Consider the following 57,671-nt stretch of genomic DNA (forward strand, 5'->3'; position numbering starts at 1 on the left):
GCGCATGGAAGTCCAGGCTTTTGAAGGCTTCGGCGTAGTTGAAGGCGCCCCCCAACGGGTCAGACTTGGGCGAGTGTTGACTCAAGATCTTCAGGTTCAGTTGGTTCGGCCACCAGTCGCGGTTCGTCGTGCCACCGCCAGCGGCGTGATTGAACGGGCATTTCGATTCAGTTGACATGGCATCTCCTCTTTATTTTGTTTTAGCTAACCACCCTTGAGCGTGGATCCGGATCACCGATTGATGAAATAGCTTTTCGGTATGGGATCCATAGCCTTAAGGCTATGACAGGCCCGTGATCAGTCGCTCCAGAACATCCATTAAAGTACCGGTCGGGGAAACTGTCGCTTCATCCGGGGAGATAGCTGATAAACAGCGCAAATCAGAAACGAGAGGCAAGATCATCAACACCTGCCACAATGGATTAATACTATTGCTACAGGGACGTCGGCGATCGGCAGGATCGTTTTGCGCGAGAGGTTTCGCCATGTACGTCAAAGCCATTGTCATCTGGGTAGTGCTGGCGATCATCGTCGTCGCCGTGCTCTGTCGCCTGGTACATAACGCCAAGGTCGCCGACCGCGCGCTCAAGATCGCCAAGCCGGACAGTCAGCCCCCCGGACGCAAGGGTGACAAGGCTCCATGACCTGCGGACAGACCAATAAAAAACCGGCCTTTGGGGCCGGTTTTTTTTACTCGCTCAACAGCACTTCGGTCCGGCTTTACTGCCGTAACGGGCCTCCTGGCGCTCGCGGAAGAACGCCTCGTAGTCCATCACCGGTTTGTCCGGGTGCTTGTTCTGCATATGCTCGACGTAGTTGTCGTAGTCGGGCATGCCGACCATCAGGCGCGCAGCCTGACCAAGGTATTTACCCAGGCGACTCAAGTCATTGAACATGCTGCCCTCCTCGCTTACGCATTCGGCACAGCCTGGAATGGCGCTTCTTTATCCGTACGCTCTTTGCTGCCCCAGGCGGAGATACCGACCTTGAGCGCGAAGAACAGGATGCTGAACACCACGAACAGGAACAGCGCGGTCAGCGTCGCGTTGGTGTAGGCGTTGAAGATCACGTGCTGCATCTGGTCGATGCTCTTGGCCGGGGCCAGCACCTGACCGTTGGCCAGGGCATCGCTGTACTTTTTGGCCAAGGCGAGGAAGCCGATCGCCGGGTTGGCATCGAACAGCTTGATGAAACCGGCGGTGGTGGTGCAGATCAGCAGCCATACGGCTGGCAGCAAGGTCACCCACACATAACGCTGGCGCTTCATCTTGATCAGCACCACGGTGCCGAGCATCAGCGCGATACCGGCCAGCATCTGGTTGGAGATGCCGAACAGCGGCCACAAGGTGTTGATGCCGCCCAGTGGGTCGATCACGCCCTGGTACAGCAGATAACCCCACATCGCCACGCAACCGGCAGTAGCGATCAGGTTGGCGGTCCAGGATTCCGTGCGGCGCAGGGCCGGTACGAACGAGCCGAGCAAGTCCTGGAGCATGAAGCGACCGGCACGGGTACCGGCATCCACGGCAGTCAGGATGAACAGCGCTTCGAACAGGATCGCGAAGTGGTACCAGAACGCCATGGTGTTCTCGCCCGGCAACACGTGGTGCAGGATCTGCGCGATCCCCACCGCCAGGGTCGGCGCACCACCGGCACGGGCCAGGATGGTGGTTTCACCGATGTCATGGGCGACCGCTTGCAGGGCTTCCGGGGTAATGGCAAAGCCCCAGCTGCTGACGGTTTGTGCAACGGTAACCGCATCGGCACCAACCACGGCAGCCGGGCTGTTCATGGCGAAGTACACGCCCGGATCGATCACCGAGGCTGCAACCATGGCCATGATCGCCACGAAGGATTCCATCAACATGCCGCCATAACCGATGTAACGGGCATGCCCTTCACTGGCGAGCAGCTTCGGCGTGGTGCCGGAGGCGATCAGCGCATGGAAACCGGAGACCGCGCCACAGGCGATGGTAATGAACAGGAACGGGAACAGACCGCCCTTCCATACCGGGCCGTTGCCGTCGATGAACTGGGTCAGGGCCGGCATTCTCAGCTCGGGCATGGTCACCAGGATGCCGATGGCCAGGGCAACGATGGTGCCGATTTTCAGGAAGGTCGACAGGTAGTCGCGCGGCGCCAGGATCAGCCACACCGGCAACACCGCCGCGACAAAGCCGTAGCCGATCAGCATCCAGGTGATCTGCAGACCGGTAAAGGTAAAGGCCTTGGCCCACACCGGGTCCGCGGCAATCTGCCCGCCGAGCCAGATCGAACCGAGCAGCAACAGCACGCCGACCACCGAGATTTCGCCGATGCGGCCCGGGCGGATGTAGCGCATGTAGACGCCCATGAACATCGCGATCGGCACGGTCGCCATCACCGTGAACATGCCCCACGGGCTCTCGGCCAGGGCCTTGACCACGATCAGCGCCAGCACCGCGAGGATGATGATCATGATCAGGAAGCAACCGAACAGCGCGATGGTGCCGGGGATGCGGCCCATCTCTTCACGGACCATGTCGCCCAGGGAGCGGCCGTTGCGGCGGGTGGACATGAACAGGACCATGAAGTCCTGCACGGCACCGGCCAGCACCACGCCGGCAATCAGCCACAGCGTGCCGGGCAGGTAGCCCATCTGCGCTGCCAATACCGGACCGACCAGAGGACCGGCGCCGGCGATAGCCGCGAAGTGGTGACCGAAGAGTACGTGTTTGTTGGTCGGTATGTAGTCCAGACCATCGTTATTGAGCACAGCCGGCGTGGCCCGATTGGGGTCGAGCTGCATCACTTTATTGGCGATGAACAGGCTGTAGTAGCGGTAGGCAACAAGGTAGATGGCGACGGCTGCGACTACGATCCACAGGGCGTTGATCGCTTCGCCGCGGCGCAGGGCCACGACACTCAGCGCAATCGCTCCCAGGACAGCCACGGCAAACCAGGCGAGGTGTTTAGCCAGACGGGGCATAGCGTGTCTCCTGCCGACAGCCAGTGACTGCGGCGGTAATTTTTATAATTGTGTCCGCGATGCGGAGCTGGCCCAATATCCACGCATGCCGTCCACAAATAAATCCGCGTTACTACGTACGTGGCGTCTACGTAGTTCTACGTAGGCGCCACAGTATTCGAGGGTGTACACACACTCACATCAGACACAAATCAACTGTAGGAGCGAGCCTGCTCGCGATGGTATTTCAGGCACCGAGTCGCGTCGGCCGTACCTTTTTCGCGAGCAGGCTCGCTCCTACAGGGGATGTGGGTTGACCATCGAATCCGGGACCATCCTCGATCAATTGTGGGAGCGGGCTTGCCCGCGAAGAGGGAGTGTCAGTTGACATTGATGGCGCTGACACCCCGCTATCGCGAGCAAGCTCGCTCCTACAGGGCGTATCTTTGGCATATGATGCCGAGCCTTCGCGCGGGCAGGAGTCAACATGCAGCTCAAACACAAGATCGTCGCCCTCGGGATTCTGCCGCTGGTGCTGGCCATTGCCGTCATCTGCGCGCTGGTGATTTCCCTCAACCGCCAACTGGGCGATCAACAGGCGCAACTGATCGAAGACAGCATTCTGGCGAGCAAGCGCGCAGAGCTGAAAAACTACGTGGAAATGGCGAAAAGCCTGATCGCCCCCCTGTACGACGACGGCCACGGCGACGCCCGCGCCCAGCAACAAGTGCTGGAAGAACTGCGCAAGCTCAGCTTCGGCATCAACGGCTACTTCTTCGTCTACGACCACGAAGGCCGCAGCCTGATGCACGCGCGGCAGTCGGAGCTGGTGGGCCAATACCTCTGGGACATGAAAGACCCCCACGGCCTGCCGGTGATTCAGGCGCTGCTGCAAAGCGCGCAATCGGGCGAAGGCTTCCAGCGCTACGCCTGGAACAAGCCCTCTTCCGGCCAGGTGACCGACAAGCTCGCCTACGTGGTGATGCTCGATCGCTGGGGCTGGATGCTCGGCACCGGCATCTACCTCGAAGACGTCGAGCGCGCCACCCAGCAGGCCCGCGCCGAAGTGGCCATGGGCATCCGCAAGACCATGATGGCGATTGCCGTGGTCGCCCTGGTCGCGGTGCTGTTCGTATTCGCCACCGGCATGACCCTCAACGTCAGCGAACATCGCCTGGCGGACAAGAAACTGCAGCGCCTGACCCAACGCATTGTCAGCCTGCAGGAAGAAGAACGATCGCGGGTGTCCCGCGAACTGCACGACGGCATCAGCCAGGTGCTGGTCTCGATCAAGTTTCAGTTCGAACTGGCCAGCCATCTGCTGGAGCGCGGACAAGCCGACGACAAGGGTTTGAACGCCCTCAGAGACGCCACCGAGCGCCTCGGCGATGCCATCGGTGAAGTGCGCAGCCTCTCCCACGACCTGCGTTCCTCCTTGCTCGACACCCTCGGCCTGCCGGCGGCCATCGGCCAACTGGCCGCCGAATTCGAGCAGCGCAGCGGGCTGACCGTGACCTATGACGAAAATGAATTCGACTGCCTGCTGGTCGACGGCGCGGCGGTTTCGCTGTTCCGCATCGTCCAGGAAGGCCTGACCAACATCGAACGCCACGCGCAGGCGAAAAACGTGTCCATTACACTGCGCGGCTGCGACGAGTCCGTGCGTCTGACCCTGGTCGATGACGGCATCGGTTTCAACGTCGCCCAGGTCGAACGTCGCCAGGCCGGCATTGGCTTGCGTAACATCCGCGAACGCGTCGAACATTTTGGCGGGCGCTTCGATTTGATCTCGATGCCGGGCAGAAGCGAGCTGGACGTACGGCTGCCAATGAAACCAGGCACAAAACGCTGAGCCCGCGCAAAACTACAAGAGTGAATACTGCGATGAACCTGCCCTCCCCGATCCGCGTCGCCCTGGTCGACGATCACTCCCTGGTCCGCGACGGCATCAAGGCGCTGCTGGCCGTGATGTCGCCCCTGGAAATGGTCGGCGAAGCGGAAAACGGCGCCGAGGCCATCGAAATGGTCGGACGCTGCCAGCCCGACCTGCTGCTGGTCGACATCAGCCTGCCGGACATGAACGGCCTGGAACTGACCCGCGTGCTGCGCAGCCAGTACCCGTCGCTCAAGGTGCTGGTACTGAGCATGTACGACAATTACGAATACGTGAGCGAGTCGGTGCGCTCCGGCGCCAGCGGCTACGTGCTGAAAAACGCCCCGTCACGGGAAATCATCGCCGCCATCGAAGCCATCACCAGCGGCGGAACCTTCTACAGCGCCGAAATCGCCCAGCGCCTGATCGCCGACAAGAACACCGACAACGAACTGACCCCGAGGGAAAGCCAGGTCTTGTCGAAGATGGCGCAAGGCTTGAACAACAAGGAAATGGCCCGGGAACTGGACATCAGCGTGCGCACGGTGGAGACACACCGCCTGAGCATCCGGCGCAAACTCAACATCGACAAGCCCGCGGCGCTGGTCAAATACGCCCTCGATCACGGCCTCATCTCCCGCTGACACCTCGAAACCTGTGTTCACTGCAAAAACCTGTGGGAGCGGGCTTGGTCGCGAAGGCGTTGTGTCAGTCGACAACATTGCTGGCAATGCCGACGCCTTCGCGAGCAAGCCCGCTCCCACAATGGTCAGCAAATCATCCATTGACTGCGTCGATAGTCACCATTGACTCAATGAAGTTCTCTTAAAAAATCCACGGCGTAACATCTGCTCCATACCAACCCATAAGTACCCCGGAGCACACGATCATGAAACGCCAGACCCTCCTCAGCATCGCTTTCTCGGTTTTCGCAGTTAACGCTTTCGCCGCTACCTCTGCTCAACCTGTGGTCGCTGAAGGCGGCTCGGATCGACTGATTGAAAGCCGTGTGGCAGAGGGTGGTTCCGACCGCCTGATCGAAAACCGCGTCGCTGCGGATGGCTCCGACAAGCTGATGCAAAATCGCGTCGCTGAAGGCGGTTCCGACAAAATGCTACAGAACCGCGTCGCTGAAGGTGGTTCTGACAAACTGCTGCAGAATCGCGTCGCATAAACAAACCGCGTCGCCACAACGCCCAACAAAAACCCGGCCTGATCAGCCGGGTTTTTTCATGACTTTTTTAAACCCGCAGATCACCCGTCAACTATCAATGATTCAGGCTTTTAAAGCTTGGCGATGGAGACTTCCGTCGACTTGACGAAGGCAATCACCTCGCTGCCCACCTTCAACTCCAGGCTGCGCACCGAACGCGTGGTAATCACGGAAGTGACGATCCCGGAGGCCGTTTGCACGTCGATTTCGGAGACCACTTCGCCTTCGAATATTTCCTTGATGACGCCCTTGAACTGGTTACGGACGTTGATCGCTTTGATGGTCATGATAAGGCTTCCTGTCTGGCGTCGAGACCATCCGCATGGATGGGCAGGCCCTCAAGATGCACTGCATCAGCCAACACAAAAAGGAATATATAATTACATGTTTAGACCATTTGGAAATATAATGGGCATTCATAAGCGCCTGGAAATCGCCCACCGATAAGAACCAAAAAGAATTAATAAATGAAAATTCAGTATTTATCGTTATAAAAATAGAAGCGTACTCTCCAGTCATCCCGCCATTCATCACCACAGTGAAGTGCCCCATGAATCCGACTGACAACCTCATCGATTTCGCCAGCTACCGCAAACGCAAACAAGCTCAGCAACGGGCACGGGCCATGTGGGAGATGTACGCACGCAACGCCGGATTACAGGCATTGCAGTGGATTCAGGCGTCTCGGTCTACCGAGACACGTCAGGCGTGAACGCGCACGAATCCTCGCGCTTTCTGATAAGCGCGGACGAGCCTGTGCTGGATCTGAACAATCCGGATGCCCCGGAAGAGGACCCGATCTGCGAACGGGTCGGACAAAACCTGCTGCGTCTGCGCAGCAAGCGCCATCTGTCCCTTGATGCCCTGGCCCGACAGTGCGGCGTGAGCCGCGCCATGCTGGCGCAAATCGAATCGGGGCGCAGTGTGCCGTCCATCAAGGTGCTGTGCAAAATCGCCAAAGGCTTGAAGGTCTCGGTGGCGGCGTTTCTGGAGCATCGGGCCTTCGAAGGTGTGGCCCTGTTGTCGGCGAGCCAGAGCAAACGCCTGGTCAGTGCCAACGGCGCTTTTGTCAGCCGCGCCCTGTTCCCCTTTGACGTGGCGCGCCAATCGGAATTCTACGAACTGCGCCTGAGCGCGTTGGGAGAGGACCAGTCGCAGGGCCATGGCCCAGGTGTCCAGGAAAACCTGGTGGTGGCGCAGGGCGTCCTGGAAATCAGCGTCAACGATGAACGCTACCTGCTATCCACGGGGGACTCGATCCTGTTTTACGCCGACCAGCCCCACCGCTATCGCAACCCCGCCGACAGTGAGGCCGTGGCCTATCTTGTAGTGACCTACCCCGAACGCCTGGACTAAAACCCCCTTCTTGTAGGAGCGAGCTTGCTCGCGATGGACGTCAACGATGACGCGGGTTTTCTGAAAAAACGCGTCAGCCTTGCGTCCATCGCGAGCAGGCTCGCTCCTACAGGTACAGGTACAGGTGCAGTGCAGGAATCAGCAAGTGCAGCACATCAGCGGCATGCCGTTGCAGCTCATCATCATCGGCATGCTGCAGTCGTTCATCATTTTCATCATCAGGGCACAGCAGTTTTTCATCATGTCCATGTTCATGCCGGCCATCGGCATGATTTTGCACATCATGCAGTCCGCCATGAGCGTGCATTCCATCACGCACTTCATCGACGGCATCGGCATGCCCATCACTGGCATCGACATCATCATGTTCATCATCGGCATGGCCATGCTCGCCGGGGACATGCACATCATGCTCATGTTGCCGCAGTGCATCATCATCGGCATGCCGCAGTTCATCATCAACTGCATCATTTCAGCGCTGTTCCGGAACATGGCCATGTCCATGCCAGCGGCCGGCATCATCTTGCACATCATGCCGTCGTCCATCATGTCGCAGGACATGGTCGCCATCATCATCGGCATGCCCATCATCGACATCATCGGCATGTTGGCGTTCATCGGCATTTGCATCTGCATGGCATTCATCATGGTGTTGTTCCCTGAAGGACTGGATAGTTGGACGAAGCTGATGGAGGCGGATTCTAGGGAATCGGCCGGGCGCGACAAGCTGGCGATCAAACAGCCAAAGTCGATGTCGCGGCAGGCTTAACGAGGCAGGCAGGAGGATTGTTTCTGTTGTGACGAACGATTCGATTCGATCACGGACAAGGTGAAAAACATGACGTGGATTATTCGGTTATGGATATGCAGATTGCATCTATTTAAATAACGGAAAGAAATAAACGTTCTAACCGGTGTAGCAATCTTTCCCAACTGGTTGAGTTGAAGTTCAGCCGGTTCGCCGCGGCGTCGTAGCGGAATTCTTCGCTGTCGATCAACTGGCCGGTGTCGCGGCTGTGCAACTGGCCGTTGGCTTCGTATTCGTACTTGATCTCGCCACGCAGTTTGTCGAGGGTGCGGGTCAACTCGCCTGCGGGGTCGTACTGGTGGCGGCGGTGGATCGGGTTGTAGGCGTGCTCCACCAGCAGGTCGGGCTGGATGCCGGGGTTGTGGATTTTCGAGAGTTTTTCCGCCGGCAGGCGCGAGGCGAACTGCCAGTTCTTGCGGCCCATGGCGTCGTAGCCGAAGCAGCTGGTGAGCGTGCCCTGGGTGCGCAGGACTTCACGGTGCAGGTCGTCGCGCTCGATGTCGCTGATCAGCTGGCCGTCGAGGTTGAGTTGGTGCAGGTGGCCGCTGCCGTAGTAAAGGTGATTGAGGTGTTGGCCGGAGGGCAACGTCAGGGTGGTGAGGTTGCTCAGTGGGTCGTATTCGTAGGATAAGGCGCCTTGCGCCGTGGTCTCCTGGATCAGTCGGCCGAGCAGGTCGTAGGAGAACTCGAGTGCTTCTTCGCTGACACCCAGTTGCTTGCCCTGCCCGGTCGGCAGGCGCTGGATCGACAGCAGGCGATCAGCGTCGTCGTACACGTAATCCTGACGGGCATCGGCATTGAGTTTGGCCATCAGCCGACCAATGCTGTCGCGCTCGAACTCGGTGCGGCGCTGTGGCCGTTCGCCGCGTTCGCCGTAGCCGGTTTCATCGACCTGGGTCAGATGCCCGCCGAGGTTGTAGCTGAAGCGTCGGGTCAGGTTGTCGATGCGTTTTTCTTCGATCAACCGGTCGGACGCATCGTAGGCGAACTGGTACGCCGCGTTGTTTTCGTTGACCAGCGCGGTGAGGCGAATCGCCGGGTCGTATTCGTAGCGAATGCGCTGGCCCTTGGCGTCCTGGCGGCTGCTCGGCAACCCGCGGGCGGTGCGCAGCAGGCGCGTGGTCTGGCCTTTGCCGTCGGTGTGCGCACGTCTGTGATCGATAGGGGGGCACAGGCCTTGATGTCGACGCGGAACTGGAAGCGCTCATTATCACTGGTCCTATGCTCCACCATACGTTGCCAGTTGCGAATGTATTCTCAGTGACAATTAAAGTTCGGGGTCAGGGCATTGCTGTGGCTGGCGATCAAGTCGTCGCCTTAGTTGAAACGGCGCGCTGAATCGTCAGATATCTAATGATCTACATTGTTAAAGAGCGAAGTATATATACCCATGTTAACGGAGAGCCAACATCCCACCATCGACAAAAGATGATATAAATCTTCACCACAATTCAAATAACGATTATTTTTTTATTAAAAAAGCCAACAGGCCAATGACCAGAGTAATATAATTTTATTATTGCCGCCCATCGATCACCAAACCCATAATAACTTTCAGATACATATTGCCTAAAGGCAAAACACACCCCATTTCTTGCAGCAATACTAAAATCATGTGGCGCACAAATGAACTTGCTCTTATCAACGTTTTTTGTAGCCGCCATTACTGCCTTATTCACTTTCATTCGCATAGCGACTAAGTCTGGTGGCGCTTTAGGAACATCATAAAACGGATCGGGTTGGGTTGGGGCTGTAGGCAGCCATTCAACACCATCATAGCACCCATGAAACTCAGACTCAGAAGGCTCTACGAAAACCTTCCGAACGCTCTCTATATATATATAATTATTATCTTCAGGCCCGCAACCTCCCATATTAGAGAAAAACTCAAATCCTTCTATTTTTTTACACTCTTCATCAATATCAATCATATTACAATCTCAGATCAGTTATTGTACCAGGCGGCAGAGCCTTTCTTCCTTGTTGAATTGTGGTCCTAAGAACGCCACCTGCGGCATGCGGACCTGGAATCCCAGGCAAAGAATGATTTGGCAATGCGCCATGTGTTGGCATCAGATTCCACCACTTATTCGCTCCACCACTTTCCAAAGGTATGATGTGATGGGGAGTTGCACCAGATGGCCATACTCTACCGGTGTTAGCTTCCCATTGCTTCATCAAATAGTTCTGACTGCCCACAAATTCTTTCCGTGCCATCTGATTTTGAAACACAGTACGTCGCTGAACAACGGGTAGATTTCCTTTCAAAATCTGAGCTTGCTTGGCGGTGATTTCCCCTCCAACAGATGCGACTTTGTTCGCATCATTGACGACCCTTTCATGAAGCGACGAACAGGTTAATCCTAATGGATCTATCCAACCTAAAGGGTTACTCCCATACTGATAGAGATTATCCCCACCCAACAACCCAATCGGATCCTGCGTAACAAACCGCCCCACCTCCGGATCGTAATACCGAAACGTGTTGTAGTGCAGCCCCGTCTCGTCATCGAAATACTGCCCCTGAAACCGCAGGTTCTGCTCGACATCATTGACCGCCAGCCTTTCAACAGCCCCCCAAGCCTTGTACGTCGCCTGCCAGACAATCTGCCCTTCACGGTCAGTCATCTCCAACGGAGTACCAATCTGATCGGTATGGAAGTAATAGAGCTGCTGCTCTTCCCCCTCTGCCTGATCCACCCGCGCCAACGGCGCATAACTCCCCGGCTCATACAGGTACAAACTACTCTGCCCCGGTCGCTCCTCACGCAGCATCCGCAAGCCTTGCCACAAAAAGTGCTTCTGCTCGATCTTGCCGTTGACCTCTGAAACCTTGGCAACCCGTCGCCCCAAACTGTCATACCGATACGCACCGGTACTTTCCAGCTTGCCGTTAACCAACGTCTCAGCCCGCACCAACCGATTTTCACAGTCATAACCAAACGTCTGCAGCGTGCCCATGCCGCTGCGTTTTTCAATCAGGTTGCCCCACGCATCGTAGGCATATTCCTGATCCCGCCAGCGCTTGAGGCGGTTGTCTTTGACGTGATCAAACTGGCTGGTGTTGAAGTTCAGCCGGTTCGCCGCGGCGTCGTAGCGGAACTCTTCGCTGTCGAGCAACTGGCCGGTGTCGCGGCTGTGCAGTTGGCCGTTGGCTTCGTATTGGTACTTGATCTCGCCGCGCAGTTTGTCGAGGGTGCGGGTCAGTTCGCCGGCCGGGTCGTACTGGTGACGGCGATGGATCGGGTTGTAGGCGTGCTCGACCAGCAGGTCGGGCTGGATGCCGGGGTTGTGGATTTTCGAGAGTTTTTCCGCCGGCAGGCGCGAGGCGAACTGCCAGCTCTTGCGGCCCAGGGCGTCGTAGCCGAAGCAGCTGGTGAGTGTGCCCTGGGTGCGCAGGACTTCGCGGTGCAGGTCGTCGCGCTCGATGTCGCTGATCAGCTGGCCGTCGAGGTTGAGTTGGTGCAGGTGGCCGCTGCCGTAGTACAGGTGATTGAGGTGTTGGCCGGTGGGCAACGTCAGGGTGGTGAGGTTGCTCAGTGGATCGTACTCGTAGGACAAGGCGCCTTGCGCCGTGGTCTCCTGGACCAGTCGGCCGAGCAGGTCGTAGGAGAACTCGAGTGTTTCTTCGCTGACACCCAGTTGCTTGCCCTGCGCGGTCGGCAGACGCTGGATCGACAGCAGGCGATCAGCGTCGTCGTACACATAATCCTGACGCGCATCGGCATTGAGTTTGGCCAGCAGTCGGCCAATGCTGTCGCGCTCGAACTCGGTGCGGCGTTGTGGCCGCTCGCCGCGTTCGCCGTAGCCGGTTTCATCGACCTGGGTCAGATGCCCACCGAGGTTGTAGTTGAAGCGCCGGGTCAGGTTGTCGATGCGTTTTTCTTCGATCAACCGGTCGGACGCATCGTAGGCGAACTGGTACGCCGCGTTGTTTTCGTTGATCAGCGCGGTCAGGCGAATCGCCGGGTCGTATTCGTAGCGGATGCGTTGGCCCTTGGCGTCCTGGCGACTGCTCGGCAGGCCCCGAGCGGTGCGCAACAGCCGGGTGGTCTGGCCTTTGCCGTCGGTATGGCTGAGCACCTGGCCGAGGGCGTTGTAGGTGAACGACTCGGCGCTGCCGTCCGGATGATTGATGCGCAGCACTTCGCCGTCGGGTTTGCGCTCCAGCGTGGTGGTCTGGCCCAGCGCATCAGTGACGGCGACCAGATGCTGGCGCTCGTCGAAGCGGTAGGTGGTGTTTTTACCCGAGCAATCCTGGAAGCGTTCGACCTGGGCCAGGGTGTTCCACCACAGGTATGTGTGACTTGCGCCGGACGTCGATTATTACTATAGAGAAAGTGGCTGACACAATGTTGACAGCCACTTATTTCAATGAATTTTGAAAGAGCGAACGACAGATGACGTTAGTGACCGCATCAAGAAGAGAAATAGCGTCGAAAAAAATCAAGCACTCAAGGTCTGACAACCAAAAAACCATTAACTTCCCTCTGTGCAAAATCCATTTTTTCAAGCAGCGATTTCTCATAATCACTATATATCTCTAAATACTCCCTAGGCGAAAACCTGATTAAATTATCGGTCAAATTACCTCCAAGCAAGAGCATTACTACCCTTTCGTAATTTTCGATAATAGAGCGTAGATCTGTCCCTCCGCGCACTGCCTGAGCTTGTTTTAACTCATTTGATATTTCTCGCAACAAACCTATCAGATCAGTCTCTTTCATCTAGCCCCCTTTATATAGCGCCATCCTGAGGCGCTTTCAAAATTTATGGCCCACCCAATGCAATGCGGCAAATGAGTGAAGAGAGTGACTAAGACAAAGGCTTCTAGCCACTCACAAAACTAGATTTTAAAGAACTTATTTAACTTTACAGATTACACGCAACTCCGCTTACACCATCAGAACTCTTTGAAAGCTCGCTCAGCGCATGTGAAAAAAAACCACTGATTCCATTTCAGCATCTCACACTACAAAGGTGAACGCTTCCACTTATCGTCATAACCCAAACTTTCTTTCTTCTTAATTTTCCACTCACCAGCTTTACAAACCATAACTATCCGCGATGTAACCTCTACCCCAACAGTTTGTTGTATCTGAAAAACGACTTCATCGCCACTCACAGAAATAACCTCTATAACGTCAGACTGTGGGTCGTACGTGGGAGGATTAACACAACCCAAATCTATCAAACGGCCAAAATTACTCTTATCTTTCAAAGCAAATTTATTTAGTATTTTTTCCAACCTTCCCCCAAAGGAAGCTTTAATTGCAGGATCATCCCCCTCTCCGGCTAGACTTTCTTTTCGAACCTTGAAGAATTCTGCTTCCCAAGAATTCATTTCGGCCATAAATTCATTAACATTCTTTAACGCGCGCAATGAAACTTCTTTATCAGTCATATCAGTTCCCAAATATTCCTTCGAGTATTTTACTACCCTGACGGTAAACATCATAGGTTATCGATGTTGGACGCGTCCCCCCGTTGCCATAGATAAAATTCAACTCAACGTCTACAGCACCTTTCTTTTTTACCGCATTCGCAACTGCCGACTCAAAGTCTCTAAATTGGCCACGATTTATGCCTTTTAACTGTGGAAAAACTCCATTTTTCCCACCCGAACCACCAAGTAGCTTACCGATTATATGTCCCGCATCATCATCTGAATTACCCAGCGATCTGGCCCAAAACCGAGAGGACTCATTAGTTGCCGTACCCGTCCCCAAGTCCTTCGGGGTAATGGTAGCGGTTGCTTTCAACGGCTGCCCTGCCGCCCCTCTGGTGACATTAGTAGTCACGCACCACCCTAGAGGGTCAATCCACCCGTTAGTGTTGGGGGCATAACCATACAAATTACTACCACCTAACAACCCAATCGGATCCTGCGTAACAAACCGCCCCACCTCCGGATCGTAGTACCGAAACGTGTTGTAGTGCAGCCCCGTCTCGTCATCGAAATACTGCCCCTGAAAGCGCAGATTCTGCTCGACGTCATTGACCGCCAACTTTTCAACCGCCCCCCAAGCCTTGTATGTCGCCTGCCAGACAATCTGCCCTTCACGATCAGTCATCTCCAGCGGAGTACCAATCTGATCGGTATGGTAGTAATAAACCTTCTGCTCTTCACCCTCAGCCTGATCCACCCGCGCCAACGGCGCATAACTCCCCGGCTCATACAGATACAGACTACTCTGCCCCGGTCGCTCCTCACGCAGCATGCGCAGGCCTTGCCATAAGAAGTGTTTCTGCTCGGTCACGCCATTAACAACAGACTGTTTGCCGACCCGCCGCCCCAGGCTGTCGTACCGATAAAAACCGGTACTCTCCAGCTTGCCATTAACCAACGTCTCCGCGCGCACCAACCGATTTTCACAGTCATACCGAAACGTCTGCAGCTTGCCCATGCCGCAGCGTTTTTCAATCAGGTTGCCCCACGCATCGTAGGCATATTCCTGATCCCGCCAGCGCTTGAGGCGGTTGTCTTTGACGTGATCAAACTGGCTGGTGTTGAAGTTCAGCCGGTTCGCCGCGGCGTCGTAGCGGAACTCTTCGCTGTCGAGCAACTGGCCGGTGTCGCGGCTGTGCAGTTGGCCGTTGGCTTCGTATTGGTACTTGATCTCGCCGCGCAGTTTGTCGAGGGTGCGGGTCAGTTCGCCGGCCGGGTCGTACTGGTGACGGCGATGGATCGGGTTGTAGGCGTGCTCGACCAGCAGGTCGGGCTGGATGCCGGGGTTGTGGATTTTCGAGAGTTTTTCCGCCGGCAGGCGCGAGGCGAACTGCCAGCTCTTGCGGCCCAGGGCGTCGTAGCCGAAGCAGCTGGTGAGTGTGCCCTGGGTGCGCAGGACTTCGCGGTGCAGGTCGTCGCGCTCGATGTCGCTGATCAGCTGGCCGTCGAGGTTGAGTTGGTGCAGGTGGCCGCTGCCGTAGTACAGGTGATTGAGGTGTTGGCCGGTGGGCAACGTCAGGGTGGTGAGGTTGCTCAGTGGATCGTACTCGTAGGACAAGGCGCCTTGCGCCGTGGTCTCCTGGACCAGTCGGCCGAGCAGGTCGTAGGAGAACTCGAGTGTTTCTTCGCTGACACCCAGTTGCTTGCCCTGCGCGGTCGGCAGACGCTGGATCGACAGCAGGCGATCAGCGTCGTCGTACACATAATCCTGACGCGCATCGGCATTGAGTTTGGCCAGCAGTCGGCCAATGCTGTCGCGCTCGAACTCGGTGCGGCGTTGTGGCCGCTCGCCGCGTTCGCCGTAGCCGGTTTCATCGACCTGGGTCAGATGCCCACCGAGGTTGTAGTTGAAGCGCCGGGTCAGGTTGTCGATGCGTTTTTCTTCGATCAACCGGTCGGACGCATCGTAGGCGAACTGGTACGCCGCGTTGTTTTCGTTGATCAGCGCGGTCAGGCGAATCGCCGGGTCGTATTCGTAGCGGATGCGTTGGCCCTTGGCGTCCTGGCGACTGCTCGGCAGGCCCCGAGCGGTGCGCAACAGCCGGGTGGTCTGGCCTTTGCCGTCGGTATGGCTGAGCACCTGGCCGAGGGCGTTGTAGGTGAACGACTCGGCGCTGCCGTCCGGATGATTGATGCGCAGCACTTCGCCGTCGGGTTTGCGCTCCAGCGTGGTGGTCTGGCCCAGCGCATCAGTGACGGCGACCAGATGCTGGCGCTCGTCGAAACGGTACGTGGTGTTTTTACCCGAGCAATCCTGGAAGCGTTCGACCTGGGCCTGGGTGTTCCACCACAGGTATTTGGACTTGTGGGTCGCATCGATGATGGTGTGTGGAAGGCCGTCGTCGCTGTTGAGGTATTCGGTTTTATTGCCCAGGGCGTCGACTTCGGCGATCAAGTTGCCCTTGGCGTCGTAGCGGGCCTGCCAGGTGCTGCCGTCGAGGAAGGTCGTTTCGGTGACCAGGGTAGTGCCGAGGTGGTACTTGTATTTGATCTTGCGGCCCAGTGGGTCGGTTTCTTCAAGCAAACGCGAAAAGTCGTCGTACTTGAACCCCAAGCGGTTGCCATCCGGCAGCTTGAGACCGGTCATGTTGCCGGCTTCGTCGAGGTCGATAGCGTACTGCTCGCCGCCGAAGTCGCGACTGGCAATCACGCGGCGATCGTCGTTGTAGTGGATCTGCAGCTCACGGCCCAGTGCGTCAGTGGCCCACGAGGTGCGCTGCTTGAAGTCGTAGCGGTAGTGAAAGTGTTCGCCATCGCTGGTCCAGTGCTCGACCACACGCAACTGGTCATCAATGGTTTCCCAACGGTAATGACAGCTCAGGCCCAGGGCGTTGCTGTGGCTGGCCATCACCCCATCGGCGTAGCTGAAGCGGCGCATCGAATCGCTGTTGCGATTGATCACCTCGATGAGTTGGCCGTTGTCGTCATAGCGGTACTGCACCAGGGTTTCAACCGCCAGGTTGTCGACGACGCGCTTGACGTTGGTCAGGCGCCCCAGCGGGTTGTCATAGTGCAGGTGCACCCGAACCCCGCCAGTGGCGCTGATGTCGGTCAACCGGCCTTCTGCCGTGCGGGTGAAATGCAGGTAATGCCCAAGGGCATTTTCCAGGCGTTGCAGCGGGACATCGCTGTTGTCGTCCGGCACCTCGCCGAAGTAGAAGAACAGGTTGTCGAGGGTTTGCAGCAGGTAGTGGCCGCCTTCGGTGCGGACCAGGTGGAGCTGCTCATAGGGGTTATAGATGCGATCGCCTGGCTCCACATCCACAAAGGGCACGCTGCGCCCCTGGTTATCCGTGAGGTAGACGAAGCTGCCGCTTCTGCGCAGGTTTTGCTCCCAAGGCAAGACCCAGCCTCTGCCGAGCACGCTGTCGACGGTCAGATCGCTGGCATAGAAGCGCGACCATTCAATCGGCATGAGCCCCGGCAGCGCAAAGTCGGTTTCTCCCGACTCGAGCAACAGCTTGCGCCCGCTGGTAAGGTCGACGGGATTGCCGCTCAAACCGCCGATTGCGCGCTCAACGGCCGGACCGATGACAAAGCGACCGGCCAGGTAGCTGGCGGCCACGGTCGCGCCAAATCTCAATGCGCAAGGTCCGGCCGCCTTCAGACCTTGCACCATGCCCAGCCTGAAGATCGGACCTATTGCGCGGCCCATCGAGGCGACGATCATCAGCACGTCGACGGTGACCCGCAGCCAGCCGGGAATTTCTTCGTCGACATCGAGATAGCGCTCAGTCCCGCCGCCAATGAACACATTGTTCGAGCCGCTGGAGATCTTCGCGCCGCAAGTGAGTTTGTCACCCTTGCGCGAAGCCGCCACATTGTTGATGAAAACGTTGGAAGAGCCTTCGGCAACCATTACCGGTGCGGGGTGTTTATCGCAAATACCCATGCTCAGTTTTGCGTGGGCGGCATTACGGCTGTTGATGAACACATCCGTCGAGCAGCCTTCGAGCTTGATCCCCCCGGCGGGCGAACTCATTGCCGACCCTATGCTTTCGCCAATCATGGGGACGAAACTGGCAGCCAGCCCTACGGCAATCCCCAGCAGAATTCCGCCGAGCCCCGCCGTGCAGATCGTGAATGCGGCAGCCGTCGCAATCGCAAGCCCGATCACCGCGCCGGCGAGAAAGCCGCCGAGCGCACTGGTGTGTTCAATTTCATCGCCCCAACGCGCAGCTTCGAACATGGGTTACTCCTGTTCGGCGCTGTCGGTGGACACCGTATCGGCCTGGCGCGGTTTGAAACTTGCCAGCAGCTGCAGCCAATTCTGGTTTTGTGTGGCGCTGAAATCAGCCTGGCTGGTGGTGGAAAACACCAGGATGCGACCCGGTTCGATTTCGAACGCTGCCTGCCGTTGGTACACCGGTCGACCATCGTTCATGTAGTAGGCATCCACCTGGATACCGGAAAGCGGTTGCTCCCCGGACAGCGCTGCCGGCTTCTTGCTAAGCACGATATGGCCGCGCAGTTTGGCGGCAATGAGTTTTACCTGGCGCTCGATGTAAGCCTTCAGATCCTCTGCCGGCAGCATGTTGTCGCGCGACAGTGTGATGTTCAGCGGCGCAGGAATACTGGTGCCGAGCACAAACATGTTCACCGTGCGGTCCTGAAAACCTTCCGGCAACGTGATGGATCCTTCCTGAAGCTGATAGTCCATTGGGCGTGCGTTCCGTAAATACGTGAAAGGGAAAAATGCTTAGTCAGCGCTGATGTTTTCGAGCATCGTCTCGAACTCGATCAACCAATCGGCAAGCTCTGCATGTGCGGGATTGATCATCGTCGAGATGCTCAGCCATTGGCGCTCGTTACCATCGCCGGGATGGATGACGGCGCTGGTCGCTCTGCCGTGGCGACGCTCCTGTCCCGCCGTGAATATATAATCCAGGGTAATCGCCGGACTGCCTGCCAGCAGGCAATCGCTCTGGCGCACAATGGTGACGTCGGGGTGGTTCTTGCGCAGGTTCTCCACATACAACTGCAGCGAGCGTTGCAGCGTCAGCCCTTCGGGTGCAGGACGACGCTTGACACTGAACGTGACGGGATGCCCATGTTTTTCGAGCGTTGTATCGATGTCGCGGAAGTTGAAGCCTTGCGGCATTACCAGATTCAGTCCCGCGACTTTCAATTCATTGCGCGTCAATTGAAGCGGTAGCACCGCTACCGGCTCGGGCTCGATGACAGCGAGCGAAGCCTCGGCAGCCTCCTGTAACTGCTGTCGCGCAAGTGCCTCGGCCGCAAGCCGCTTCTCGGAAATACGATCGTAGATACTGGTCCTGACCATGGTCTGATTTCTCATTTGTTGATATCGACACGGTCACCGTGGACGTAGGTGTTCTTGCCAAGAATATCGATGGCGTCGCCCTTTATTTCGATACCTTCAGGCGTCAGCTTGATACTGCTGCCGCCCACCTGAAGAATGATGTGCTGCTTGGCACTGACCTGAATGAACTGGTTGTCGACCTGAATCGTCAGCGAGCCTTCCTGGACATTCATCACCGTGTCTTTCTTGATGGTTTCGGTGTGCGTGCCACCCACCGTGATCGTGCGGTTGCTGCCGACATTGTGGGTCTCGTCGACCTCGATCTCGGTGTCCATGTTGCGCTCGGCATGCATGATGATCTGCTCGGCGCCGGACTTGTCTTCGAAGCGGAAGAAGTTCGCCGTGCCGCCGTCACCCTTCATCGACCGGGTCAGGAACCCGCTCTGGGTCTTGTTCGCCGGCAGCGACCACGGCGGGGTGTTCTGGCTGTTGTAGAGGCTGCCCATGACCAGTGGGCGGTCTGGATCGCCATCAAGAAAAGCCACGACCACCTCATCGCCAACGCGAGGGATCAAGACACTACCGAAACCGCCACTGGCACCGGACTGGGCGACACGGACCCAGCAGGAACTCTTGTCGTTGAACTCACCGTAACGGTCCCAGTGGAACTGCACTTTTATCCGGCCGAGTTCGTCGGTGTAGATCTCCTCGCCGGGCGGGCCGACGACAATGGCGGTTTGGGGTCCACTGATCAGAGCGCGCGGGGTGCTCATCGGTGGTTTGAATGGAATCTTGCGGCGGATGCAAATGAATTGGTTTTGGTAAAACGCTTCTCCATCGCCTGTGTAATTATTACGCCCAAAGTGCTTCACGCTCAAAATAAGGAACTGCCTATCCTCTACAGTTCCTTTGTCGTGATCGTAATGCTGGGTTAATTCAAAGTAATAACCTGGCTGCATGGCACGACAGTTACTTTTGCCCTGAAAGGTCTTACCCTGAACTTCCATTGCCTCTAAACGATTTCGTGCTATTTGCTGACCATGCTCGGGATCTGAATAGCCGTAGAGCCCTTCGTACTCAAACACTTCATACGGCCCTACATCACCTTGCTTGGCGATGGTTTCAAGCTGTACCTGATTTGGGAAATTAGGCTGCTTATAATCGAATGATTTCAATGAAAGCCGTGTCGAATGGAGAGTACGCTGTGACGACCATTCGGTAATGGAGTCCGACTCTTCAGTGACAGAGGCCGTGTGGAAACGGATGGTCGGCTGATCAGGCAACGGTTCAAAATTAAGGCTTTCATCAAAAATGACCATACAGTGATCATCTTTACTGTGCTCGAAATTAAAAAACAAGCCTTCCTGCTGCAAGAGTCTAAGTACAAAATTCAGGTCTGACTCTTGATACTGCGTGCAATAACTGACCGGCTTTAAAGGTCGGCTCAATCTAAACTCGAAGCTCGCCAAACTGAGATAATAGGAAAAAACCTCTTTAATGATCTCTTCAATGGTTTTATCTTGAAAAATCCGCGAATCTCGACGCCGACTCAGTATCCATAACCAAGGCACAACCTTGGCCACGTAATTAGCGATACCGGCGTTGGCACCAACATGATTGAAGTGCGAACAATGGCCATTGATAATTTTCGTGCCACCATCCGCTAAAGCTATTTCCATGGACACTTTCTTGCCGATCAACTTTTTAAGTTCAATCGTGGCGTCGGTGGATAAAAGCTGCAATTCATATTCGAACAGAATCGAAAGCCCCTCCTCACCGCCGAAGCTTTCCAGGATCAGTTCCTGCTCGGGTGGCAACGGGGAATCGAAGGTGATGAGCCGATTATTCTGGGCGGTAAACTGCCCGATGAGTTCCGATATCATGTGTTGCATCCTGCAAAAATTGGCCTGAGGCCCGCGATGGAAACCTCTTGAAAGTTCTTTGTCAAGGTAACGAAACACTTCGGAATGATGGCAATTCGCCTGTTTGATTTTATTTTTCCACCAGTGCACCCTGCACCTCAGGTGCTTGCCACGTAAGGCGAGTAGACACGCTTACAGGGAGTTCGTCATGAGTTTGAGTGATACACAGCTCAAGCAACTGGACCGAGACATGGACAGCAATCAACGCGAAATGGTCGTTCTGAGCATGGACGACGCGAACGCGATGATGGCAGAACGCAATGCCTCCTCAAGTCTTGGCACACAGTCACAGCAAATTTGTTACCGAACGCAACCGGGCATGTTGGATGGTCTATGGGGGAACACTCAATCCATCTACAACGCAACCGTACATCAGTTCGTCAATACTACCTGGGGAGTACCGGCAGCGTTGGGCGCTTATGATGCGTACAACGCTAGCCGCTTGCTAAGTGACATTGGCGGGTTCGGGACCAAGATTAGGGTTTTGATTAATAACGGCAAGCAATATGTCGTTCTAACCGGATATCCAGGATTGCGAAACCGTTTGAAAGGAACTCGCTACGGGATTCGAAATGCTCAATTAATTGAAGTCGGCATAGGTCGATATGGCATTCGAGGGTCGTCGATAAAAGGATTTAAACTTTCCTGTTATGTTGCGGTTGGCATCGAAGTAGTGGAGTGGGCGTTCAATGACGAGGCCGTACTTACTGACTTGTTTGCGGGTGTTGGCGTTGAATTGATTAAAGCAGGGATTGCGACTGCGATTGGGTATGCAGTTGCAACGTTAGTCGGAACCTCTCTCGCCTTCGCTGCACTACCGGTCATAGCCGGAGCAATCCTTGTATTCGGCATCGGCATTGGATTGAATGCACTAGACAACAACTACGGAATAAAAAACAGTGTAAAATCCGGAATGCGCTATGCCGTGGACAACATACGTTACCTACATGAGCAAGCGACCAGAATTAGTGCTAAAGACCTGCAAATTTATACGGAAAAAGTCGCTACCAGTATCATTAACCAACTTATTGATCAGGCATACGACGAAACAAAATCCTGGATCCTCCGAAAAATTCAGCCCGGCGATCTACCACTACCTAGTTGGCCAAAAGCCCCGGAACTACCAAACTTTTCAAATTTTAAACTTCCTAAGTTTTAGGATCCAAATGAAATCTTTCGCACCTGAACACATCATGTCTCCGCTGGCCTTCAGACTCAGCGCTTTGGCACTTGTTTTTATCATGACCCTGATGGGTGCATTTTCATTGTATTGGCTTTGGGAGCACGTGCTACCGATTTACGGGCGCATCTACCGAAACGCTCCAGTTGTAGAGACCCCCTACTTAGCATTCTGTCTCCTAATGGCACCGCCTGCTGTTTTACTCACGATCATAGGAGCTTCCATTGCTGTATGGACTGGAAAAAAATTTGACCCACCAAATAATTCTTTCTTGCATCGCTTTTCAGCATTAATGATATATCTCTCGGTCAAGACAATCATTTATATTGTGCCCGCCATCATGATCCTGACCACACTTACATTACTCAACCGAGGCTACACCCCTTGCCCTAAACTTCTTATCTCTGGGTCGGCGTGGCAGTTGTTTTGGGTAAACGACAAAAATGCCTGCTTCAAGCCGACTCGCTACATCAATGACAACTGGCCTTGCAAAATGATCGGCAATCAGGAAGTGTGCATCCAGGTGGACGGCAGGTGAATGGCTATTCCGAAGGGTGAGCGTTTCGCCAACGAAGACATATTTGTTGACTACCTCTACGAAGAAGTCACCTATCGATGGGACCATTATTCGAAGCAGGTATATGTATGTTTCTACGGCGACGAAGAGCGTTCAACCAGTCCCTCATGACAACCGTTTATTCAATGAAGCGCTGCGCTTCGGCGAAGAAATCCCCCGCCAGGACTACGATAGAGGTCCCTCCCGTCGATGATATTGTGTGACGACGGGCTATTCATTGAAATCTATTGAGGGGAACGGGAGTCAACTCAGACACAGCATGGAGCTAACGTCACCTGAACATGTCAAAAAAAAGGAATAGTTAGCACAACTGATAAACGTCACGGACGCAGCACATGACAAACTCAAACCTGACAGAACTGCTTATTACGCTCAAAGAAATCTTTCACAGTGAGAGCTGCCAGAATTTTGATTCAGGAATAAACGCGATAATCCGCCTAATTTCCGATGACCCTTTGCCAGACAGTAATGAGTGGGCACAAGCGACTTCAATGTATATAACAATGGCAGGCAGTAAATCAGGTTTCTCCGACGTCTACATTGATCGAGGTACCGCGGAGCAGCGAATCGCAGCTAACGCAAGACTGGACACTATTCGACAGACGTTATGGGACGCATTTGAGCGGGCCTGAAATCAGACGATATGTCGTGACAGATCATTGCCTGGTGCCGAGATGTTAAACAAACTTATTGATCTCAGAAGCTCAAACGAAGCGCTCACCCAATACACTGAGCGTTACGACCACCTGCTCCCACCGCCCTCTCCTCAGCTACGTCAGCGCATGGACCCTATGTTGCAGCCGGACGCGCCCAGATTTCCGGTCAGGAAGCCTGAGTGGCTGACTTCCAGGCCTTGCACCCTAACTAAAGAGCAGGCGCTGGACCGCGCAAAAGGTTGCCTGCTGGGGCTCGCGATTGGCGACGCCGTGGGTACAACGCTCGAGTTTCTGCCCCGTGATCGTCAACATGTCAGTGACATGGTTGGCGGTGGCCCTTTCAATCTGAAACCGGGAGAGTGGACTGACGATACGAGCATGGCACTGGCTCTCGCAGACACTTACGTAGCAAACAATAATTTCGATTTCCTCGACTACTCGCAAAGGCTTTGTCGCTGGTATAAAAATGGCGAAAACAGCCATAACGGAAAATGCTTTGATATTGGCAACGCCACTCGCGCTGCGCTTGAAGGTCGACTGGCGCATGGCGACTGGTACGGCAACGATCACCCATCCACAGCCGGCAACGGGTCGATCATCAGGCTGGCACCGGCCGCCATCTTCCGTCGCCACTCCTTGTCCGGCACCTGCCGGGAAAGTTCCGCACAAAGCCGCTGCACCCACAGGGCTGCAGAAGCCGTAAATTGCTGCGAACTGCTCGGTGCTCAACTGCACCTGGCCCTCAATGGCGCGGATAAGGAAGAAACCTTGTCGTCAATGGTTCGCGCCTTGTATCCCCGCCCCTTGATCATCAACGCTGGCGAATACAAACAAAAAACCCGCGATCAGATCCGCTCCTCCGGCTATGTCATCGATACGCTGGAAGCCGCTCTGTGGGCGGTCTGGAACACCGACAACTTCAAGGATGCAATCCTGTTGGCGGCCAATCTGGCGGACGACGCCGACAGCGTGGCAGCTACCGCCGGCCAGATAGCGGGGGCGCTGTACGGGGTGACGGGCATGCCTGAAGAATGGGTCAAAACGGTCGCCTGGTCAGAACACATTCAGGACCTGGCGCAAAAGCTATTCGAAAGCGCCCCATTCCATGACGAGATGGACGAAGTGATTTATGGGAATCGCTGAAACGATACGGATAAATACCCCAGCCACCAGATCAAGGACACGATGAAATTCAGTGACATTTTCACAAGCCGTGAACACATGTTTGCCTTAGGCGTCGAGGAGACTACAGGTCGCCTTTACCTGTCGATTCCAGTCAGCAACGGCATGGTCGACTACGAGGAGTATTACCAAATTGACCGGGCAAACTTCGATCTCTTCCAAACGGATCTTGATACAGCCCTGGCGTTTGCCACGAGATGTCGCCGCAGAGAGCTGGATGATCTGCTGTTTGTGCAGCCGGGGGCCAATAGAGGAACGGCTATCTAAGGCAAGTTCGTCACTCCGGCCTCGTGGACCGCTGCCAAAAAATCAAAATCCTTGAACGGCTATCCCATGTCAAAACTACCGCATCGCTTGAAAACCCTTTTTGGGCAAAAGACCGTTCTTCCACCCGCCCCCACCGAGCAGGTTGTCGATGCAGCCCCCCACACCGAAGTGGACAAGCCACTTTCCCGAGTGGAAAGGAACCTGTCCTGGCTACCGATCAATCGTGAGCCAGAAGTGTTTGTCCCGCTGATGCCTCCCGCCTGCCCGGACCTGACGCTTGTGGATGCCCTCCTGTTGCAGCGTTATCGGGTTTTTGTCATAGCGAATGACCCGGCCGACCGGACATCAGAGACTACGATAAACCGCGATTACGCCAGCCAACTGGCGAGTGACTTGTACGGCAAAGCGACAGATCTTGGTTATTGTCGAGGCACTGAATCCTCGTTCGAGATCTATTGGCTCACGCAATGTGCGGCGATTGTTTCGCTGCTGTCCCATGGACCAGAATCAGAACAATTCCTGACCTATAGAAAACGCGTTGGTTATGATCGAGACTGTGCCCTGACCGGTGAGCAGGTTCGAATGTTTGATGAGTACGTAGCGTCGCGCAGCCATCAAACCGCTGGAGCCGGGAAGGACCGTCGTCTGAAAACGCCGATAACGGCCCTCGACTACATCGACAATGCGGTAACCATCACCGCCCTGAGATACAACGGCTGTCCAGAGTTCCAGATTTACTCAAGCTCGCTGATCCAATTGCAATTCATCAAAAACGTGTTGCTGGGCGTTGAAAAAGATAAAGCCCGGTTGCACCAATTGACTATCGGCGCTTGGGCCGCCAAAGAGTTTGAAGCCGACGATCCTGTACTTGCCAGTGCACTGGGGGATGCCTTCTACATAGGCATTCAGATTGCACGCGGCCTGAAGATTCAGCTGCCTAACGGGTTGCCACCGGAAAGTCTTCCTCGCACATGAAATTGCTGCGACTTCAGGGATAACACTAGAGGTAACGTCATGACCGAAACCTGGTACCACGTTGACAACGGCACCCTTTGGATAGCAGATCAATCCATTCACCTGCCTCACCCGGTCAAAGTCGCATTGCAGCATGACGACAGGCTCGCGGTCCTGATCGAGTCCCCTTCAAATGTCATTTTCAACAAAAACATCCTTGCACTATCGAGGCATGGAAAGGTGGTTTGGTTCATCCAGGAAAGTCCCCACGGCACGCAAGCAGACAAGCCTTACATGAGACTTCAGTGCGACAAAAACGGGGCGTTGATCGTTGGTAACTGGAATGGCCTCAGTTACTCGGTCGATTGGCACAATGGTTCCGTCAGCGTTGTGAACTTTGATAAATGATTCGCTCAGGACTGTCACCATGAAAGACATCTGCAAGATCTCCTCGAACCTTGCCCGAACAGCAGAACTACTGAGGAGATTCGGTCACCCGCAATGGGCCGACAGACTTGAGGAGTGCAGCCTTGCGCTGCCTCAGGATACGGCGTACGCGTTGTCTCGATTGATGTCGCTGTACGGCGGCATGGGCTCGATCAACGACGTTGTTCTGTATGAAGACGCAACGCCCTTGCTGGCCGAAAATAACGAACTTCAGACGCTGCTATCAGACCTCCATCAGCTCTGCGCAGGGTGCCATTGAACTTCGCACCCCACGCTTGCAGGCCAAAATCGGCGATGTGCCGGATCGGCAATGGCGCCTTTAGGTTCGCAGATACCAAGTGCTCGGGCGTCCGCAGCAACGCCGTCTTGTTCGCCCGCTTGAGCATGCGCAACGAGAATGGCAGCAGGCACGCCATCAATACGACCAGCCCCCGCCAGCAACCAGTATCATCGATTTGCCAATGCAGTGGCCGGCGCTGGCGATTGCGGTTTTCTGTGCAGTGATTGCCTTGCTGAAACAAGCTTACCGACCGCTCGGCAAGGGCGGTCGGGTTTCGACTTGCTCAAGGCTTACACGGTAGGTGGTGTAAGTGTCGCCGTCTTCAAGGTAAAGGTTGCTCCGGTAATTCGAGACTGCGCCTTTGAGTTTGATGTGCAGGCCGTTGGAGACACGCTGGATTACCACGTCTTTCAAGTCAGTGTCCGAGACCAGGAACGGCGGGGTCTTGCCGAGGCGCACCTTCATCGTCTCATTATTCCTGCCGCCGCCATTGTTGACGTAGAACCTCAGGCTTTTGGGCTCATCTGGATCCCTGGCATCTTGAACGATGTAGATCGACTGCCCCGCAATGAAGTCCTGCTTCAGGACTACCTCGGAAGGAAACGCCGGTTTGTGCAGGTACGCATAGATGAGAGCGCCTACAAGGCAGAGCAAAAAGATAATCAAGAGATACTTTTTGACTCTGACTACAAGAGTTTGCAGTTCGGTCTTGTTCATGGGATTCAACTGTAACCGAAGGTGAATAGCACCAAGCCTTCAATCGGCTCGTAGAACATGACGATCATGTCTGCTCCGGCCGTCCGGTAATGCCAGCCCGGAACGCTTGCCACGTGGAAAAACCGGTTATTCGCAGGGCTCAGGGGGTAGACATTCGAATCGCCGCGGTCGGGGTCCAGTTCAACGATGTGCATTGGAAATTCGACCGCCTCCACCCAGTTGGCGCAGCCATCGACTTCGCCGCCCAGTTGCGCGACAAATTCCACTGCATACAACGGTTCGCCATCCTCACGCGCCAGCACGCCGCTGGTTTTAAACCTTTCAACAGTGGCGGCAAAAGCGCTGTGCTGATCGGCGTAGTGCCGCTCCAGATCCGCTCTCGCCTCCGGGTGAGGATCAGCCAGCTGTGCGTTCCCCTCGTGCAGAAAGAAGTAGCGTGGATCGCCGCACAAGCGGTAGCGCCCTTGCTCGACCTTGAAGCCGATCCAGTTGGTTTTCAGCAGGCAGCCTTGGCACCCGTCCCACTCGGTCAGCTCGCCGACAAGGCCCTCGTACGGTTCCAACGGGCTGAGCATGTGCAGCACCCCCGACCACTCGGGGTTTACGGTGCTGATATCCAAGCTGAACAAAGGGTGCAGATGGTTGGCCAGTTCCAGTTGATCGGCGACAAATACGTCTTCAACAGGCGGGAACGGCAGCATGCCGGTGGGGACTTTGGTGAAGTCGGGGGTGTGATCGTCGGTCATCAGAGTTTCTTCCTTGTGGGTCGCCCCGGATTGAGCACTTTGGGTATCAATGGTTGTCCTGGTAAGCACCCAGCGTGGCGCAGTGGCGACATTTGAACAGGTAGGCGGTAGGCCCATGATCCTTATCCAGGGCATTGAAGAACGCTTGCCACTGCGGACCGTCCTCCAATCCTGTTGAGTCCTGAACGGCGGCGATGGCTGCCGGGCCCAGTTCAAGCAACTCTGCATGGCCGGCCTTGCCGACAAACTCGGCTGCGTCGTCGCAGTGAGTGAACCAGCACTCTTGCTGCCAGCCATTAAAACCAGGTGTGCGCTGGCTGACTTCGGCGATCTGCGCCTCGCTCAGCGTTTCTTCGCCGTCCAGGCCGATACTCTCGTCATCGACAAACGTCGCGCCCAGACGCTGGTGCGCACTCCCGTCGGCAATGCACCAAGGGCAGATGCAGTTTTCGTATTCATCAATGGCGTATACCGGGCCCACATAAATGTAGCCTCGCGCCTGATTGCAGCTCACGCAAGTGGCGGAAGAGGGTTGCACCGAACCGCTACCGACGGGATCGGGATGGTAAATAAAGTGGGGCAGTGTCATGTACGCATCCTTGTTGAGTGCATGCCTTTCATTGCTCGACCGGCTCTAACCATGTATTGAATTCGAGGGCTTGCTCGGGGGTATTGAGTTGTGTAATCCAGGCGATTTCTTCCGGCACGCTTTGAGAGTCAGAGACTGCGAATACATAAATGGCGTTCTTTTAAACGTGCACGTCGTATCAGACCTTCATCAGCTTTGCGCAGGGAGCCATTGAACCCGGCATCCCACACCTGCCAATGCTGAAAGCCTTCAAGCCTGCTCGAATCGCTGCTGCAGCAAGTGCCGCGCAGTACCTGCATTGAGGTAGGTGCCGATCAGTTCCGCCAATTGCTCATTCTTGAGCTTTTTGTCGTCCCGGCAGAACTGAATCAGCTGTAACTGGACCCAGCGCTTTTTCTTGTCGAGCTTTGCATCAGGCGAAAAGAACGAGCGAGAGGCCAACTCAGGCATCGGGGCATCGTCTTCCAGCAGCAGATTCAAGTGCACCCCCTGCCCCACTTGCAGACCAAAGTCGGCGACGTGCCGGATCGGCAATGGCGCCTTGAGGTTGGCAAAAACGAAGTGTTCGGGAGTCAGCAGCAACGCGGTCTTGTTGGCCCGCTTGAGCATGCGTAGCGAGAATGGCAACAGGCACGCCATCAAGACGATCAGCACGCCGCCACCCACCAGTATCATCGATTTGCTGCCCCCCAAAGCCTGCGGAAACAGCCACGGCAAGACCAGCAGCCCCAAGCCCAACAGCAAAATGAGCGAGAAGAAAATCAGGGTAATCCACCCGCGCAATCGTGCGCCTTCATGCAGCCGGACTTCCTCCGTGGCATTGCTGGCATGGCTACGCAACTCCTGCACAACCGCCGCGTCCTGCTCCACATAGTGGCCGAGGAAGTCCTCGGTCATGCGGGCACGCAATGCCTGGGGATCGGCGAAATAGTGATCCATCGCGGCGCAGGCTTGTGCCGCGTTGATCGGGCGGGTGCCGCGGCTGACGGCCTCTTCGACCGTGACTTGCAGGGATGCCAGCCGCTCGAGATTGGAGGGATGGGTGTCCGATGGATGCGGCAGGCTGGCTGCCATGTCCTCCTCGGGCAGGGTCAGCGGCTGCGCGGCGAGTTCCTGCACCACGCTGCCTGGCAAGTCGCCGGTACGCACGTGTTCGGCACTGGGGTTGGTCGCGCGGGCCACATGGGTCGATACCCCCTGCTGCAGCAAGGGGTCGATGGCAGAGATGCGCACCAAGGCCGAAGAGATGGCGATATTCCCCGTCAGCTTCGCGCCCGCCGCGTCCGCCGCCAGCTCCCGCACGCGGCTCCAATGGTTCACCGCGTGATCGAAACGCTCCATGAAATACTCACCGAGCATGAACGCCGGCCACAGCGTCGTGCGTTGCAGCACATCGCTTTGCAGCATGGTTTCGGCAATCACCCCGAGGCTGCGGCCGATGCCCTCGTAGATCGGTACGAAGCGCAGGCTGTACTCGGTATCGGCACCGGCGAAGTGCGCCAGTTCGTGACCGATGACCGCGCCGGTCTCCGCCGAATCGAGCAGGCCCAGGTACAGCATCGGCACGTGCAGTGTGCGGCCATTGAGTACGGTGCCTGACGGGAGCAGGTTGACGTCGCTGGAGGTGACGTAAAAGCCTTCGGTCATGCCCAGCACGATGTGCTCGGGGGCCAGCGCTCCGAGTTGCTCCGCCATCTGGCGTACATAGGCCCACAGCGCTGGCGCCTGTTGCGGTGTGACCACCTGGCCCAGAACGTTCATCGGCGTGGGCTGGAACATGCGCAGCATGACCGGCAGCTGCTTGCCCATCTGCCAGATCGAATACAGGAAACCGAGCATCAGCATCAACACGATGAGCATCAGCTTGAATTCACCGGCGGCCATTTTCCCCATGTGCCACAGCCCCAGGCCTTCGAAACCGAGGATGGCCGCCACCGCCGCGCCCATGGCGACGATGTGCCCCACCAGCAGGTACGGCAACAGGCGGCTAACCCGGCTGAAGGTGTGCAGCAAACGTTCACGGGAATGACTCGCGCGGGCACCGGCCCAGCGCAAGCCCAGCAGACCCAGTACGCCGACCAGGAAGGCCAGCAGGCCGAGGCCGATGACTACCTTGGCCAAGTTGCTCATCACGGCACTCACCGGTTGCAGGATGGTCAGGTCGTGCTCGGCGTCAGCAATACGCGATAGAGCCATGGCAACACTCATGCGCTTGCCATTGATATCGACCATTGCCGAGCTCGATCCCGGCTTTGCAGCCATCGCTTCGAGTTCGACATGCATCTCACCCAGTTCGGCGTTGATAGCCGCGAATTCCTTGATGCTTTCCGAACTGCGTTGTAACTCCCAGGCGCCAAACAAACCAAGGCAAAGCGGCAGGAGAATAAGTACGGCAATGAGTTTCAACGTTCTCATGAGACAGGGCCTCAATAGTCGCGTCGCCTTACATCCGTGGCGAGCATAAATTCCATTTAACGAAGGCCCGAAAGCCCCCACGCTATTGCACGGCCCGACATGAAAGTTACGGGGCGCACTCGTACCGGCGCGTTATACAGAAATATCGGCGATATGTAACGTCATATTGCCCGAACACTCGTTCAGCAATGGAAAGGACGCCTTGTATATCTCGGACATCCTGAATTGCCATCACTTCCCCCCGGTTATATGACACTTATCCTTCAACCTTTCCTCAGCGGATCATCAAGCAGGCATTGGGTGAACCGGTTCACCTTTTTCAAATTATTTTCAATTAAAAATGGGATCCACAACCTGCCTGAAACCATTGAATTAACTGGGTTTCAGAACTATCCGACAGACACTTCCCACAAGTAGTGGCAAGCCGACATCATTGCGGCATGTAACAAAAACGAGAAAAAATCCGCTCCCGAATGAACTTTTCCATACAACGTGTTGCCATACACGACGTTACTGGCAACTCAATATCCATATGCCAGCATCACACTCTCGGTTATTCCCGGCAGTGTGTTTTTTTTGATGTCGAACAATAGCAATCACCTCTCGTGGACGAGTGTTCCCTCGAGAAATCAGTCACTCGACATGCCCCGGTTTTTTTATCCAGGAAGGCATGGAGTGTTCAAGGACGATGTACCGATGACCCAGACGTTTTTTGATGTTGATGCATTGATCAAGCTGCGAAGCCAGACCCGGGCCATTTCCGATGCGCTCAAGGCGCAGGCTGCGGATTATCTGGCGACCCTGGCTTTGCTGATTCGTCCACAGGCGTTTTTCGGTGAATACCTGCAGGGTGCGCAACGCAGCAGCGGGCGCGAGACCCAGCACCACTTCAAGGAACTCAAGGAGCTTTACGATCGCATCGGCTCGGCCGCTCCGTTCCGGTTGGTCAACGAACTCGAAGTGCCCCTCAACCTGCTCAGTACCACTCCGCAATTGTTTGCGCTGGAGTACGACAAGGTGCTGTCCGAAAGCGGTCAATCCATTCGCATCACCAGCCCCGTGCGCTGGGTGGTCGGCTTCAGTTCGTTCGACCTGGCGCGCTTTCGCAGCGTCATCAAGGACCCCGATCGCAGCAGCGCCGAGTTGCACCGTTTCGTCGTGCATTACCTGGTGCTGTTCTACTGCCTGAGCAAGTCACCGGGCCTCGGCCGCTTGCTCGAAGGCCTGCGTTTTCCCGTCAGTTTCGAACGTTTGAAGGACTTCGGCGACCTGCCCTTCTGCGTCATCAGCTCGCCGGTTCGTTCGCAATTGCCCGACGAAGCGGTGATCCGCAGCAGCACCCAGATCGCCGGCAACACCAGCTTCGAAGAGCTGGTGGGCCACGCCAACATCATGGAAATGAACGATGAAATCCGTCAGCGCCTGCTGCTGACGATCGAAGGAATGTAACGCGCTCGGCCACCCATTGAACCGACACGCAAACGACTTGCAGCGAATTGTTCGCACAGGAGATCACGATGGCGAAGAAGGAAAGTACCCAGCACAAACTCGACCGCGTTCGCGCGCCTCGAGTCCATATCACCTACGACGTGGATATCGGTGACGCTCAGGAAAAGAAAGAGCTGCCCTTTGTCGTCGGTGTGCTGGGCGATTTCTCCGGCAACCCGCTGGAGCCGCTGCCGAAGCTCAAGGACCGCAAGTTCATCTTCATCGACCGCGACAACTTCAACGGTGTGCTCAAGGGCATCAAGCCGCGCCTGACCTACCGCGTCGACAACACCCTGGCCAAGAACGGCACGCAGCTGGGCGTCGAGCTCAACTTCAACGCCCTCGAAGACTTCGAACCGCAGAACGTGGTCAAGCAGGTCGAGCCGCTGCGCAAGCTGCTGGAAGTGCGCAACAAGCTGGCGGACCTGCGCAACAAGATGGGCGGCAACGACAAGCTCGAAGAGCTGCTGATGGACGTGTTGCAGAACACCGAGAAGTTGAAAACCCTGGGCAAGGAATTCGGTCGCGAAGCCGCCGTTCCAGCCACCGACGGCAAAGCGTAGGAGCCTGACGATGAACGACAAGCAAACCGTGACTCAACAGGACAGCACGCTGGTGGAAGTGGACAGCTTCACCGCGCAATCCTCGTTGCTCGACAGCATCATTTCCGAAAGCCGCGTGGCCCGCTCCGAGACCGAGCGCACCCGCACCCGCGACCTGATCGGCGAGTTGGTCAACCAGATCCTGGAAGGCGAAATGACGCCGAGCAAGGACCTGATCGCCGTGCTCGATGCGCGCATCGCCGAGATCGACGCGATGCTCTCCGAGCAGATGAACGAGATCATGCACGCCAGTGAGTTCCAGCAGCTGGAGTCCTCCTGGCGCGGCCTGAAGTATCAGGTGGACCAGACCGAGACCAGCACCACGCTGAAGATCCACTTGCTCAATGCGTCGAAGAAAGACCTGGTGCGCGACCTCAAGGCCGCTTCCGAATTCGACCAGAGCGCGCTGTTCAAGAAGATCTACGAAGAAGAATACGGCACCTTCGGTGGTGCACCGTTCGGCATGCTGCTGGGTGACTACGAGTTCAACCGCAGCCCGGAAGACATGTACCTGCTCGAAGAGATTTCCCACGTCGCCGCAGCGGCCCACGCGCCGTTCATTTCGGCGGCCTCGCCCGAGCTGTTCGGCTGGGATTCGTTCACCGACATGTCTGGCCCAAGGGACCTGGCGAAGATTTTCGACACCGTCGAATACGCCAAGTGGAAGTCGTTCCGCGCCTCCGAAGACTCGCGTTATGTCGGCCTGACCCTGCCCCACGTGCTCGGTCGCCTGCCTTACGGCCCGGATACCACGCCGGTCGAGGAATTCAACTTTGTCGAAAGCGTCGATGGCCGCGACCACAACAAGTACCTGTGGATGAACGCCGCCTACGCGCTGGGCACCCGGGTCACCGATGCGTTTTCCCGCTACGGCTGGTGTGTAGCGATTCGCGGTGTCGAGGGTGGCGGCCTGGTGGAAGGTCTGCCGACCCACACGTTCAAGACCGATGACGGCGAAATTGCCCTCAAGTGCCCGACCGAGATCGCCATCACCGACCGCCGCGAGAAAGAGCTGTCGGACCTCGGTTTCATTCCGCTGGTGCACTGCAAAGGCACCGACTACGCCGCGTTCTTCGGCACCCAGTCGGCGCAGAAGCAGAAGCAGTACAACACCGACATCGCCAATGCCAACGCCCGGCTTTCCGCGCAGTTGCAGTACATCTTCGCCACCTCGCGCATCGCCCACTACATGAAGGCGATCATGCGCGACAAGATCGGCAGCTTCGCCTCGCGCAAGGACGTCGAAATGTTCCTCAACAAATGGCTGTCGAGCTACGTGTTGCTGGACGACACCGCCAGCCAGGAAGCCAAGGCCAAGTTCCCGCTGCGCGAAGCCCGCGCCGAGGTGTTCGAGGTGCCGGGCAAGCCTGGGGTGTACAAGGCCGTGACTTACCTGCGCCCGCACTACCAACTGGACGAGCTGACCGCGTCGTTGCGCCTGGTCGCCGAATTGCCGCAATCGACCCGCGGCTGATCGCGCACTTTGCCACGGAGGCACCATGACCAGTCAACACAAGCTGTTGCCATCACTGCTGGACCGATTGCTGGACGATCGTCCGCATCAATCCAGCGAAGCGTCATCGCAACGCTTGTGTTCGCTGGCCGATTACAAGGCCAGCATCGTTCGCGACCTGGAAATCCTGGTCAACACCCGCCAGTCCCTGGTCGCCAACGAGCTGGAGGGTTTCGTCAACCTCAGCGGCAGCATCCTCGACTACGGCATGCCGGACTTCACCAGTCGCAGCGTGCTTGATCCGAAGGATCGCCTGTTGATCCAGCGGCAACTGGAGAAAGCGATCACGGTCGGTGACCGGCGCTTTCGCAGCGTCAAAGTGCAACTGCTCGCCCAACAGACCGGCCAACGCATGCTGACCTTTCGCGTGGACGCAGTCCTGCGCCTGCAAGACGTCACCCGCCAGGTGTCCTTCGACGCGGTGCTGCAGGTCAACACCCAGGAATACAAAGTGCAGAACCTCAACTGATGCTCGACGATCTGCTGCCCTACTACGAAAAGGAACTGTCGCACCTGCGCTTCTTAGGCCAGGAGTTCGCCAGCCAGTACCCGAAAATCGCTTCGCGGTTGCTCATCGAGGGCGATAACTGCGAAGACCCGCACACCGAGCGCTTGATCGAAGCCTTCTCGTTCCTGTCGGCGCGGGTGCACAAAAAACTCGATGACGAGCTGCCGGAAATCGTCGAGTCGTTTCTCGAGGTGCTGTACCCGCACTACCTGCGCCCTACCCCGTCGATGTCGATCGTCGAGTTCAACCTGGGCAAGCAGGAAAAAGTCACCGAAGCGTTCCGTGTGCCCCGGCATACCGAAATCAGCGCCAACCCGATCGATGGCGTGGTGTGCAAATTCCGCACCTGCTATCCGGTCGAGCTGTGGCCGGTGTCGGTGCAACAGGCGTCGTTCATCGAGATGGAACGCTCGGCGTTCAACGGTCACAGCGCCGACCTGGTCGCGCGCTTGCGCATCGGCCTGGTGGCGACCTCCGACGTGCTGTTCGGCAAGCTGGAACTGGACCGCCTGCGCTTCTTCCTCGACGGCGAAAGCACGTTGATGCTGCAACTGTACGAGCTGCTGTTCAACAATTTGGCCAAGGCCACGCTGAGCTTCGAAGATCAGGGCCGCACCCGCGAGGTCACCTTGCCGGCCAACTCCCTCAAAGCCGTCGGTTACGGTCTGGACGAAGGCCTGGTCGACTACTCAGAGCGCTCGTTCCTCGGTTATCGCCTGCTCCACGAGTACTTCACCTTCCCCGACAAATTCATGTTCTTCGACCTGTCGGGCTTTGCGCGGATTCTGGCGGGCAAGGACGTCGAGAAAGTCGAGATCAACTTCTACTTTTCCGACTACGACCTGAGCGACCGCCTGGCGCGTCTGACGCAGAACATCGGGCGCAATAACTTCAAGCTCAATTGCACGCCGATCATCAACCTGTTCCGCCAGCAGGCCGAGCCGATCAAGTTGACCCACGCCCAGCACGAGTACGCGGTGACGCCGGATGTGCGCCTGCAAAGCTCGGCGGAAGTGGTGTCCATCGATCGCGTTCGGCGCGTGCGCAAGGTCGGCGGTATCGATCAGGTCGGCACCTGCCATCCGTTTTTCGAACCCCGTGGCGATCAGGGCCCGGGGCAAAGCTTCTGGATTGCCCGGCGCCGTGCGGTGCACAGCGGCCAGCGCGACGGCTCGAACGTGTTCATCCGGGTGGTGGATCGTGAGCTGGGGTTGATGGAGGCCAACAACGATACATTGAGCATCCGCCTGACCTGCAGCAACCGCGACCTGCCGCTGATGCTGCCTTTCGGCGGCGAACGCGGCGATTTCAACATCCCCGGCAACTCGGTGATCAAGGACATCCGCTGCCTGCGCAAACCCACCGCCACCGCTCGTGTGCCGCTGGGCAACGGCGTGATCTGGCGGCTGATTTCGCACCTGTCGCTGAACCACATGTCGCTGGTGTCCCGTGGTCGCGAAGTGCTCTTGGAACTGTTGTCGCTCTACAACTACCGCAACGTGTCGGCGATCCGCAAACAGATCAACGGCATCGTCTCGGTGAGCAGCGAGCCGGTCGTCGCACGCATCGGCCACCCGCGGCCGAACTTCGTGCGCGGCGTCGGCATCACCCTCAATTTCGATGAAAGCCAATACACCGGCAGCGGTGTGTTTTTGTTTGGCATGGTGCTCGATCACTTCTTTGGTCAGTACTGCTCGATGAACAGTTTTACCCAATTAACCCTTCGCAGCTTGCAGCGCGAAAAGAGAGTCGTCCAATGGCCACCGCGAACCGGCGATCAACCCCTGGTCTGATCGACCAGGCACGGGCTGAGCCGCACCGATTCGAGTTTTTCCAATTGGTGCGCCTGCTTCGCCTGCATTACAGCAGAACCGGGCGCATGGACCTGGAAACCCGACCGCACGAAGACCCTTTGCGTTTTCGCTCGCAGCTGTCGCTGAACTTCCCGGCCAGTGAAGTCAGCGACCTGCAGTTCGAGCGTGACGGCAAGGTGTCCGTGGCCGGTCTGCCGCTGTCCGAAGTGCAAGTCACCTTCATGGGCCTGGTCGGGCCGTCGGGTGTGTTGCCGCGTCCGTACACCGAACTGTTGATCGAGCGGCACATCCAGTACCGGGATGACGCGGCCCACGCGTTCCTCGACATTTTTTCGCACCGCATGACCACGCTGTTCTACGAGGCCTGGCAGAAGTACAAGTTCTACATCGAGTACGAACGCAACGGCACTTCGGATTTCGACCGCTACCTGCTCAACCTGGTGGGTTTCGGCCCCGAGGCGCAGAAGCAGAAATTCGACAAGCAAGGCTCGCCCCTGCGCCGCGAATTGTTCAGCTATTTCTCCGGCCTGTTCGCCCAGAAACCACGCAACGCGTTGAACCTTGAAGCGATGCTGACTTTCTATTTTTCCCTGCCGTTCAAGGTCAAGCCGTTTGCCGGTCGCTGGCTGAAGCTCGATGCCAGCCAATGTACGCAGCTGGGGCGCAAGAACGCCGTGCTCGGGCAAAGCGCCGTCGCCGGCAACCGGGTCTGGGACTATCAGTCATGCGTGCGCATCGAGCTGGGCCCACTGGAGCTGGCTGACTATCAACGCTTCCAGCCAGGCACCGAGGACTACCAGAAACTGGTGGAACTGGTGCGTTTCTATGTCGGTGCGGAACTCGATTTCCAGTTGGCGCCCAAGCTCAAACCCAAGGCCGTGCCGGTCGCCCGCCTGGGCAGCGTTTCGCTGGGCCGGCTCGGTTGGCTCAAGCGACCCGGCGTCGACGTCGAACCTTCGCGCTGCGCCCTCTTCCACATTCCTTTTGATGGGGTCTCCCTGTGAACCTGAAGTCCCTGTTTGCCAAGCTGAACGACACCAGCCGCGCCGCCACTGAAAGCGCCGCGGCGCTGTGCCTGTCGGAACACCACTACGATGTCGAAATCGAGCACCTGTTGTTGCAGTTACTCGACAGCCACGACAACGACCTGCCGGCCATCCTGCGTCATTACGAGGTAGTGCCTGAGCGCTTGCAGGCGCAACTGGTGACGGCACTGGGGACGTTCAAGAAAGGCAATACGCGCACCCCGGCGCTGTCGCCGCACCTGACCCGCATGATCGAACAGGCGTGGGTCCTGGCCTCCATCGAGTTCGGCCAGGCACAGATCCGCACCGGCCATCTGTTGCAGGCCCTGCTCGATGACGACGAACTGCGCCGGGTGGTGATCGCTGGCGCTGCCGAGCTTGAAAAAATCAACGCCGACGACTTGCGCCTGAACCTCAATGCGTTAGTGGAAGGCAGCGCCGAGTCGAAACAGGCCAAACCACTGGGCTCTAGCGAAGTCGCCAGCGCCAGCACGGTCAAAGGAAACGGCAAGACCCCGGCCCTCGACCAATACACCGTCAACCTCACGCAAAGCGCTCGCGAAGGCCGGATCGACCCGGTGCTCGGTCGCGAGTTCGAAGTGCGGCAGATGGTCGACATCCTCACCCGCCGCCGCCAGAACAACCCGATCCTCACCGGTGAAGCCGGCGTCGGCAAAACCGCCGTGGTCGAAGGCCTGGCCCTGCGCATCGTTCAAGGTGACGTGCCGTCGGTGCTCAAGGGCGTCGCCATCCACACCCTCGACCTGGGTTTGTTGCAGGCCGGTGCCGGTGTGAAAGGCGAGTTCGAAAACCGCCTCAAGTCGGTGATTGAAGAAACCAAGCGCAGCCTGCACCCGATCATTCTGTTCATCGACGAAGCGCACACCCTGATCGGCTCGGGTGGCCAGGCCGGGCAGAACGATGCCGCCAACCTGCTCAAGCCAGCCCTGGCTCGCGGCGAATTGCGCACCATCGCGGCGACCACCTGGGCCGAATACAAGAAGTACTTCGAGAAGGATGCCGCCCTCGCCCGCCGCTTCCAGGTGGTGAAGGTTGAAGAACCGGACGAAGACAAGGCCATCCACATGCTGCGCGGCCTGCTGGCCAAGATGCAGGAGCATCACAAGGTCACGGTGATGGACGAAGCGCTGGTGCAGGCCGTGCGCCTGTCCAATCGCTACATCACCGGGCGCCAGTTGCCGGACAAGGCCGTCAGCGTACTGGACACCGCCTGCGCCCGGGTCGCCCTGGGGCAATCGGCACAGCCGGGGCCGCTGGAAGACTGCAAGCGCCAGATCGACAATTTGCAGGCGGAAATCTCGGTGCTTGAGCAGGAAGCCGCCAAAGGCAGCGACCATGCCCGCCGCCTCACCACTCTGAATGCCGAGTTGCTGAGCGAACAGCAGACCCGCGATGCCCTCGAACAACAATGGCAACGCGAGCTGCAACTGGTGGAAAAACTCGGCGCCCTCAGCCACCCGGAGAATCAGGCACCGGATACCCAGGAGATTGCCGCGGTGCGCGCCGAACTGGCCAGCGTCCAGGGTGAGCAACCGCTGGTGCATGCCCTGGTGGATGGCGGCACCATCGGCGAAGTGATTTCCGGCTGGACCGGCATCCCGCTGGGCAAGATGCTGCGCGACGAAATCGAAACCGTGCAGCGCCTGCCGGCGTTGCTGGGCGAACGGGTGCTCGGCCAGGACCACGCACTGCAGGAAATCGGTAAGCGCATCAAGATTTCCCGCGCCCGCATGGAAGACCCGAACAAGCCGATCGGCGTGTTCCTGTTGCTCGGCCCGAGCGGCGTCGGCAAGACCGAAACCGCACTGGCGCTGGCCGACACCCTGTACGGCGGCGAGCGCAACGTCATCACCATCAACATGTCCGAGTACCAGGAGGCCCATACCGTCTCCAGCCTCAAGGGCTCGCCGCCGGGATACGTCGGTTATGGCGAGGGCGGCGTGCTGACCGAAGCGGTGCGACGCAAGCCGTACAGCGTGGTGCTGCTCGATGAAGTGGAAAAAGCCCACCCGGATGTGCTCGAACTGTTTTTCCAGGTGTTCGACAAAGGCGTGCTGGATGACGGCGAAGGTCGCGAGATCAACTTCCGCAATACCGTGATCATCCTCACGTCCAACACCGGCACCGACCGCATCATGCACTGGTGCCTGAACGCTGAGCAGCAACCGACACCGCAAGACATCGTCGAAGGACTGCGTGACGAGTTGAACCAGGTGTTCAAGCCCGCCTTCCTCGGCCGCCTGACCATCGTCCCCTACTACCCGGTCAAGGACGCGATTCTTGAGCGCATCGTCGCGCTCAAACTCGAGCGCATTCGCCAGCGCTTCGAGCGCAATCATCAAGCCGTCCTGAGCTATGACGAGGCGCTGGTCAAGGCCATTGCCTCGCGCTGCACGGAAGTCGACAGCGGCGCGCGCAACATCGACAACATTCTGTCCAAGACCCTGATGCCGGAACTGGCGCAACGGGTGCTGGAGCGCATGGCGCAGGACAAACCGATTCAGAGTTTGAACATCGAGTTGGGCAGCGACGGCGATTTCGCCTATCGCCTGATCTGATCGGGCATTTACAGGTAGTGGTCATGGACAAGAAATATTCAGGGAAGCGTCCCGAAAAGACGGCATTGGCCAAATGCCTCACGGCGGTGGCGATGATCGCGGTACTGAGCGCCTGTGGCGTCACCGACCGGGTCGGCAAGCGCGTCGACGACACGTGGGCCGGTGACATGCTGTTCGACGACAACGAGAAGGTCATCCTGACCTCCGACGGCGGCAACCAGCTCAATCCCGACGCGTCCGGCACGCCGCTTTCGGTGGTGCTGCGCGTGTACCAGCTGACGTCGCTGGAGCGTTTTGCCTCGGTGGATGCCGACTCGCTGTGGGACGACCCGCAAAAAGCCCTCGGCAATACCCTGATCGAAAACCGCGAAATCACTTTGTTGCCGGGCATGGGGCAAGTCGACAAGTGGCCGCTGAACCAGGCGGCAGGCTATGTCGGTGTCGCGGCTTTTTTCCGCAGCGACGAGAACAGCCGCTGGAAGGTCGCGTTTGATGCCAACTCCCTGCGCAAGGACGGCATCTGGTTCTCCTCCGACGGCCTGCGGGTGCTGGTGGACAACAACACCGTGTCCGCCGTCAGCGGCGTCGACGTGCTGAACAAACCGAAGTCCGAAGAGCAGCTCGCCAAGGCCTCCGCTCTGCCCGACCCACCGGCAGAGCCGACACTGACCGAACGTGTTCAGGACGCCGTGGTGCAAAAGGCCCAGGACAAAGCCGTTGGTTCCGCGCAAAAAGCCGTGGACTCGAAATTGAATTCATTATTGGAAGGCGCTCAATGAGTAAGCAAAGCCGGGTGATGTGGTCCGAAGGCATGTTCCTTTTGCCACAACATTTCCAGTATCAGGATGAATTTCACCAGCATCAGCTGGCGCAGGCGACCCTGCGCAACACGCCTTTTCACTGGGGCGTGCAGTTGCTGGAAGTGGACGAGGAAGCCCTCGCCACCGGCTCCCTGCAACTCAAGCGGCTGAAGCTGGTATTCCCCGACGGCAGCCTGTTCGACGCGCCGCAGCACGATCCGCTGCCAGCGGCCCGTGACCTGAAAGACTTGCTCAAGGGCAACGATCTGAAGGTCTACGCCGCGCTGAAACTGCCTGAGCCCTTCGGCCTCAATTACGTCGAGGACGGTCAGGAACAGAAGACCGGGCGGCGCTTTCGCAAGCAGTTCGACACTTTGCCGGACCTCAACGAAGGCGACCTGGAAAACGAAATCACCAGCCTGCGCCTGAACGTGGTGATGCTGATCGACGGCGACAACCTCGATGGCTACACCTGGTGTCCGATTGCCCGGCTGTCGCGCAACAACATTGGTGGGTTCAATCTCGACGGGCATTTCGTGCACCCGACGCTGCACCTGGGTACCCACGACACCCTGATCGGACTGGGCAAGCGTTTGCTCGGCGCCTTGCAATCCAAGAGCAAGGCGCTGTCGGGCCGTCGTCGCGAGCGTGCGGACCAGATTGCCGAGTTCGGCTCCAGCGACGTGACCCTGTTCTGGCTGTTGAACACGGTGAACCGTGCCCACCCGGCCCTGGCGCACCTGCTCGCGCATCCGCGCCTGCACCCCGAGCGCTTGTACCTGTTCCTGGCTGAACTCGCCGGCGGCTTGCTGACGTTCTCGCTGGACACCCAGCTCAACGACATCCCCGAGTACGACCACCACGACCCGGCGGCTTCGCTGGTCAAGCTCGACGAAATGATTCGCGTGCTGCTCGACAACGTCGTGCCGAACCAGTGTGTGGTGATCAACCTGACCCAGACCAAGCCTTCGTACTGGCAAGGGCAGTTGCACGATCCACGGCTGGCCGAGGCGGACTTCTACATCTCCGTGCACGCCGACATGCCGGGCGCGAGCCTGCTGGAACTGGTGCCACGGGCGTTCAAGGTCGGCTCGCCGGAAGACATCGAAGTGGTGGTCAACAGCGCCATGCCCGGCGTCACCCTCAATCACTCGACCCGCCTGCCCAATGCGATTCCGGTGCGACTGGACAATCACTACTTCTCCATCGAACCCCATGGCCGGGTGTATGAGCGAATGATGAGTGCCCAGGCCATCTCTTTCTATGCGCCCAGCGCGTTCACCAACCTCAAGCTTGAACTGATGGCGGTACTCAAATGACCGAAGCCGTATTGCAAGGCGCCGTTGCCGCCGCCCGTGAAAAACCGACCCTCAAAGACCTGGTGCAAGACTTCATCAGCATGGCACTGATCGTGCGCAAAGGCCGCCAGGTGACGTCGGTCAGCGCCTTCGAGGCAAGCGTCGACACCTTCTTCAAGGCGCTGGAACGCGATGCCCGCGGCGCCAACTACAGCGTTGAACAGGTGAAGGACACCCAGTACGCCCTGTGTGCGTTCCTCGATGAAAGCGTGTTGCGCTCCGGGGACAACGAGTTGCGTCGGCACTTTGAATTGCAGCCGCTGCAGTTCCGCTATTTCGGCGTGCACCTGGCCGGTGAAGGCTTCTTCGAAAAAATCGATGCGCTGCGTGGCGACGTCAAACAGAACCTCGATGTGCTCGAGGTTTACCACCTGTGCCTGGCCCTGGGTTTCGAAGGCAAGTTCAGCCTCGGGCAAAAGGATCAGTTGCGTTACCTGGCCAATACCCTGGGCCAGGACATCGCGCGTTTTCGCAAGACGCCCAAGGCCCTCTCGCCTGACTGGGCATTGCCCGACCAGGTCTCGCAAATGCTGCGCCATGAGGTTCCGCTCTGGCTCTACCTGGCGCTGATTGCGCTGGTCTGCGCGGGTGTCTACCTGACGCTGGACTGGCTGCTGGGCAAAGACGTAGCCGCTTTGTCCGAACAAATCAGCCAGCTGTTCAGTGCCTGAAAACAGGTCAGGTAATCGAGTCAGGAAGACATGAAGACATTATTGCGCTCGTTAAAAAGTTTTTGGTTCCTCGTCCCCGTGCTGTGGCTGGCGAGCCTGGCGGTTTGCTGGTTCGTCGCGCCGCACGTGAGCTGGTTGCGCGGTTATGCGCTGGAGGCGATGGCGATCGTCAGCGCCTTCTACCTGCTGATCATTGTGCTGCGCCAGTACAAGCGTATCCGGGCGGAGCACAACCTTGAAAACCTGGTGCAGATCGAAGTCGATCGTTCGCTCAAATCCACCGGTGAGTTCCGCGATCAGCAAGTGCTGCGCGAACGCCTCAAGCACGCCATCGCGATGCTGCGCGCCGACCGTTCGGCGGGCGGCGGCGGTTCTTCGGCGCTTTACGATTTGCCGTGGTACCTGGTGATCGGCATGTCCGCTGCCGGCAAGACCTCATTGCTGACCCGCTCCGGTTTGTCCGCGAGCATTGCCAGCAGCGCCAACGACACACAAAGCGGCACCCAGCATTGCGATTGGTATTTCAGCCCCGAGGCCGTGATGATCGATACGGCCGGCCGTTACTTGCGCGACGACCCGTCGGCCAGTGAATTCGCCGCCTTCCTGCGGCTGCTGAAAAAGCAGCGCAGCAAGGCCGCGGTCAACGGTCTGGTGCTGGTGGTGAGCCTGCCTGAACTGCTGGCGTGCACTGTGGCCCAGCGCAACGAACTGGCCGCGCAACTGGTGTCGCGCATCGAGGAATACAACGATTGCCTGGACGCCAATCCACCGATCTACCTGATGCTGAGCAAGACCGATCAACTGCCGGGCTTCAGCCAGGCGTTTGAAGGCCTGGACCTGAACGAGCGCCAGCAACCGCTGGGCATGACCTTCGGTTTATCCGAAATCCGCAATCAGGGCCTGCGCCCGGTACTGGATGCCAAGCTGGCCAATTTGCACAGCCATATTCGTCGCCACGTCGACGCGCAGATGATTGCCTTGGGCGCCGATGCCAACAGCGCACTGCTGAACTTCCCGAACTATTTCGCCGAGCTTTCACGCGTGCTGGAGCAGTTCCTCCAACACTTCGCCGAGATCCGTCGCAGCGGTGCGCCGCTGCTGCTGCGCGGGCTGTATTTCACCAGCGCACTGCAGACCGACCAGCAACTGAGCCAGGTGTATGAAGACGACCTGGCCGAGTCGTTCGCCCTGCAAGCGGAGCCTGAGCAAGCGGAGCCAAGCAGCGGCAAGAAAATCAGCGACCGCAGCTACTTCATCACCGATACGTTCCGTCGGGTGATCTTCCCGGATCGCGACCTGACCCTTTATCAGTCGCGCCTTGGCAAGAACAACTCCGCCAGCCCTGCCTTGCTGGGCCTGGCGGTGCTGGCCGGGGTTGCGTTCATTGGCTGGCAAGCCCTGTCGTTCCAGAACAACCGTCAGTGGCTGGCCACATTGCGCGAGCAACTGAGCGAACTGCAACAGTCCCCGGACCGTGCCGGGCTGCTCGCCTCGGGCCAGGGCCTGGAGCTGCTGCGCGAGCAACTCTCGGCCATCGAGAAGCACCGTGCCAAAGGCGTACCGCTGCAGCTCGGTGCCGGCCTCTATCGTGGTGACGACATCTACCGCGTCGCGCAGACCGCCTACTTGCAGCAACTGCGCACCCAGGCACTGGAACCGGTCAACCTGCAGCTGCAATTGCAGATGCGCGCCTTCAATGAATTCGCCAAGACCGTGGATGCGCAGAACAGCTTTGCGCCTGCGTCAAACAAGGCCGACCCGGTCAAAGCGCGCGCATCTGGCCAGAAACTGCCGATCCGCTTGAACAACCTGCCGCGCAGCAGCGCTGATGTCGCCAGTCGCCTGACCGGTACCGCCAAGGGTGCCGCCAACAAGGCACGGGGCGAAGCGCTGACGGCACTGCGCAACCCTGCCACCGCAAGCGATGCCGCGGATTTGTCGGCGACCACCGGCGGACTTTCGTTGTCCGAAGAAATGCTCGGCCGGCTGGATGAACGACAAGTCGCGTCCATCATCGAGTCCTATAACGCACTGAAGCTCTACCTGATGCTCACGCAACCGGGCACCCACCCGGACCCTGAGTTCGTCGGCGCGGCGTTGCCGGTGGCCTGGGCCAATACCGCCAGTGCCGACAATCCTGTCAGCACGGCGGTGATCCAGGACAACTCACCGGTCTACGTGCAATTGCTCAAGAACGGCCAGGCACCGGCCTTGTCGCGTAACGAGCAACTGATCAGCGAAACCCGCAACAGCCTGAAGTCGTTCATGATTTCCAGCTCGCTGGTGGACCGTGAATACCTGCGCCTGCAACTGGAATCCAGCCGTCAGTTCCCGGCCGTTGGCTTGAGCGACCTGGTGCCAATGCCCGGCCGTCAGTTGCTGTACGGCACCGAGGCGGTTCCGGCGATTTTCACCCGCCAGGGCTGGGAACAGTTCGTCAAGCCCGAGCTGATCAAGCTGGTGTCGGGCAACCTGCAAAACGAATCGGACTGGGTGCTCGATGGCGAAGGCGGCGACAGCATCGTGCAGAAAGCCAACTTCATCCGCGAGTTCATGACGCGCTACAAGCGCGACTACACCCAGGCCTGGTACACCTTCATCGACAGCGTGGGTGTTCGCCACTTCACCGACATGGCCAACGCGACTCAACAGTTGGCACTGCTCAGCGACGTGCAGAATTCGCCGGTGAAAATCCTCCTCGCGGCGGTCAACGACAACACCCAATGGGATGTCCCTGCCCCCCGCGAAACCCTGCAAGCGGGCATCAAGCCCGATGACGGATTCTGGAGCAGCGTCACTGGGATTTTCGATGGCAAGAACACCTCGCCAGGCGCGCTGATTTCGCCTTTGCCGGCAGTCGACGACGGCAGCCTGGCCAAGCGCTTCGAACCGGTATCGCGAGTGTTTGCGGTGCAGAACGCCGAAGGCGCCGACAGCACGATCATGGATCGCTACCTCGCGGCCTTGCGCAAGCTCAAGGTGCGGATGAACAACATCCAGCGCTCCCAGGACGTTGGCAAGAGCAGCAAGCAGTTGATCAGCGAAACCCTCGAAGGGTTGCCAAGTGAAGTGACCAGCGTGCGCAACTATGTCGAGACCACCGTCGACACCAGCCAGGGCGGCCTTTCCGAATCGTTGCAGGGCCTGTTCAGCCTACCGATCCAGTTTGCCTGGGAAACCCTGCGCGACCCGGCCGGCCAACAGATTGCCAAGGCCTGGGCACAGCAGATTGCCAAGCCCTGGGAGCAGGTCATGGCGCACCGTTACCCGATTGCACCGGGCAGCCGCAATGAAGCTTCGGTCAAGGATCTGCAGCGTTTCGTCGACCCGGAATCCGGGCTGCTGCCGAACTTCAAGCGCAACGAAATCGGCAACCTGTCCGGTGGCGAAGGCCTGGGGATGAGCAGCAATAGCAAGGCAACGCCGCTGGTCAACCCGAACATGGTCAACAGCATCGACAAGGCCAGCTCGTTGGGCCAGGTGATCGCCAGCCTGTCGGACCGCGACAACGGCTTCGAGATCATGCTCGAGCCTTCCGCCAACCTGACCGACATCATCTTCACCCTCGATGGCCAGGTGCAGCACTATCGCAACGGCAAGACCAGCTGGAGCCGCTTCTCGTGGCCCGGCACGACCACCACGCCGGGCGCACGCCTGGATGTGGTGACCCTGACCGGCGAGCGCATCACGGTGTTCGACTACCCGGGCCGCTGGGGTCTGCTGCGCATGAACGACAGCGCACGGGTCAGCGATCTTGACGGCATCCAGCAACGCTTCAGCTGGAACACCAGCAGTGGCCCGGTCAGCCTCGCCGTGCGCAACTACGGCGGCGTCAAGCTGACCGACCTGGCCAACGTCAAGGCATTGAGCGCGCTCAACGCCAAAGAAGGTCAAGCGCTGTGAGCCGTTGCAACTTGAACCGGGAAACCGGCCAATGATCGGCTGCTTCGGCAAGGTGCCCGCGAGCCCGGACTTCGTCAGCCTGCAAGGTGTGGGCGACGACGTCTGCGAGTTCGACGGCTGGCTGCAAGGGGCGCTCGCCGCTCTGCAGCATCGCGAAGACTGGCGCGAGCTGTTCGACGGGTTGCCGCTGTGTTTTTTCAGCTACCGCGCACGCAGCGGCAACTGGTTGCTGGGCGGGCTGATCAGCTCGAGGGATTCGAGTGGACGACGCTATCCGTTCTTCATTTTCCAGACCCTCAAGGCCAGCGAAGCCGAGCCTCTGGTCAATCCGTTCACCCTCGGCGAACTGTTCAGCGGGCAGATCCGGCCGTTGCTGCACATGGCCGTCCAGGGTGAAAGCACTTCGGTGCTGTTCGAACGCATCAAGGCCCTGCGCCCGCTGCAAGGACAGGACTTCGAGTTGTTCCGGCGCGTGCATGACAAGTTCCTGGTGAACTTCAACCTGCGCGATATCGCTTGCGCGCTCCAGGGCACCTACCCGGAGTTCGTCACCAATGCCGTACTGACGCGCCTTCAGGCACTCAAAAGGCATCTGGATCACGCAACGCCGATCGGCATCGCCCTGCCCTTGCCGGCGGAAAGAGGCTTGAAAAACCCGACCGCAGACTTGTGGGTCACCTGGCTGACACACATGACCCCGGAGCGCGCCGTGCCGCAGATCAGCCTGCTGGCGGACGACTTCATGCGTCCCCGGCTGATCTGCTTTGCCTCACGCAATACCAGCGCTGCCTATCGCCTGCTGACCGGCATCCATGAACGCTCGCAGAGCTATGACGTGCTGGCGTCCTTCGATGCCTTCGACGAGCACCACCGCAACCACGCCTTTCCCGAAATAGACCGCCCACTGGGTGACGTTATCGACCGTTTTGTCGATGCCCTGGATTCGAAGTCCGTATGAACAAGATCAAGTATTACTTCTTGCGCTATCAGCCCTACATTCTCGGGGTGTGCTTTTTCCTCACGATCTTCGTGGTGTGGGGCATCGGCCGCGCGTTCGACTTCAGTTCGCTCAACAGCCTGTTGACCGGCATTGGCGTGTTCCTCGGCCTGTCCGCCGGTTATGTACTGCTGCTTTATCGGGGCGTGTCCCGGCATCACAACCTCGAAGGACTGTTGCGCGAGGATGCCGACCAGGCCGTGCTGAACGCGAGCCCGGCGGATCGCGAGGAAGTCAGCCTGTTGCGCGAGCGGCTGTTGCAGAGCATCGAACGCTTGCACAGCAACAAGCCACGGGGCAGCAATCCCAAGGATGCGCTGTACGCCCTGCCCTGGTACCTGGTGGTCGGTCAGCCCGCGGCAGGCAAGAGCACCATGCTCTATCAGTCGGGTCTCAATTTCCCCTATGCCGAGCGCGAAGGCGTGCGGGTCGCCGGTCTCGGTGGCACGCGCAATTGCGACTGGTTCTTCAGTTCCGAGGCCGTGCTGCTGGACACAGCCGGCCGCTACATGAACAACCAGGAAGAGGCCGGCAAGTGGCGCGCGTTCCTCCAGCTGCTGCGCCAGCATCGCCAGCGCCGGCCACTCAACGGCCTGATCGTCACCGTCAGCATCCACGACATCCTGCAAACCTCGCTCGACGATCAGGAGCGCATCGCCAAGCGCCTGCGCGAGCGCATCCAGGAAACCCATGCCCTGCTGGAAGTGCGCCTGCCGGTGTACCTGGTGTTCACCAAGTGCGACCTGGTGCCGGGTTTCGCGCCTTTCTATCGGCAACTGGACGAAACCGCCCGTGGCGAAGTCATGGGCAAGACCTTCTCCCACAAAGGCTATGAGCAGGCCGATTGGGGGCAGCGCTTTGGCGTTGCGATGGACGAGCTGGTCAGCTACTGGCAACAGGTGGCGAGCCAGCAGCTGGTCTCGCAAGACATCCAGATCACCCGTCAGGATTCGGCGGTGTATCGGTTCCCGCTGGAGCTGGCGGCCCTCAAGCCACGGCTGCAACTGTTCGTCGATGCCCTGTTGCGCGCCAACCCTTATCAAAGTGCCGAACTGCTGCGCGGCTTCTATTTCACCAGTGCCCTCGATGCCGACCAGCCGGAACTGGGCGGGCACGCACGCCAGGTGACAGAGCGATTCTCGCTGGAAGGTGACCGGGAGATCGCCAACGGCAACGCGCAACCGCGCCCGTTGTTCATCAACAGCCTGTTCCGCAAAGTGATCATTCCCGACCAGCACCTGGTGGCGCTGTACACCACCAACCACCGCGAGCGTCGGCGCCGGGCGGCCTGGATCGGCGGTGCCGCAGTGGTCGCGGTGCTGCTGTGCAGCTTGTTGGGCTGGTCGTATGTGAACAACAGGAACACCCTGCAGGGCATCTCGGCAGAACTGACTCAGGCGACGGCCGATGACCGCTCCGCCACCGGGCAATACACCGCTTGGCAAACCCTCGATCGCCTGCGCTTCTGGACCGCGGATTACTACGCGCGGCATCACGACCAAGGCGTACCGTTGCGCATGCGCCTCGGGCTTTATCAGGGCCACAAGGTAGAACCACTGGTGCGCAGCCGCTATTTCGACCGCCTGGAAAGCGTGATGCTCAAGCCCACGGCCGACAACCTGACCCGGTCGTTGTACTTGCTGACCACCCTCAAGGTCTATCAGCGCAATGCCAAGGACCTGATGCCGGTGACCGGCGTGGACAGCGTCGAACCCAAGGCCCTGCCGAACGACAACCGGGCGCAGTCCATCGCCGCGTTCGGCAAGGCGACGCTGGACACCTACGTCATGCTGTCGCGTGCCCAGCGGGAAAAGGCCGACCCTGCGTTCCTCAAGGCGAAAATCCCGGACTACTGGTACCCGGCGATTGCCCGCCAGGTCGGCAACGCCAGTGTCGCCGCCTCGGACTATGAGTTCGCCAGCCGCCAGATCAATTTCTACAGCGACCAGATTCACCAGCCGGACGTGCCGCGGATCCTCGACAACGCGTTCCTGATCTCCAGCTCGCGCAACTACATCAACAGCCTGCTGACCCAGTCGTTGCGCTCGATCGAAACCATCACGCTGGAGTCGGACACCCTGTTCGCTTTCGCCCGTGCGGACTTCCAGAGCCTGAAGACTGAAGGCCAAAGCCAGCTCAGCGCGATCGCCGGCAAGCTGCTCAGCACCCCCAACATCGGAAAAATCATCATCGCCGGCCACGCCGATCAACTGGGCGATCCACAGGGCAACCTGCAGGTTTCGAAACAGCGGGCGCAAACCATCAAGACCTACCTGGTGGGCAAAGGCGTACCCGGCGAGCTGGTGGAAGCCGTCGGCGAAGGCAGCAACAAGCCCTTGGTCAAGTGCGACATGCAGCAACCAAGAGCGCAGCTGATCCACTGCCTGGAGCCTAACCGGCGGGTAGAAATCGAAGTGCGGGCACTCAACTGAGCATGCGCGCCCTGTGAAGAAATACCGGCATCCGGGTCATCTCAACGAGAGGCCCGGGCTGGCATAAGACACCTCTGTTGATCGTTTCAAAGAGGTTAGAACGAAGGGCTGGAACCTGCTCGCAGGTGACATCCCTTTAAATGAAGGTAAGGAGAAAATAGAAATGGCATTTGACGCATACATCCAGATCGAAGGTATTCCAGGTGAAGTGCTGGACGACAAACACAAGGATTGGATCGAAGTGCTGGGCTACGAGTATGGCGCCACCCAAGCGACCTCCGCGACGGCCAGCTCGTCGGGCGGTGCTTCGTCGGAACGTGTAGCGTTGAGCGACTTCCGCATCCGCAAAGCCGTGGACAAGGCTTCGGCCAAGCTGTTCGAACACTGCTGCAATGGCAAGCACATTGCCAAGATCCAGCTGAACGTGAACCGCGCCGGTGGCGACAAGGTCACCTACCTGACCATCAACCTGGAAGAAGTCGTGGTGTCGTCCGTGAAAGCGATCGCTGGCGGTAACCAGAACGGCGAAGACAAAGCGGTTGGCGATCTGCCGATCGAAGAAATCAGCTTCAACTTCGCTCGCATCAAGACCACCTACACCCAGCAGAGCCGTGCCGATGGCCAGGGCGGCGGCAACGTCACCGGTGGTTGGGATCGCACCGCGAACAAGGTTTTCGCATAACACCGTGGTAATGACGGGCCGCACACGCGGCTCGTTTTCAGCACTGCGCCTGCCAGGCGGGCGCGGTGTTCTTTTAGTCTGATCAGAGTTTCCCATGTCTGAATTTCTCAACGACCTTTCGCTGGCCGAACTGACCGCGCCCATCAATGAGGGGAGCGGCGAAGACCTGAGCTTTTCCACCTTGTTCGATCAGGTGAAAGAAGCACGGCGAGCAGACCCCGATTACCTGACCCAGGGTGACTGGCAAACCGATCTGAAGTCCTCCGACTGGGATCTGACCCTCACCCTGGCTGCCCAGGGCCTGGCTCGACAGAGCAAGGACCTGATGCTCGTCGCCTGGCTCAGCGAAGCCCTGGCGCACAAGTACCATTTCACCGGTATCACCTTCGGCCTGACCCTGGCCGAACGCCTGCTGGATAATTTCTGGGCCGGCCTCTTCCCTTCCCTCGAGGACGGCGTCGATGAACGCGCTGCCCGTCTGGCGTGGATGAAAACGACCCTGGCGGATGTCGTGGGCGGATTGCCCATCACCCAGGGCCAGCAGTACGGCCTGCTGCGTTACGACGAATCCCGGCACGTCGAAAACCTCGGTTTGCAGAACCCCCAGGCCATGCGCGCCGCCCTCGACGAAGGCAAGATCAACGCCGAGGTGTTCCAGCGTTCGGTGGTGCTGACCGACTCCGACCACCTGCGCCTCAAGGCCGGCGAAATAGCCGCCAGCCTCAACGCGTGCCAGCGGCTGCAGAACACCGCTGACAGGCTGTTCGGTCATGACGCGCCAAGCTTCGCCGGGCTCAATGACGTATTGTCCCGCGCGGGGCAGCTGGCCGAGAAACTGCTCAAGGATCGGGGCATCGAACTGCACCCGGCCTCTGTCGCTCCCACCCCGAGCGTCGCCGAAAGCGCTGGCGCACAACCTGCAGGTGCCGCAATGACCCAGACCCGGCAAGACATTCCAGCCGCGCCGCTGCGCACCACGCCGCAGACCCGCGACGAGGCATTCACCCTGCTCGCGGGCATCGCGCAATTCTTCAAGCAGACCGAACCCCAGAGCCCCGTGCCCTACCTGATCGAACGCGCGATCAAATGGGGCAACATGCCGCTCGAGGGTTGGCTGAATGATGTGATCAAGGACAGCAATGTGGTGGACAACATTCGTGATGTGCTGGGGACGAAGGACGCGAAGTCCTGATGGCCATCAGGTAACGCCATCCCCTTCCTTCTAGCCCACCCTGAAAGATCAATAGATAACCTGTGGCGAGGGAGCTTGTCGGATCGCCGCACCGGCCCGCTGGGGCGCGAAGCGGCCCCCCCCCAAAAAAAAAGGTTCATCACGGATTACCGGGAAACTGTAGGAGCCGGCTTGCCGGCGATGGACACAAGTGCAGCGCGTTTATCCAGTTCACACACGTTATCGTTGACGACCATCGCGAGCAGGCTCGCACAGAAGAGCACTACATAGTCCTCCCCGGGCGACCAGCAAGTGCTCGTGAAGCAACTCTTTGAGTAATCGAGTTGCACTTCAAAACCCATCTCGCTAACCTTCGTCCCGTCGCTGCCAATTCAGCGAACGGGTGTGGTAGCCCGGTTTCTTCATAGACCCAGAACGCCTCAGGGCGTTTTTTTGTGCTGGCTGCTTTGTGGCGGCTGTGCATGGGAGGCTTCGGCCTGCCGGGTTCCTATGACCGGTCTACCACCCTGTGTACAGCCGTCTCCCTATTTTGCGTGGTAGCGGATGGGGAGAGGCTCACTTCATAGGAGCTTCACAATGATAAAACCAACTCCGAATCCCCCTGAAACGGACGGTCAGATCGACTCCGATTCCGAACACTCATCCCGCAAGCCTGCAGCGGCCACGCGACGTCCAAGCCCAATCTTCACCATCGCCCCCAACGTCAACAATGAAACCCTTCTGGTTCACGCCTGTGAAACCCTTGCTTCAGCCAGTGTCATGGCCAGTGAACTGGCGTTTATCCTTTCTGGCCCAAAATGCAATTTGGCGCTGGGGATTCAACAGATGATTGCCTTGGCAGAGTTGTCGGTGAACCGAGTGCTGGATCAGGTAGATCCGCAGTAGCGGGCGAGGGCATTTTTGGGTTCTTCACGCAATCCCGGAAAGGCAGATAACGCAACACCTGTAGGAGCTGGCTTGTCGGGTCGCCGCATCGTGGCGATGGACTCAAGTGCAGTGCGTTTATCCAGTTTTCACGCGTTATCGTTAACGACCATCGCCAGCAAGCCGGCTCCTACAGTTCCCCGGGATTCCGTGAAGAACCAAAAAAAAGGACTGCTGCGCAGTCCAACGGGAGCAAGCTCCCTCGCCACAGATATAGCGTTCGTCCCTTCCTCAACAACATATCCCCCCGCCCGGCGTAATCCTGTGCCCGCCGTTTGTCCGCTGCTGCCCGCTGCGCGAACTTTTACCTGCCATCCAGCCAGAAACTCCGTTGGGGGACTTGCGTCATCGGTATTATGGTATACCATCAGACGCACAGACACCCAAAACCTCTACGGAGCAGCTCATGAGTTTCGAAATCCGCAAGATCGTCAGCTATGTCGAAGAAACCTTTATTGAAGGCGGCAAAGCCACCGATAAGCCCGTGACCATGGTCGGTCTGGCCGTGGTGATGAAAAACCCCTGGCTGGGCAACGGTTTCGTCGAAGACCTGAAACCACAGATCCGCGCCAACTGCTCCGACCTCGGCGCACTGATGGTCGAGCGCCTGGTGGGCATCATTGGCGGCGCCGAGAAGATCGAGGCATACGGCAAGGCTGCGGTGGTCGGCGCTGACGGCGAAATCGAGCACGCTTCGGCGGTGATCCACACCCTGCGCTTCGGCAACCATTACCGCGAAGCGGTCAAGGCCAAGAGCTACCTGAGCTTCACCAACAAGCGCGGCGGCCCGGGCACTTCGATCCAGATCCCGATGATGCACAAGGACGACGAAGGCCTGCGCTCGCACTACATCACCCTGGAAATGCAGATCGAAGACGCACCGCGTGCCGACGAAATCGTCGTGGTCCTGGGATGCGCCGACGGTGGCCGCCTGCACCCGCGCATCGGCAACCGCTACATCGACCTGGAAGAACTGGCTGCCGAAAAAGCCCAGTAACCGCCCAGCAGAACGACAACAAGAAGGCATTGCAGGAGCGCTCCATGATTCGGCTCACCGCTGAACTCACCCCGGCTGGCACCAGTTACCTGGCGACCGGCCAAGGCCAGCCCGTGGTCTTGATCCACGGCGTGGGCCTGAACAAAGAAATGTGGGGCGGCCAGATCGTCGGCCTGGCCACGAACTACCGCGTCATCGCCTACGACATGCTCGGCCATGGCGCCAGTCCGCGTCCGGAGAGCGGCACGCCGCTGCTCGGTTATGCCGACCAGTTGCTGGAGCTGCTCGACCACCTGCAATTGCCCAAGGCAACGGTGATCGGCTTTTCCATGGGCGGGCTGGTGGCGCGGGCGTTTGCCCTGCACTACCCGCAACGCCTGGAAGGCTTGGTGGTGCTCAACAGCGTGTTCAACCGTAGCGCCGAACAGCGCGCCGGGGTCATCGCCCGCACCAGCCAGGCCGCCGAACACGGGCCGGACGCCAATGCCGAAGCGGCGCTGTCGCGCTGGTTCAGCCGTGAATACCAGGCCGCGAACCCGGCGCAGATCGCCGCGATTCGCCAGACCCTGGCCGGCAATGACCCGCAGGGTTACCTGACCACTTACGAACTGTTCGCCACCCAGGATATGTACCGCGCCGATGACCTGGCCAGTATCCGGGTGCCGACGCTGATCGCCACCGGCGAACTGGACCCGGGCTCGACCCCGGAAATGGCCCGGCAGCTGGCCGAGCGCATTCCCGGCGCGACCGTTGCCGTGCTCGCCGAGCAACGGCATATGATGCCCGTAGAATCGCCACGCCTGGTCAACCAGCTGTTGCTGGAGTTTCTGCAGGCCGCGCACTCCCAACAAAACCAGATCAAGGGGATCGTTGCATGACACTCGCACGCTTCCAGATGTGCATCGGCGGTGAATGGGTCGATGCCCTGTCCGGCAAGACCTTCGAAAGCCTCAATCCGGCGCTGGCCGAGCCTTGGGCCGAACTGCCCGATGCCGACGAAGCCGATGTCGAGCGCGCCGTACAAGCCGCGCAAACCGCTTTCGACAGCCCGGCCTGGCGCGGACTGACCGCCACCGCTCGCGGCAAGTTGCTGCGACGTCTGGGCGACCTGATCGCCGAAAACAAGGAACAACTGGCGCAGCTGGAAAGCCGCGACAACGGCAAGCTGATCCGCGAAACCCGTGGCCAGGTCGGCTATCTGCCGGAGTTCTTCCATTACACCGCAGGCCTGGCGGACAAGCTCGAAGGCGGCACCCTGCCGCTGGACAAGCCGGACCTGTTTGCCTACACCGTGCACGAAGCCATGGGCGTGGTGGCCGCGATCATTCCGTGGAACAGCCCGCTGTACCTGACCGCGATCAAACTCGCCCCGGCGCTTGCGGCTGGCAACACCATCGTGATCAAGCCGTCGGAACACGCCTCGGCGACCATCCTCGAACTGGCGCGCCTGGCGCTGGAAGCCGGGATTCCGCCGGGGGTGGTCAACGTCGTCACCGGTTACGGCCCGAGTACTGGCGCGGCCCTCACCCGCCATCCGCTGATCCGCAAGATCGCCTTCACCGGCGGCGCGGCGACAGCGCGGCATGTGGTGCGCAGCAGTGCGGAGAACTTCGCCAAGCTGTCGCTGGAACTGGGCGGCAAATCGCCGAACATCATCTTCGCCGACGCCGACCTCGACAGCGCGATCAACGGCGCCATCGCCGGGATCTACGCCGCCTCCGGGCAGAGCTGCGTGTCCGGTTCGCGCTTGTTGGTGCAGGACGAGATCTACGATGAGTTCGTCGGCCGTTTGGTGGAACGCGCCCTGCGCATCCGCATCGGCAACCCGCAGGACGACAGCAGCGAAATGGGCCCGATGGCCACCGCGCAGCAACTGGCCGTGGTCGAAGGTCTGGTCGCCGATGCCATCGCTGAAGGTGCGCGTTTGCGTCTGGGCGGCAAGCGTCCGACCAATCTGGGCGACGGCTGGTTCTACGAGCCGACGCTGTTCGAGTGCGACCGCAATTCGATGAAGATCATGCAGGAAGAAGTCTTTGGCCCGGTGGCCTCGGTCATCCGTTTCAAGGACGAAGCCGAAGCCCTGGCGATCGCCAACGACTCGCAGTTCGGCCTCGCCGCCGGCATCTGGACCCGCGACCTCGGCCGCGCCCATCGCCTGGCCCGGGACGTGCGTTCGGGGATCATCTGGGTCAACACCTATCGCGCGGTCTCGGCCATGGCGCCGATCGGCGGCTTCAAGAACAGCGGCTATGGACGCGAAAGCGGCATCGATTCGGTGCTGGCCTACACCGAGCTGAAAACGGTGTGGATCAACCTGTCCCAGGCACCGATGCCTGATCCCTTCGTGATGCGCTAGGAGTCCTGGAAAATGATCGAACCCGGCATTTACAAAGACGTGATGAGCTCGTTCCCGTCCGGGGTCACGGTGGTCACCACCCTCGACCCGGATGGCGGCATCGTCGGCATCACCGCCAGTGCCTTCAGTGCGCTGTCGATTGACCCGGCACTGGTGCTGTTCTGCCCCAACTACGGCTCCGACACCTACCCGGTGCTGCGCGACAGCAAGCAGTTCGCGATTCACCTGCTGTCCGCCGAGCAGACCGCCGAAGCCTATGCCTTCGCCGGCAAAGGCAAGGACAAGGCCAAAGGCATCGAGTGGCATTTGAGCGATCTGGGTAACCCGATCCTCGCCAAGGCCACGGCGATCATCGAGTGCGAACTGTGGCGCGAATACGACGGTGGTGATCACGCGATCATCGTCGGCGCGGTGAAGAACCTGATCCTGCCCGCGCAACCGGTCACGCCGATGATCTACCACAAAGGCAAGCTGGGACCGCTGCCTACCCTGGCCTGATGGATCTACACAATCCCCTTGTGGGAGCGGGCTTGCTCGCGAAGGCGGAGTGTCAGTTGACATCAATATTGACTGACCCACCGCTTTCGCGAGCAAGCCCGCTCCCACTGGGTCCACCACATTACTCAGGAGCCGGCATGAGCCCAGCAGCCTCGTTACTGTTCCGCCAGCAGGCCTACATCAATGGCCAATGGCTGGACGCGCCGGATGGCGCCTGTCAGGACATCTTCAACCCGGCCACTGGTGAACTCATCGGCCGCGTGCCGAACCTCGGCGCCGAGCACGCACGCCTGGCCATCGATGCCGCCAACAAGGCCTGGCCGGCCTGGCGCGCACTGACCGCCAAGGAGCGCAGCAATACCCTCAAGCGCTGGCATGCCCTGATGCTGGAAAACGCCGACGCCCTGGCACAGATCCTCACCCTCGAACAAGGCAAGCCACTGGCCGAAGCCAAGGGCGAAATCCTCTACGCCGCGAGCTTCATCGAGTGG

General features: G+C 58.5%; 51 protein-coding genes and 1 pseudogene (2 of these 52 cut by a window edge). 34 read left to right on the forward strand and 18 right to left on the reverse strand.

Annotation, left to right across the window (positions count from 1 at the left end; all coding sequences use genetic code 11):
• Positions 1-178, reverse strand: partial view of a catalase/peroxidase HPI gene (gene katG / locus KGA88_RS28450; protein WP_223595945.1) — the beginning only. It extends 2,090 nt beyond the left edge of the window; the window shows 178 of its 2,268 coding nt (coding positions 1-178); its start codon is at positions 176-178; the stop codon falls past the left edge of the window.
• 307 nt (positions 179-485) lie between these two features.
• Here katG and KGA88_RS28455 point away from each other — a divergent pair, with 307 nt between their 5' ends.
• Entirely contained in the window at positions 486-644 is a 159-nt protein-coding gene (locus KGA88_RS28455; RefSeq protein WP_181432106.1) for a hypothetical protein, read from the forward strand.
• 54 nt (positions 645-698) lie between these two features.
• On the opposite strand, the gene KGA88_RS28460 is transcribed toward KGA88_RS28455, so the two are convergent.
• Positions 699-896, reverse strand: coding sequence for a YbdD/YjiX family protein (locus KGA88_RS28460; protein WP_046042517.1), 198 nt, complete (start codon positions 894-896; stop codon positions 699-701).
• Between the two features lie 14 nt (positions 897-910).
• Entirely contained in the window at positions 911-2,968 is a 2,058-nt protein-coding gene (locus KGA88_RS28465) for a carbon starvation CstA family protein (protein WP_223595947.1), read from the reverse strand.
• A 466-nt stretch (positions 2,969-3,434) separates the two neighbouring features.
• On the opposite strand from KGA88_RS28465, the gene KGA88_RS28470 reads away from it, so the two are divergent.
• The 3 genes from KGA88_RS28470 (at position 3,435) to KGA88_RS28480 (ending at position 5,994) form a co-directional block, all read left to right on the forward strand.
• Positions 3,435-4,799 (forward strand): cache domain-containing protein, encoded by a 1,365-nt coding sequence (locus KGA88_RS28470; protein WP_223595949.1) that lies wholly within the window; start codon positions 3,435-3,437, stop codon positions 4,797-4,799.
• 32 nt (positions 4,800-4,831) lie between these two features.
• Positions 4,832-5,464 carry a response regulator gene (locus KGA88_RS28475; RefSeq protein ID WP_110661730.1) on the forward strand — a complete coding sequence of 211 codons (633 nt, stop codon included), beginning with the start codon at positions 4,832-4,834 and terminating at the stop codon, positions 5,462-5,464.
• 245 nt (positions 5,465-5,709) lie between these two features.
• Complete coding sequence (locus KGA88_RS28480; RefSeq protein WP_223595951.1) at positions 5,710-5,994, forward strand: hypothetical protein; 285 nt, start codon at positions 5,710-5,712, stop codon at positions 5,992-5,994.
• Positions 5,995-6,104: 110 nt separating this feature from the next.
• Here KGA88_RS28480 and KGA88_RS28485 read toward each other — a convergent pair whose 3' ends face one another.
• Complete coding sequence (locus KGA88_RS28485; protein ID WP_056724180.1) at positions 6,105-6,320, reverse strand: molybdopterin-binding protein; 216 nt, start codon at positions 6,318-6,320, stop codon at positions 6,105-6,107.
• 263 nt (positions 6,321-6,583) lie between these two features.
• Here KGA88_RS28485 and KGA88_RS28490 point away from each other — a divergent pair, with 263 nt between their 5' ends.
• Complete coding sequence (locus KGA88_RS28490; protein WP_223595953.1) at positions 6,584-6,745, forward strand: hypothetical protein; 162 nt, start codon at positions 6,584-6,586, stop codon at positions 6,743-6,745.
• 53 nt (positions 6,746-6,798) lie between these two features.
• A complete protein-coding gene (locus KGA88_RS28495) occupies positions 6,799-7,389 on the forward strand; it encodes a helix-turn-helix domain-containing protein (RefSeq protein ID WP_160386044.1) in 591 nt (196 codons plus the stop codon).
• Positions 7,390-7,527: 138 nt separating this feature from the next.
• Here KGA88_RS28495 and KGA88_RS28500 read toward each other — a convergent pair whose 3' ends face one another.
• The 10 genes and pseudogenes from KGA88_RS28500 to KGA88_RS28545 all read right to left on the reverse strand — a co-directional run bounded on the left by KGA88_RS28500 (position 7,528) and on the right by KGA88_RS28545 (position 20,792).
• Entirely contained in the window at positions 7,528-8,037 is a 510-nt protein-coding gene (locus KGA88_RS28500) for a hypothetical protein (RefSeq protein ID WP_082562944.1), read from the reverse strand.
• Positions 8,038-8,309: 272 nt separating this feature from the next.
• A pseudogene (locus KGA88_RS28505) lies at positions 8,310-9,344 on the reverse strand (type IV secretion protein Rhs); the annotation flags it as partial.
• Positions 9,345-9,648: 304 nt separating this feature from the next.
• Positions 9,649-10,128, reverse strand: a complete 480-nt coding sequence (locus tag KGA88_RS28510; protein WP_223595955.1) for a hypothetical protein — start codon at positions 10,126-10,128, stop codon at positions 9,649-9,651.
• 1 nt (position 10,129) lies between these two features.
• Positions 10,130-12,343, reverse strand: a complete 2,214-nt coding sequence (locus tag KGA88_RS28515; RefSeq protein ID WP_411740871.1) for an RHS repeat-associated core domain-containing protein — start codon at positions 12,341-12,343, stop codon at positions 10,130-10,132.
• Between the two features lie 308 nt (positions 12,344-12,651).
• Positions 12,652-12,924, reverse strand: a complete 273-nt coding sequence (locus tag KGA88_RS28520; RefSeq protein ID WP_110658485.1) for a hypothetical protein — start codon at positions 12,922-12,924, stop codon at positions 12,652-12,654.
• A gap of 245 nt (positions 12,925-13,169) precedes the next feature.
• A complete protein-coding gene (locus KGA88_RS28525; RefSeq protein WP_223595957.1) occupies positions 13,170-13,601 on the reverse strand; it encodes an NTF2 fold immunity protein in 432 nt (143 codons plus the stop codon).
• A 1-nt stretch (position 13,602) separates the two neighbouring features.
• Positions 13,603-17,835 carry an RHS repeat-associated core domain-containing protein gene (locus KGA88_RS28530; RefSeq protein WP_223595960.1) on the reverse strand — a complete coding sequence of 1,411 codons (4,233 nt, stop codon included), beginning with the start codon at positions 17,833-17,835 and terminating at the stop codon, positions 13,603-13,605.
• A gap of 3 nt (positions 17,836-17,838) precedes the next feature.
• The gene (locus KGA88_RS28535; RefSeq protein ID WP_223595962.1) at positions 17,839-18,306 is read right to left on the reverse strand and encodes a DcrB-related protein; all 468 of its coding nucleotides are present in this window, start codon (positions 18,304-18,306) and stop codon (positions 17,839-17,841) included.
• Between the two features lie 39 nt (positions 18,307-18,345).
• Entirely contained in the window at positions 18,346-18,930 is a 585-nt protein-coding gene (locus KGA88_RS28540) for a hypothetical protein (RefSeq protein ID WP_223595964.1), read from the reverse strand.
• 11 nt (positions 18,931-18,941) lie between these two features.
• On the reverse strand, positions 18,942-20,792 hold the full coding sequence (locus tag KGA88_RS28545) for a type VI secretion system Vgr family protein (RefSeq protein WP_223595966.1): 1,851 nt from the start codon (positions 20,790-20,792) through the stop codon (positions 18,942-18,944).
• A 187-nt stretch (positions 20,793-20,979) separates the two neighbouring features.
• On the opposite strand from KGA88_RS28545, the gene KGA88_RS28550 reads away from it, so the two are divergent.
• The 7 genes from KGA88_RS28550 to KGA88_RS28585 all read left to right on the forward strand — a co-directional run bounded on the left by KGA88_RS28550 (position 20,980) and on the right by KGA88_RS28585 (position 26,353).
• Positions 20,980-21,990 carry a hypothetical protein gene (locus KGA88_RS28550; RefSeq protein WP_110658479.1) on the forward strand — a complete coding sequence of 337 codons (1,011 nt, stop codon included), beginning with the start codon at positions 20,980-20,982 and terminating at the stop codon, positions 21,988-21,990.
• 7 nt (positions 21,991-21,997) lie between these two features.
• Positions 21,998-22,549 carry a hypothetical protein gene (locus KGA88_RS28555; RefSeq protein WP_411740872.1) on the forward strand — a complete coding sequence of 184 codons (552 nt, stop codon included), beginning with the start codon at positions 21,998-22,000 and terminating at the stop codon, positions 22,547-22,549.
• Between the two features lie 713 nt (positions 22,550-23,262).
• Positions 23,263-24,387, forward strand: a complete 1,125-nt coding sequence (gene tri1, locus KGA88_RS28565; protein ID WP_223595968.1) for an ADP-ribosylarginine hydrolase Tri1 — start codon at positions 23,263-23,265, stop codon at positions 24,385-24,387.
• Between the two features lie 42 nt (positions 24,388-24,429).
• Positions 24,430-24,693 carry a hypothetical protein gene (locus tag KGA88_RS28570; protein WP_110658477.1) on the forward strand — a complete coding sequence of 88 codons (264 nt, stop codon included), beginning with the start codon at positions 24,430-24,432 and terminating at the stop codon, positions 24,691-24,693.
• Positions 24,694-24,759: 66 nt separating this feature from the next.
• Positions 24,760-25,668 (forward strand): immunity protein Tsi6 family protein, encoded by a 909-nt coding sequence (locus tag KGA88_RS31870; protein WP_411740873.1) that lies wholly within the window; start codon positions 24,760-24,762, stop codon positions 25,666-25,668.
• A gap of 39 nt (positions 25,669-25,707) precedes the next feature.
• The gene (locus KGA88_RS28580; protein WP_110658476.1) at positions 25,708-26,055 is read left to right on the forward strand and encodes a hypothetical protein; all 348 of its coding nucleotides are present in this window, start codon (positions 25,708-25,710) and stop codon (positions 26,053-26,055) included.
• A gap of 19 nt (positions 26,056-26,074) precedes the next feature.
• Positions 26,075-26,353 carry a DUF6966 domain-containing protein gene (locus KGA88_RS28585; RefSeq protein WP_181432007.1) on the forward strand — a complete coding sequence of 93 codons (279 nt, stop codon included), beginning with the start codon at positions 26,075-26,077 and terminating at the stop codon, positions 26,351-26,353.
• Positions 26,354-26,617: 264 nt separating this feature from the next.
• Here the strand turns inward: KGA88_RS28585 and KGA88_RS28590 are convergent, their stop codons facing one another.
• The 4 genes from KGA88_RS28590 to KGA88_RS28605 form a co-directional block, all read right to left on the reverse strand.
• Positions 26,618-27,091 carry a hypothetical protein gene (locus tag KGA88_RS28590; protein ID WP_110658475.1) on the reverse strand — a complete coding sequence of 158 codons (474 nt, stop codon included), beginning with the start codon at positions 27,089-27,091 and terminating at the stop codon, positions 26,618-26,620.
• A 5-nt stretch (positions 27,092-27,096) separates the two neighbouring features.
• Complete coding sequence (locus KGA88_RS28595; protein ID WP_223595976.1) at positions 27,097-27,837, reverse strand: hypothetical protein; 741 nt, start codon at positions 27,835-27,837, stop codon at positions 27,097-27,099.
• A 46-nt stretch (positions 27,838-27,883) separates the two neighbouring features.
• A complete protein-coding gene (locus KGA88_RS28600; protein ID WP_223595978.1) occupies positions 27,884-28,426 on the reverse strand; it encodes a CbrC family protein in 543 nt (180 codons plus the stop codon).
• 249 nt (positions 28,427-28,675) lie between these two features.
• On the reverse strand, positions 28,676-30,841 hold the full coding sequence (locus tag KGA88_RS28605; protein WP_223595980.1) for a M48 family metallopeptidase: 2,166 nt from the start codon (positions 30,839-30,841) through the stop codon (positions 28,676-28,678).
• 696 nt (positions 30,842-31,537) lie between these two features.
• On the opposite strand from KGA88_RS28605, the gene KGA88_RS28610 reads away from it, so the two are divergent.
• From KGA88_RS28610 to KGA88_RS28710, 21 genes are all read left to right on the forward strand, one after another.
• Positions 31,538-32,290, forward strand: coding sequence for a hypothetical protein (locus tag KGA88_RS28610; protein WP_223596004.1), 753 nt, complete (start codon positions 31,538-31,540; stop codon positions 32,288-32,290).
• 68 nt (positions 32,291-32,358) lie between these two features.
• Positions 32,359-32,892, forward strand: a complete 534-nt coding sequence (gene tssB / locus KGA88_RS28615) for a type VI secretion system contractile sheath small subunit (protein ID WP_007978739.1) — start codon at positions 32,359-32,361, stop codon at positions 32,890-32,892.
• A 10-nt stretch (positions 32,893-32,902) separates the two neighbouring features.
• Positions 32,903-34,405 carry a type VI secretion system contractile sheath large subunit gene (gene tssC, locus KGA88_RS28620; protein WP_110658471.1) on the forward strand — a complete coding sequence of 501 codons (1,503 nt, stop codon included), beginning with the start codon at positions 32,903-32,905 and terminating at the stop codon, positions 34,403-34,405.
• Positions 34,406-34,430: 25 nt separating this feature from the next.
• Positions 34,431-34,913 (forward strand): type VI secretion system baseplate subunit TssE, encoded by a 483-nt coding sequence (gene tssE, locus KGA88_RS28625; protein WP_110658470.1) that lies wholly within the window; start codon positions 34,431-34,433, stop codon positions 34,911-34,913.
• Complete coding sequence (tssF, locus tag KGA88_RS28630) at positions 34,913-36,745, forward strand: type VI secretion system baseplate subunit TssF (RefSeq protein WP_223595982.1); 1,833 nt, start codon at positions 34,913-34,915, stop codon at positions 36,743-36,745. Before tssE ends, tssF begins: the two co-directional genes overlap by 1 nt.
• On the forward strand, positions 36,709-37,770 hold the full coding sequence (gene tssG, locus KGA88_RS28635; RefSeq protein WP_223595984.1) for a type VI secretion system baseplate subunit TssG: 1,062 nt from the start codon (positions 36,709-36,711) through the stop codon (positions 37,768-37,770). The genes tssF and tssG overlap by 37 nt, the downstream gene beginning before the upstream one ends.
• Positions 37,767-40,370, forward strand: coding sequence for a type VI secretion system ATPase TssH (gene tssH, locus KGA88_RS28640; protein WP_223595986.1), 2,604 nt, complete (start codon positions 37,767-37,769; stop codon positions 40,368-40,370). Before tssG ends, tssH begins: the two co-directional genes overlap by 4 nt.
• A 23-nt stretch (positions 40,371-40,393) precedes the next feature.
• On the forward strand, positions 40,394-41,149 hold the full coding sequence (gene tssJ / locus KGA88_RS28645) for a type VI secretion system lipoprotein TssJ (RefSeq protein WP_110658885.1): 756 nt from the start codon (positions 40,394-40,396) through the stop codon (positions 41,147-41,149).
• The gene (tssK, locus tag KGA88_RS28650; protein ID WP_046042543.1) at positions 41,146-42,489 is read left to right on the forward strand and encodes a type VI secretion system baseplate subunit TssK; all 1,344 of its coding nucleotides are present in this window, start codon (positions 41,146-41,148) and stop codon (positions 42,487-42,489) included. Before tssJ ends, tssK begins: the two co-directional genes overlap by 4 nt.
• Positions 42,486-43,199 (forward strand): type IVB secretion system protein IcmH/DotU, encoded by a 714-nt coding sequence (gene icmH / locus KGA88_RS28655; RefSeq protein WP_110658890.1) that lies wholly within the window; start codon positions 42,486-42,488, stop codon positions 43,197-43,199. Before tssK ends, icmH begins: the two co-directional genes overlap by 4 nt.
• A gap of 30 nt (positions 43,200-43,229) precedes the next feature.
• Entirely contained in the window at positions 43,230-47,102 is a 3,873-nt protein-coding gene (locus tag KGA88_RS28660) for a type VI secretion protein IcmF/TssM N-terminal domain-containing protein (RefSeq protein ID WP_223595988.1), read from the forward strand.
• Positions 47,103-47,133: 31 nt separating this feature from the next.
• Positions 47,134-48,060, forward strand: coding sequence for a type VI secretion system-associated protein TagF (tagF, locus tag KGA88_RS28665; RefSeq protein ID WP_223595990.1), 927 nt, complete (start codon positions 47,134-47,136; stop codon positions 48,058-48,060).
• The gene (gene tssM / locus KGA88_RS28670; RefSeq protein WP_223595992.1) at positions 48,057-50,531 is read left to right on the forward strand and encodes a type VI secretion system membrane subunit TssM; all 2,475 of its coding nucleotides are present in this window, start codon (positions 48,057-48,059) and stop codon (positions 50,529-50,531) included. The genes tagF and tssM overlap by 4 nt, the downstream gene beginning before the upstream one ends.
• A gap of 163 nt (positions 50,532-50,694) precedes the next feature.
• Positions 50,695-51,213 (forward strand): Hcp family type VI secretion system effector, encoded by a 519-nt coding sequence (locus tag KGA88_RS28675; RefSeq protein WP_110658897.1) that lies wholly within the window; start codon positions 50,695-50,697, stop codon positions 51,211-51,213.
• A gap of 94 nt (positions 51,214-51,307) precedes the next feature.
• A complete protein-coding gene (tssA, locus tag KGA88_RS28680; protein ID WP_223595994.1) occupies positions 51,308-52,405 on the forward strand; it encodes a type VI secretion system protein TssA in 1,098 nt (365 codons plus the stop codon).
• A gap of 576 nt (positions 52,406-52,981) precedes the next feature.
• A complete protein-coding gene (locus tag KGA88_RS28685) occupies positions 52,982-53,290 on the forward strand; it encodes a DUF6124 family protein (protein WP_178120766.1) in 309 nt (102 codons plus the stop codon).
• Between the two features lie 445 nt (positions 53,291-53,735).
• Positions 53,736-54,326, forward strand: a complete 591-nt coding sequence (locus KGA88_RS28690) for an amino acid synthesis family protein (protein WP_007978708.1) — start codon at positions 53,736-53,738, stop codon at positions 54,324-54,326.
• A gap of 44 nt (positions 54,327-54,370) precedes the next feature.
• Complete coding sequence (locus KGA88_RS28695) at positions 54,371-55,204, forward strand: alpha/beta fold hydrolase (RefSeq protein WP_160389462.1); 834 nt, start codon at positions 54,371-54,373, stop codon at positions 55,202-55,204.
• Complete coding sequence (locus KGA88_RS28700) at positions 55,201-56,682, forward strand: aldehyde dehydrogenase (protein WP_223595996.1); 1,482 nt, start codon at positions 55,201-55,203, stop codon at positions 56,680-56,682. Before KGA88_RS28695 ends, KGA88_RS28700 begins: the two co-directional genes overlap by 4 nt.
• A gap of 12 nt (positions 56,683-56,694) precedes the next feature.
• Positions 56,695-57,180, forward strand: coding sequence for a flavin reductase family protein (locus KGA88_RS28705; protein ID WP_110662724.1), 486 nt, complete (start codon positions 56,695-56,697; stop codon positions 57,178-57,180).
• 137 nt (positions 57,181-57,317) lie between these two features.
• Positions 57,318-57,671 carry the start of an NAD-dependent succinate-semialdehyde dehydrogenase gene (locus KGA88_RS28710; protein ID WP_223595998.1) on the forward strand. It continues 1,098 nt past the right edge of the window, so the window shows 354 of its 1,452 coding nt (coding positions 1-354); the start codon lies at positions 57,318-57,320; its stop codon lies beyond the right edge, outside the window.

The sequence above is a fragment of the Pseudomonas sp. A-R-19 genome, assembly GCF_019956575.1.
Classification (GTDB): domain Bacteria; phylum Pseudomonadota; class Gammaproteobacteria; order Pseudomonadales; family Pseudomonadaceae; genus Aquipseudomonas.

Coding starts and splice junctions, on each gene's coding strand:
- KGA88_RS28455 (WP_181432106.1), top strand. CDS start 486: ATGTACGTCAAAGCCATTGTCATCTGGGTAGTGCTGGCGATCATCGTC.
- KGA88_RS28460 (WP_046042517.1), bottom strand. CDS start 896: ATGTTCAATGACTTGAGTCGCCTGGGTAAATACCTTGGTCAGGCTGCG.
- KGA88_RS28465 (WP_223595947.1), bottom strand. CDS start 2,968: ATGCCCCGTCTGGCTAAACACCTCGCCTGGTTTGCCGTGGCTGTCCTG.
- KGA88_RS28470 (WP_223595949.1), top strand. CDS start 3,435: ATGCAGCTCAAACACAAGATCGTCGCCCTCGGGATTCTGCCGCTGGTG.
- KGA88_RS28475 (WP_110661730.1), top strand. CDS start 4,832: ATGAACCTGCCCTCCCCGATCCGCGTCGCCCTGGTCGACGATCACTCC.
- KGA88_RS28480 (WP_223595951.1), top strand. CDS start 5,710: ATGAAACGCCAGACCCTCCTCAGCATCGCTTTCTCGGTTTTCGCAGTT.
- KGA88_RS28485 (WP_056724180.1), bottom strand. CDS start 6,320: ATGACCATCAAAGCGATCAACGTCCGTAACCAGTTCAAGGGCGTCATC.
- KGA88_RS28490 (WP_223595953.1), top strand. CDS start 6,584: ATGAATCCGACTGACAACCTCATCGATTTCGCCAGCTACCGCAAACGC.
- KGA88_RS28500 (WP_082562944.1), bottom strand. CDS start 8,037: ATGATGAATGCCATGCAGATGCAAATGCCGATGAACGCCAACATGCCG.
- KGA88_RS28510 (WP_223595955.1), bottom strand. CDS start 10,128: ATGATTGATATTGATGAAGAGTGTAAAAAAATAGAAGGATTTGAGTTT.
- KGA88_RS28520 (WP_110658485.1), bottom strand. CDS start 12,924: ATGAAAGAGACTGATCTGATAGGTTTGTTGCGAGAAATATCAAATGAG.
- KGA88_RS28525 (WP_223595957.1), bottom strand. CDS start 13,601: ATGACTGATAAAGAAGTTTCATTGCGCGCGTTAAAGAATGTTAATGAA.
- KGA88_RS28530 (WP_223595960.1), bottom strand. CDS start 17,835: ATGTTCGAAGCTGCGCGTTGGGGCGATGAAATTGAACACACCAGTGCG.
- KGA88_RS28535 (WP_223595962.1), bottom strand. CDS start 18,306: ATGGACTATCAGCTTCAGGAAGGATCCATCACGTTGCCGGAAGGTTTT.
- KGA88_RS28540 (WP_223595964.1), bottom strand. CDS start 18,930: ATGGTCAGGACCAGTATCTACGATCGTATTTCCGAGAAGCGGCTTGCG.
- KGA88_RS28545 (WP_223595966.1), bottom strand. CDS start 20,792: ATGATATCGGAACTCATCGGGCAGTTTACCGCCCAGAATAATCGGCTC.
- KGA88_RS28550 (WP_110658479.1), top strand. CDS start 20,980: ATGAGTTTGAGTGATACACAGCTCAAGCAACTGGACCGAGACATGGAC.
- KGA88_RS28555 (WP_411740872.1), top strand. CDS start 21,998: ATGAAATCTTTCGCACCTGAACACATCATGTCTCCGCTGGCCTTCAGA.
- tri1 (WP_223595968.1), top strand. CDS start 23,263: ATGTTAAACAAACTTATTGATCTCAGAAGCTCAAACGAAGCGCTCACC.
- KGA88_RS28570 (WP_110658477.1), top strand. CDS start 24,430: ATGAAATTCAGTGACATTTTCACAAGCCGTGAACACATGTTTGCCTTA.
- KGA88_RS31870 (WP_411740873.1), top strand. CDS start 24,760: ATGTCAAAACTACCGCATCGCTTGAAAACCCTTTTTGGGCAAAAGACC.
- KGA88_RS28580 (WP_110658476.1), top strand. CDS start 25,708: ATGACCGAAACCTGGTACCACGTTGACAACGGCACCCTTTGGATAGCA.
- KGA88_RS28585 (WP_181432007.1), top strand. CDS start 26,075: ATGAAAGACATCTGCAAGATCTCCTCGAACCTTGCCCGAACAGCAGAA.
- KGA88_RS28590 (WP_110658475.1), bottom strand. CDS start 27,091: ATGAACAAGACCGAACTGCAAACTCTTGTAGTCAGAGTCAAAAAGTAT.
- KGA88_RS28595 (WP_223595976.1), bottom strand. CDS start 27,837: ATGACCGACGATCACACCCCCGACTTCACCAAAGTCCCCACCGGCATG.
- KGA88_RS28600 (WP_223595978.1), bottom strand. CDS start 28,426: ATGACACTGCCCCACTTTATTTACCATCCCGATCCCGTCGGTAGCGGT.
- KGA88_RS28605 (WP_223595980.1), bottom strand. CDS start 30,841: ATGAGAACGTTGAAACTCATTGCCGTACTTATTCTCCTGCCGCTTTGC.
- KGA88_RS28610 (WP_223596004.1), top strand. CDS start 31,538: ATGACCCAGACGTTTTTTGATGTTGATGCATTGATCAAGCTGCGAAGC.
- tssB (WP_007978739.1), top strand. CDS start 32,359: ATGGCGAAGAAGGAAAGTACCCAGCACAAACTCGACCGCGTTCGCGCG.
- tssC (WP_110658471.1), top strand. CDS start 32,903: ATGAACGACAAGCAAACCGTGACTCAACAGGACAGCACGCTGGTGGAA.
- tssE (WP_110658470.1), top strand. CDS start 34,431: ATGACCAGTCAACACAAGCTGTTGCCATCACTGCTGGACCGATTGCTG.
- tssF (WP_223595982.1), top strand. CDS start 34,913: ATGCTCGACGATCTGCTGCCCTACTACGAAAAGGAACTGTCGCACCTG.
- tssG (WP_223595984.1), top strand. CDS start 36,709: ATGGCCACCGCGAACCGGCGATCAACCCCTGGTCTGATCGACCAGGCA.
- tssJ (WP_110658885.1), top strand. CDS start 40,394: ATGGACAAGAAATATTCAGGGAAGCGTCCCGAAAAGACGGCATTGGCC.
- tssK (WP_046042543.1), top strand. CDS start 41,146: ATGAGTAAGCAAAGCCGGGTGATGTGGTCCGAAGGCATGTTCCTTTTG.
- icmH (WP_110658890.1), top strand. CDS start 42,486: ATGACCGAAGCCGTATTGCAAGGCGCCGTTGCCGCCGCCCGTGAAAAA.
- KGA88_RS28660 (WP_223595988.1), top strand. CDS start 43,230: ATGAAGACATTATTGCGCTCGTTAAAAAGTTTTTGGTTCCTCGTCCCC.
- tagF (WP_223595990.1), top strand. CDS start 47,134: ATGATCGGCTGCTTCGGCAAGGTGCCCGCGAGCCCGGACTTCGTCAGC.
- tssM (WP_223595992.1), top strand. CDS start 48,057: ATGAACAAGATCAAGTATTACTTCTTGCGCTATCAGCCCTACATTCTC.
- KGA88_RS28675 (WP_110658897.1), top strand. CDS start 50,695: ATGGCATTTGACGCATACATCCAGATCGAAGGTATTCCAGGTGAAGTG.
- tssA (WP_223595994.1), top strand. CDS start 51,308: ATGTCTGAATTTCTCAACGACCTTTCGCTGGCCGAACTGACCGCGCCC.
- KGA88_RS28685 (WP_178120766.1), top strand. CDS start 52,982: ATGATAAAACCAACTCCGAATCCCCCTGAAACGGACGGTCAGATCGAC.
- KGA88_RS28690 (WP_007978708.1), top strand. CDS start 53,736: ATGAGTTTCGAAATCCGCAAGATCGTCAGCTATGTCGAAGAAACCTTT.
- KGA88_RS28695 (WP_160389462.1), top strand. CDS start 54,371: ATGATTCGGCTCACCGCTGAACTCACCCCGGCTGGCACCAGTTACCTG.
- KGA88_RS28700 (WP_223595996.1), top strand. CDS start 55,201: ATGACACTCGCACGCTTCCAGATGTGCATCGGCGGTGAATGGGTCGAT.
- KGA88_RS28705 (WP_110662724.1), top strand. CDS start 56,695: ATGATCGAACCCGGCATTTACAAAGACGTGATGAGCTCGTTCCCGTCC.